We start from the raw sequence: 56,149 nt of genomic DNA, 5'->3' as shown, positions 1-56,149 counted from the left end.
TCCCGCCACCACCAGCACCACCGTGGCGACCAGCGCCGCCGCCCCGGCCCGGGTCGCCCGCAGCCTGGGCACCTTCCGTACGGCCTCCGGGGACTCCTGATCGCCGCTCACAACGCTCCCCGGATGACCAGCTTCTCCACCACGACGACCACTTCGGACACCCTGGTCCCGGTCAACCCCGCCACCTGTGCCCCGACCCGCTCCCGCAGTCCGGTGGCCCACCTGGCGAGGTCGGCCGGAAACGGCAGCTCAACGGCCACCCGCACGGTCACCGTGCTGCCCAGCACCGCCACCGACACCCGGGGCGGCGCCCCCTTCGCCGACCGCCCGGCCCAGACCTCCGCGAGCAGTTCCCGCGTGACCTGGTCCGCGATCCGGGCGTAGACGCGCTCCGAGACCCGCAGTCGCCCCCGCCGACCCGGAACAGCAGCGTCGGCGGACCCGGGGGGCCTCATCAACGCCGCCGGTCACGGCCGCGGAGCAGGTCCCCGAGGTCACCCAGATCGATGTCGCCCTCCAGCAACCGGCCGACCACGAAGCCGACCAGCCCGAGCGCCGCCACCAGCAGGAACGCCGCGAACCCGCCGAAGTACCCGGCGAAGCCGAGGGCCATGCCCACCACCAGGCCGACCATGGCCAGGTCCATCCGTTACTCCCTCGTCCTCCGCCGAACACCCTGGCCGATCCCCGCGGCCGGGTGTCACTTGAGCTTGGGCCGCTGCCCCGGCGCCGTGATCGGCTCCTCTTCCTCCTCGAACTCCGGTTCGTCCGGGAGGTGGACGTCGTTGACCGCGATGTTGACCTCGACGACCTCCAGGCCGGTCATCCGCTCCACCGAGTCGATGATGTTCTCCCGCACCTGCCGGGCCAGTTCGGGGATCACCACGCCGTACTCGACCACCAGGGCGATGTCGATCGCGGTCTGCTTCTCGCCGACCTCGGCCTTGATGCCGCGGCCGATGCTGGACTTGCCGCCGGGCACCCGGTCCCGCATCGCCCCGAAGGTACGGGCCAGCCCCGACCCCAGGGCGTGGATGCCGGAGACCTCCCGGGCGGCCATCCCGGCGATCTTCTCGACCACCCCGACGGCCAGCACCGTCCGGCCGCGCTCGCTGACGGAGCGACCGCCGTCCCCGCCGCCGCCCGTACCGGAGCCGGGCTTGGCTCCGGGCGGACCGGGGGTGGGGGCGTTGCCGGGGCTCTTGTGCAGGGTCGCGGGCGTCGGAGTGTCAGGCATGGGGCGCATCTCCCGTCGTACGGCTCCAGCTATATCGCAAACCTCTCCAACTCTGACATTTCGCCACGTTCCCCGCCCGCCGGGAGCACCACCGGGACCACCGCCGGGAGCAGTCCGGGGAACGCCGGAGGCCCGGCCCCGGGTGTTCCCCGGGGCCGGGCCTCCCACGAACGGCCTACCGGCTCAGTCGCCGATCCCCGCGAGCTCCCGCAGCCGGCGCGCCTGCGCGGCCCGCTCGGCGGAACGCTGCTCGTCGAAGGAGCGCCCGGAGGCCCCCTGCAGCAGCGCCTTGGTCTCGATGACGGCGCCGCGCGGCGCGGCCAGCAGGGCGGCGGCCAGGTCACGGGCGGTGGCGTCCAGCTCGGCACCGGGGACGGTCACGTTGGCCAGCCCGATCGCGGCGGCCTCCTCGCCGCCGACCCAGCGGCCGGTCGCGCAGATCTCCAGCGCCCGGGCGTAGCCGACGAGTTCGACCAGCGGCTTGGTCCCGGCCAGGTCGGGGACGAGGCCGAGCGAAGTCTCCTTCATGGCGAACTGCACGTCGTCGGCGACCACCCGCAGGTCGCAGCCGAGGGCGAGCTGGAAGCCCGCGCCGACGGCGTGGCCCTGGACGACGGCGATGGAGACCAGGTCGGAACGGCGCCACCAGGTGAAGGCCTCCTGGTAGGAGGCGATGGTGTCGTCCAGCTCCTTGTCACCGGAGCCCGCGAGCTGGAGGAAGGTGGGCTCGCCGGGGATGCCCTCGGCGGTGAACATGGCCCGGTCCAGCCCGGCGGAGAAGGAGACGCCCTCGGCGCGCAGCAGCACCACCCGGACGCTGCCGGGCAGTTCGCGCCCGGCGGCGGTGAGGGCGCGCCAGAGCGCGGGCGACTGGGCGTTGCGCCGCTTGGGCTGACAGAGGGTGACGACGGCGAGTTCGCCGTCGATCTCCAGGCGGACGCCGTCCCGCTCCCAGCTCGGGGCCTGCGGGTCGGTGGCGGGGGCGGTCATGCGGGGACCTCCGGTGGCGAGGGACTTGGCTACCGGAGAGTAACAAACCTGGGCGCGCGTGGGCAGGGCCCAGGTCCGAAAAGATCGACGGGGCCGGGAGCCCGGGGATCCGGACATGACGATCGGCGGCCGGCCCACTCGACCCGAGGGCGGACGCCCAGCTGCGGTCAGCCGTCGTCTCCCCGGTCGGCGCCGTGCCGCCGCGTCATCCAGCCATGGGCTGATGGGCCGTCAGGAACCGGCCCCGGCAGTCGCCTTGTTCTTGCCCCGCGTGGCACCACCGCGGCCCCGGAGGATCACTCCGGACTCGCTCAGCATCCGGTGCACGAAGCCGTACGAACGACCGGTCTCCTCCGCGAGAGCGCGAATGCTCGCCCCGGAGTCGTACTTCTTCTTGAGATCGGCCGCGAGCTTCTCACGCGCGGCACCGGTCACCCGGCTGCCCTTTTTCAGAGTCTCGGCCACCCGTGCCTCCTCGTAGCGTTGCTCGGTCAGATTCCCATGATCACCCATACACCGCGTCCTGGCCACCCATTCGACAAGGTCGATGTCGCAAATGCGTGGTCCTGCGGTGGTGATCCGAGCGCACCAGGGCGCTCACGCAGAGTGCACGCCCCCGGGTGGGTGCCGCCGTTCGCCGCGAAAGAGCTGATCAGCAGCGTCGGCCCGACCACGATCGAGTGGCGGGCCGACGGGAAGTCCTTAAACGGAATCCGGGTCTACTTCATTCCCGGACACGCCGAAAGGACTAGATTTTCTGGTCCGAAAAACGGATGCGGCGTCTACTTCCGGTCAGGCCAGCGAGACCAGATCGGCGTAGGACGGGTTCCACAGGTCCTCCACACCGTCCGGCAGCAGGATGATCCGCTCCGGGTCGAGCGCCTCCACCGCGCCCTCGTCGTGGGTGACCAGCACGACCGCCCCGGAGAACTCGCGCAGTGCGCCCAGGATCTCCTCACGGCTGGCCGGGTCGAGGTTGTTGGTGGGCTCGTCGAGCAACAGCACGTTGGCGGAGGAGACCACCAGGGTGGCCAGCGCCAGACGGGTCTTCTCACCACCGGAGAGCACCCCGGCCGGCTTGTCCACGTCGTCGCCGGAGAACAGGAAGGAGCCGAGGATCTTGCGGATCTGCACCAGGTCGGTGTCCGGTGCGGCCGAGCGCATGTTCTCCAGGACGGAACGGTCCGCGTCGAGCGTCTCGTGCTCCTGGGCGTAGTAACCGATCTTCAGCCCGTGGCCCGGGATGACCTCCCCGGTGTCCGGCGCCTCCACCCCGGCCAGCATCCGCAGCAGGGTGGTCTTTCCGGCACCGTTGAAACCCAGCACGACGACCCGGGAACCCCGGTCGATCGCCAGGTCGACGTCGGTGAAGATCTCCAGCGAGCCGTAGGACTTGGACAGGCCGCTGGCGGTCAGCGGGGTCTTACCGCAGGGGGCCGGCTCCGGGAAGCGCAGCTTGGCGACCTTGTCGTTCATCCGGACCTGCTCCAGGCCGGAGAGCAGCTTGTCGGCGCGGCGGGCCATGTTCTGCGCGGCCACCGTCTTGGTCGCCTTGGCGCGCATCTTGTCGGCCTGGGCGTTCAGGGTCGCGGCCTTCTTCTCGGCGTTGGCCCGCTCGCGCTTGCGGCGCTTCTCGTCGTCCTCGCGCTGCTGCTGGTACTGCTTCCAGCCCATGTTGTAGACGTCGATGCAGGAGCGGTTGGCGTCCAGGTAGAAGACCTTGTTGACGACCGTCTCGACCAGGTCGACGTCGTGCGAGATGACGATGAAGCCGCCCTTGTAGGTCTTCAGGAAGTCCCGCAGCCAGACGATCGAGTCCGCGTCCAGGTGGTTGGTGGGCTCGTCGAGCAGCAGCACGTCGGAGTCCGAGAACAGGATCCGGGCCAGCTCGACACGGCGGCGCTGACCACCGGAGAGGGTGTGCAGCGGCTGGCCGAGGATGCGGTCCGGCAGGCCCAACGCGGCGGCGATGGTGGCGGCCTCGGCCTCGGCGGCGTACCCGCCCTTGGTGAGGAACTCGGTCTCCAGCCGGGCGTACTTCTTCATCGCGTTGTCTCGGGTGGCGCCCTTGCCGTTGGCCATCCGGTCCTCGTTCTCGCGCATCTTCTTCAGCACGGTGTCGAGGCCGCGGGCGGAGAGGATGCGGTCCTTGGCGAGGACGTCCAGGTCACCGGTGCGCGGGTCCTGCGGGAGGTAGCCGACCTCGCCCGAACGGGTGACCGTACCGGCGGCCGGCAGGCCCTCGCCGGCCAGCACCTTGGTGAGCGTGGTCTTCCCGGCGCCGTTGCGCCCGACCAGACCGATCCGGTCGCCGGCGGCGACCTTGAAGTTCGCGGACTCGATCAGGATCCGGGCACCGGCGCGCAGCTCAAGGGCGTTGGCGGAAATCATGGCTGGGAACTACTCCTGGAACGTGGGCGGGCGGCCGGGTGCGGGCCCGGGCGGCGGGAAGGGGGGGCTTCATCGACGGTCGGCGCGGTGGAGAGGGGCGCCGCCGCCCGCTATTGCCCGGAGAAGATAGCCATGACGGCCAGTCTACCGGGCCGCGCCAAACGCCCCGGGGCCGCGACCGCCCCGGGGTGGCCGAGTACTGCCCCGGGGTACCCGAAGCGCCTCGGCTACTGCTGCGCCGCCGTCGGCTGGTCGGTGGGCTGGTCGGTCGCGGTGGCCGTCGGGGCGGCCGGCGCCACCGGGGTGGCCGTGGCGGCGGGGGCGTCCGCGGTCGGGCCCGCCGACGGGTCCGCGCAGCCGCCCTGGGGGCGGACCGCGGCGAACGGCGCGTCCGGGTTGCCACAGGCCGTCTCGGGCGCGGCCGCCTTGGTGTCGAACACCTTGGGCGGGACGATCGGGCCGTCGGTGATCTCCACCCGGCTGGCGTCCAGCACCTTGACCGTGGCGGCCGGGCCGGTGCTCGTCGCCCAGCCGTTGCTGTCCAGCCGGTAGCCGGTGATGCCACCGGAGACGGCCAGCCCGCTGCTGTTGGTGCAGCTGCGCGGGATGAGCACCGCGTAGTCGGTGTGGACGGTGCGCAGCGGGTCGTAGAGGCAGCCGTTGGAGGGCCGGTCGTTGTAGCGCAGGTCGCCGTCGGCGTCGCGCAGGCCCATGGTCAGGTTCGGCGTCACCACGGCCAACCAGGGCGAGCCGTCCCGCTGGACGGTGTGCAGCGCGGCGGCCGCCCGCTGTGCGGCGGTCTGCTTGCGCTGCGCCTCGGTGCGCTTGTCGGCGCCCGGCTCGCCGTCGGCGCGCAGGTAGTCCGCGAGGCCCGGCACCGCGCGGTGCCAGCGCACCTCGTGGTCGCCCGGGCGCACCGAGGTGATCAGGCCGTCGTCCCAGACCACGATCGCGTTGTCGCCGGCCATCGCCAGGTAGAGCGCCTCGGCGCCCTCACGGCGGTACGACCAGGCCCGCTCGCCGGTCGTCTTGTGGTAGGCCTCCAGACCGGGGCCGACCACCTTGAGGTCCAGGTCGGCCGAGCTGACCGACTGCGAGTTCACCGGGGTCGCCTCGGCGTCACCCGGCCCCGCCACCCGGTCGCCGAACGGCACCGGCTTGTTGGCGTGCGCCGCCGCACCGGCCGCAAGGACCAGCATCACCGCCAGGGCAGGCAGGACCGACCGGGGGCTGAGTATGCGCGGCGGCTTCCAGGACACGGCCGGAGCGTACCTTTCACCGGGCGCGCGAGTCAGCCCGGAATCGCCGCCCGCGCAGGGTGCCGACCGCACGCCCGGCCGCGCGCGCCCGTCCCGCACGCCCGCCCGCCCACCTGCGTCGTCGGCTCCTCGGCCAGGTGGCCGGACGCTCCGCGGTAGGCCGCGCAAGCCCGGTCGGAACGTTACAGAGCTGATACACGGGCGCGTCCCGGCGGGTGTTGCGGCAGACGGCGTTCGAATATCGCCCACTTTAGGGTGACATTCGGCTTTCCTTCCCTCCGGCGGTCCTACTGTCGGCGAACGTGACGCCACGGTCCGTCCCCGTCGTCACCGCCCCGCCCCTCTCGCGACGCCCGGAGGAGAGACCATGCGAATCGGTCGCCTGACGCTGGCCGCCGCCGCTCTGCTACTGACGGCCACGGCCAGCGTCCCGGCCGGGACACCGCTCAGCCAGACCGAGCGGCACACCCTCTCCTCGGACGCCTTCGAGCCACGCGGCGCCGCCTCCCGCCCGCCGGTCCAACGGCCGAAGCACGAGCCGCCGTTCGGCGCCTTCGTCGGCTCCTGGGACGACTACATCCCGCAGCTCGGCCAGTACGCCCACTGGCTGGGCAACGCGAACATGCAGGTCGGCCACACCTATCTGGCGGGCAACGGCTGGGCCGACATCGAGGGCGATCCGGTGGTGCTCGGCACGTGGTCGCAGTGGCGGCTGGCCGACCCGTCCCGGATGCTCGTGCTCGGCGTGCCGATGCTGGTGCCGGGCGAGGCGAACGTGCCGGACGGCGAGGTCGCCGGGCTGCTCGCCCAGGGCTCGCACGGGGACTTCGACAGCCACTTCCTCCGGCTCGCCCGCCGGCTGGTCGCGCTCGGCGGCTCGGACACCGTCATCACCCTCGGCTGGGAGATGAACGGCGTCACCTACACCCACCGCTGCAAGCCCGACCCGGCCGCCTGGAAGGCGTACTGGCGGCGGATCGTCGGGGTGATGCGCTCGGTGCCCGGGCAGAGGTTCCGCTTCGACTTCGCGCCGAGCCGGGGCCTGGACGCGATCCCGTGGACCAAGTGCTACCCCGGCGACGACGTGGTCGACATCATCGGCATGGACAGCTACGACCAGCCGGCCGGCAGCACGTTCGACGACTACGTGCGCGAACCGTACGGCCTGCAGGATCAGGTGGAGTTCGCCGCCAGGCGCGGCAAGCCGGTCTCGTACCCGGAGTGGGGGCTGTTCCGCAACGGCGACAACCCCGAGTTCGTCCGGCGGATGGTCGACTGGATGCGCACCCACGACACCGCCTACCAGACCGTCACCGACTACTGCCCGCACGGCTTCTTCCAGTGCAGGAGCAATCCGCGCTCGACCGCGGCGTTCAAGCAGCTGCTGTCTGGTTCCAACGGGGCGCCGGCGGTGGTGCCGACAGCGCCCCCGGCCCCGATCGTGCCGGTGACGCCGAGCGCCCCGGTCGTGCCCACCCCGCCGACCCCACCCGCCGCGCCCGGTGCCCCCGCCGTGCCGGGCGCGACGGCGAGCCCCACGGCCGGCGCCTCGCCGAGCCCGTCCGCGGCGGGGACGCCCTCGTGGCGGTGAGCGCTGCCGAGCCGTGCTGAGCGGTGCTCGATGACCGCTCAGCTGCGGCGGCGGGCCGACAGGGCCTCCTTCAGCTCGGGGAAGCGGGTGCGCAACCGGTGCGCGCCCTGCTGGCGGCCGCGCACCACCCCGGCCCGGGCGGCGGCCGCCGGGGCAGCGCCCGCCGGGCCCAACAGCAGGCGCTGGTTGTGGAGTCGGTCCGGCCGCCAACGTTGCTTGTACGACTCCTGGCCGCGCAGCAGGCCGAGCACCGGGATGCCCGCGCCGACCGTCTCGTCCAGGGCGGCGCTGAACAGCAGCCCGGCGATGTCCAGCCGCTCGCGCAGCGCCGGGTGGGCGCCGTACAGGTACAGCCCACCGAAGGACGGACAGAGCAGCAGCAGGTTCACCGCGACCAGTTCACCGTTCAGGTGGAACCGGTGGACGGCCGCCCGGCCGGTGGCCACCAGGTCGGTGGTGGACTCGGTCAGGTGCTTGGCGAAGCGCTCGGTTCGGTGCTCCGGGGTGACGCCGCGCTCCTGCCACTGCAGGAAGTGCAGCCGCAGCAGCCCCTCCAGCGCGGCCGGCACCTCGGCCACCGGTGTGGAGCTGACCTGCACCCCGGCCTCGGCGATCTTGCGCAGCTTCACCCGGCTGCGCTGGGCCGTCTTGCCGGGCACCCGCTTGAGCAGCCGCTCCATCGGGACGGCCGGCAGGTACTGGCAGAGCGAGTCCTGATAGCGCCGACGGGACCCGCGCCAGTGCTCGTACACCCGCTGCACCGCCGCCTCGGGGTGCACCTCGCGCAGTTCCAGCCAGTGCCAGGGGCGGGTGAGCGGGAGGACGGCGGCGAACTCGGCGGCGGCCCGGTCGGCGCACTCGTCGTCGAGCAGGATGTCGCCGTAGTCGACCAGCCCGGCGCCCAGGCCGGTCAGGCCGCCGAACGGGCCGGGGCGCCGCATGAAGGCGCCGGCGCCGACCAGCCGGCCGTCCCGGCGGACCAGCACCACCAGCAGCGCACCGGGGCGGCCGTAGTGGCGCCACCAGGAGCGCTGCCAGCCCGCGGCCTGGAAGAAGGTGGCGGTCCGGCAGCGGGCGGCCAGGTCGTCCCACTCCTCGGCGAGGGCGTCCAGGGCGTCGTCCTCGCGGCGCAGCTCGGTGGTCCAGGACGGTGCCGTCGACTGGGCCGGCAGACCGGCGGCGCGGGCCCCGGTGCTCATCGCCTGCTCCCGGCGACGGCCTTCTCCTCGGCCGGGAGCTCGGCGGCGGCCTCGGGCTCGGCCTTGGGCCCGGTCTTCGGCTGGGGCTCAGCCTTGACGGCCTGGTCCTCGCCGCGCGGGCGGGGGGTGGCCGGGGTCCCGGCCGGCTCAGCGGCCCGCGGGACCCGCACGGCCTCGGAGGCCTCCGGGGCCGCCACGGTCTCGGCGACCTCGGGCTCGGCGGCAGCCCCGCCGCGGCGGCGGGTCGTCATCACCAGCGACCCGAGCAGCACCCCGGCCGCGGCGCCGACCGCGAGGTCCAGCTTGGCGGAGGGCGTGGTCGGCTTGTCCGGCTCGGCGGCCGGCGCCAGCGTCACCAGCCGGACATTGGTGTCCTTGCTGCTGGTGTTGGCGAAGGCGACCAGCGAGCGGGCCACCGCGTCGGCGGTCCGGGCGGCCTCCTGGGCGCGTCCGCCGGTTCCGGTGATCTCGATCACCGGGGCGTCCGGGGAGGTCGTCCCCGACACCAGGGTCTCCAGCTCGGCCAGGGTGTAGCCGGTCTCGGCGGCCGCGACCGCGAGCACCTGCGGCTGGCCCGCCAACCGCCCGTACGCCTGGGCGAAGTTGGTCGCGGTCGCCGCCTCCCCCTGGTTCTGCGGCACCACCAGGACGTAGGCGCTGGCGGCGTACGAGGGGTGCGAGACGACGGCGTACCCGGCGCCGGCCGCGGCGCCCAACGGCACCGCGAGCGCCACCGGCCACCAGCGGCGGACCAGGTGACGGGCGCTTCGGCGCGGTGTGGTCATGGATGTGGCTCCTTGGGTATGGGACGGCGGTACCGGCGGCGGGCGGTCAAACGCGGGCCAGCCGGTCGTAGAGGGCGCCCAGGTCGGCGGCGACCCGGGCGATGTCGTAGTGGCCGACGGCCGGGGGGTGCGGCAGCGGGTCGGCGATGTGGCCGCTCAGCTGCCGCAGGTCGCGCAGCGCGGCGGCGTACGCGGCGGGTTCGGAGGGGATGCGGCGGGCCTGGGGGGCGGCGCTGGGCGGCAGTTCGTCCAGCGCCGGGCAGGCGCTGTGCCGCACCGGCAGCCCGGCCGCGAGGCCCTCCAGGACGCCGAGGCCGAAGGTCTCCGCGGTGGAGGGGGCGGCCAGCACGTCCATCGCGGCCAGCAGGTCGGGCACGTCGTCGCGCTCGCCGGGGAGCACCAGCCGCTCCCGGACGCCGAGTTCGGCGGCCCGCCGCTCCAGCGCGGCACGCTCGGGACCCTCGCCGACCAGCACCAGCCGGGTGGCCGGGTCGAGCTCGACCAGCGCCTCCAGCAGCACCTCGAAGCGCTTGCCGGAGACCAGCCGGCCGACCCCGCCGACCACCCAACTGCCCTCCGGCAGGCCGAGTTCGGCGCGCACCCGGCGGCGGGCGGCGGCCCGCTCGGCGGGCGGGCGGCGGTAGTCGGCGGTGTCGATTCCGTTGGGGATCAGCTCGATCCGGGTCGGCGGGACACCCCAGGAGCGCAGGGTCTGGGCGACCTGGCGGGAGACCGCGACGGTGGTGCAGCCGAGCCGTTCGGCCGCCAGGTAGAGGCCCTTGACGCCCCGGGTGACCGGACGGCCCTCGATCACCCCGGCGTGCAACGAGTGCTCGGTGGAGACCACCGCGCGCACCCCGGCCAGCCGCGCGGCCAGCCGGCCGTACAGCTGGGCCCGGTAGAGGTGGGTGTGCACCAGGTCGTAGCGGCCGGCCCGGATCAGCCGGACCAGCCGGGGCAGCGCGCCGAGGTCCCGGTTGCCGCGCATGCCGAGGTGGTGGACGGTCACCCCGTCGGCACGCAGCGCGTCGGCGACCGCGCCGGGATTGGTCAGGGTGAGCACCTCGCACCGCTGGTGCGGCGGCAAGTGCCTCAGCAGCAGGTGGAGTTGACGCTCGGCACCGCCGGAGGCGAGCCCGGTGACGATGTGCAGGACCTTCATGGCCGGCGCTCCGTCACTGCCCGCTCTCCAGCGGGGCGCTCGGGGCGGACCCCGCGACCACGGCGCAGCTCGGCGACGGCGTCGCGCAGCCGGTGGCGTCCCTTCTTCGCCCGCAGCCGCCAGGCGCCGTCGCGGACGCCGACGTAGCAGCGCGGCAGGGCGAAGGGGCCGGTGAGCGGGGAGTGGGCGATCGCGCAGGCGTAGTCGTACCCGGCGTCGCGCACGGCCAGGGTGGCGGGCAGGTCGACGGCGCCGTACGGGTAGCAGAAGCCGGTGACCGGGCCGTCGACCACCTCCTCCAGCAGCCGCCGGCTCTCCCGGGTCTGGCTCGCGAGGGCGTCGGCGGGCAGGCCGGGCAGCGCCTGGTGGCCGAGGCCGTGCGAGCCGATCTCCCAGCCGGCGGCGGCGAGTCCGGTGACCTCCTCGACGGTGAGCAGCTGCTTGCGCGGGCCCTCGGTGTCCCAGCCGTTGTCCTGCCCGAGCAGGTCGGCGACCACGTACGTGGTGGCGGTGAAGCCGTACGCCTGCAGAATCGGTACGGCGTGGCGGGCGAAGTCCGCGTAGCCGTCGTCGAAGGTCAGGCCGACCAGCTTGTCGTCCCGGCCGCGGGCCCGGGCCCGCATCAGCTCGCGGACCGAGACGCCGCGCCGCCCGCGCCGGTGCAGCCAGGCGATCTGCTCGGCGAACCGCTCGGGGCTGACGGTGAGTTGGTACGGGTCCTCCTCCTCGACCGCCACCGAGTGGTACATCAGGATCCACGGAGAGGAGGAGCCGGGGACGGTCGGTTCGCCGACCGGACGGCGGCTCCTGGGCAGTCGCGCCCGGTCGGGCGGGGCGTTGGTGACGCCCACCCGGGCCGAACGGACGGTTCCCCGTTCATTGTCCATGGGGAAACTTCCCTTCATCGGCGACGGTTGGCGGGTTCAGGGCCTGTCCGGCGGATCTGGTCGGATCAGACCGCGGCGTCCGAGTGCATGCATCGCAAGGCGGAGGATGGGGGCACCTCCCGGCCGCCGGGCTGGGAGAGCGTCGTGGGCCTGGGCGGATCTGTCGGCCAGGCGCTACGGCCCGAGCGACGGCGAGGACCGGGCCGCGCACTTCGCGGGCACCGAGCCCGGTGCCGAGGGCGGCGAAGGCCAGCGCCACGGTGAGGCCCCCGAGGAGGGTCGAGAGCAGCGGATCGGCGGTCAGGCCGCCGACGGCGGTGCCGAGCACGGTGGCCCCGGCGGCGGCGGCGACCAGCCGGCCGTGGCCGCCGATCACCCGGCGCAGTCGCAGCGGGATGCCGCGCAGCACCAGGCCGCGCAGCAGCAGCGCGGCGGTCGTGGTGATCCCGGCGGCGTTGCCGGCGGCGAGGCCGAGCGCACCGAAGCGGGCCGTGGCGAGCAGGCCGACCGCGACGGTGACGCCGAGGCCGAGCACCATCGCGGCGGCCGGGTACCAGTCCAGCAGTCGGCGGCCGCCGTCCTCGGTGCGCGGGTCGGCGGCCCGGCGGACCACCGGGCGCAGCGAGAAGTACGGGCGGATTATCACGCCGATCAGCGCCTGGGCCGGCAGGCCGACGCTGTACACCCGGATGACGTCGGCGGTGGCGGCGGTGTCGCGGGGGCCGAAGGCGCCGCGCTCGAACAGCAGTGCGACCACCGAGGGGGCGCAGGCCATCAGGAAGGCGGTGCCGAGCAGCACCACCGCCGCGGCCTGGCCGAGGTCCTTCTCGACCCGGTCGCGGGCGGCGGTGAGGTCCCCGGCCGCGAGCGCCCGGGCGACCAGCGGGAAGGTGACGGTGCAGATCAGGATGCCCGCCGTCATGGCGAGTTGGGAGACCTTGGCGGCGTAGTTGAGGTGCGAGATGGTGCCGGGCGGCAGGGCCGAGCCGAGGTAGCGCTCGACGAAGACCTGGGACTGCCGGGTCAGGGTGAAGGCCGCCACCGGCAGCAGGGCCAGCGGCATCAGCACCAGGGTGTGGCGGGAACGGCGGCTGCGGCCGTCGGCGGCCGGGCCCCGACCCAGTCGGCGCAGGAACGGGCCGATCAGCAGACCGGCCATCAGCAGACTGCCGAACGCGACGCCGAGGGCGGCGGAGCGTACGCCGAGGTAACCGTGGAAGCCGAGCAGCAGGGCCAGGATGCCGAGGTTGTAGGCGACGTAGATGCCGGCCGGGGCGGTGAACCGGTGGTGGGCGCGCAGCGCGGCGGCCAGGTAGCCGGCCACGCCGAAGGGCAGCACGGTGATCGCGGTGATCCGGGTGCAGGTGACGGCGAGGTCCGGGTCGGGCAGGCCGGGGGCCAGCAGTTCGACCAGCTGCGGGGCGCCGAGCGCGGCGGCCAGGGCGAGGCCGCTCAGGGCGAGCAGCAGCCAGGGCAGGGTGGCGCGGACCAGCTGGCGAACCGGGTCGGGGGCGTCCGGGTCCTCCTCGCGCAGCACCAGGGCGAGGGCGAAGGCGGGCACCATGAGGAAGGACATGGCGTCCTCGATCAGCAGCGGCGCGGCCGTCTCCGGGACGGTCCAGGCGACCAGGAAGGCGTCGGTGCCCTGGTTGGCGCCGAAGTAGCGGGCCAGCAGCAGGTCGCGCAGCAGGCCGAGGCCGGAGCCGGCCGCGCTGAGCAGCGCGGTGATGCCGAAGGCCCTGGCGGGGAAGCCGCGCCGGGGCACCGGGTCGGGCCCGGGGGCCGGGGGCCTGGCGGGCGCGCTGCGCGGGGCCGGGAGGGTGCGGGCGAGCACGGCCGGCTGGTCGGTGGTCACTGGTCCGCCCCCCGGACGGCGGGAGTGTGAAGGCGGGCCCTGGCGGCGAGGCCGAGGACGACGGAGGTCAGCACGGTGGTGGTGCCGCCGATGTCGGCGTACAGGAAGTCGACCAGCACCCAGGTGAGCAGGGCGAGCGCGGCAAGGGTCGTGCCGCCGGGGCCTGCCGCTGAGCCGTGACGGTGCCGCAGACAGCCGAGCAGCAGGCCGAGGAAGAGCGCGGCGTAGGCGGTGATGCCGATCAGGCCCTGCTCGCTGAGCACCAGGAAGTACATGTTGTGCGGGGAGAGCAGCGGTTCGCGCTGGAAGCCGATGGTCGAGTCGGCGGTGTCGCTGCCGGAGGACAGCCGCAGCGGGGCGCGGCTGTCGCGCAACCGCGGGAAGGCCTTCGGCCCGGCGCCGTGCACGGGGTGGTCCTGCCAGATCCGCCCGGCGGTGGCCCACAGGTCGTAGCGGTCGGAGACGGACTGGTCGGGGGCGGCGGAGACGGAGCCGATCGAGCTGAGCCGTTGGGTGACGCCGGAGGCGCCGAGGCCGAGGCCGCCGACCAGGACGACCGCGGCGGCGAGGCCGAGGACGGCGCTGCGCGCCAGCAGCCGGGCGTCGGCGCGCATCAGCAGGACGGTGACGGCGACGCCGGTGGCGATCCAGCTGCCGCGGCTGAAGGAGACGGCGAGCGGGAAGGCGAGGAAGGCGGCGGCGGCGAACATCGCGCGGCGCAGCCGGACGTCGCGGCCCGCGCCGCGCTCGCCGAGGGCCAGGGCGAGGGCGGCGAGCAGCCCGTAGCTGACCACGGCGGACATCGCCATGATGTCCAGCGCGCCGAAGGTGCCGACGGCCCGGATCGGCTGGCCGGTGTAGGAGGCGCCGGTGTGGGTGAGGTACTGCTTCGCGCCGACCACGCCCTGGATCAGCGCGGCGAGCACGAAGGAGCCGAGGACCAGGCGCTGGTCGGTGCGGTCGCGCAGCGAGCAGAGCACCCCGGCGGGGACCAGGACGAACACCTGGGTGAGCCGGACGAAGCCGGTGATGCTGGTGGCCGGGTCGATCGAACCCACGGTGGCCACGGCGGCGGCGACCACGATCCCGCCGAACAGCACGCGGGTCGCGCGGCTGAGCACGGGCAGTCGGCCGCGCAGCAGGTTCAGCGCGGTGAGGGCGACCAGGGCGAGCGAGGCGACGTCGGCGGCGGTGACGTGGACCGCGGCGGTGACGTCCTTCTCCCCGGTGGGCACGCAGACCAGCAGGACGGTGGCGGCGGCCAGCAGGCTGGGCCGGTCCGCGAGCGCGGGCAGGGCCCGCCGTAAGGCCGGACGCGGGAGCGCCGGAAGGGTCAGGGCCACGCGGGTCAGCTCCCGTCCGGGTGGAGCATCAGAGCCGCTGTACGGCACAGGATCTTGACGTCCTGCCAGAGGCTCCAGCTCTCGATGTAGCGGTTGTCGAAGCGGGCCCGGTCCTCGATCGAGGTGTCCCCGCGCAGGCCGTTGACCTGGGCGAGGCCGGTGAGGCCGACCGGCACGCGGTGGCGGTCGGCGTACTCGGGGTAGGCCTGGCTGAACCGCATGACGAAGTACGGGCGTTCGGGGCGCGGGCCGACCAGGCTCATGTCGCCGCGCAGCACGTTCAACAGCTGCGGCAGCTCGTCCAGCGAGCTCTTGCGCAGCAGGCGGCCGACGGCGCCCATCCGGTGGTCCTGGGAGATGTTCCAGCGGGTCGCCGACTCGTGCTCGTTGCTGGGGCGCAGGGTGCGGAACTTGAGGACGGTGAAGACCCGCCCGTCCAGCCCGGTGCGCTGCTGGCGGAAGAGCACGCCGGGGCCGGTGTCGAAGCGCACGGCGAGGGCGCAGAGCGCCAGGACGGGGGCGAGCACCAGCAGGCCGAGGCCGGCCGCGGTGACGTCCAGGGCGCGCTTGGCGGCCCAGCCGGGGCGGCCCATCGCCGGGCGGCCGACCCGCAGGCAGGGGAAGCCCCACAGGTGGTCGCCGCCGGAGATCGGGGCGGTGGGCAGCGCGCCGTACTCGCGCAGGGCGGGGACGAGCCACACCTGGCAGCCGAGCCGGGCGGCGTCGCGCAGGGCGGCGGCGGTCTCGGCCTCGTCGGCGGCGCCGACGGTGGCGATCACGTGCTGGACCCGGTGTCGGTGGACCTCGCGCTCCAGCACCTCGCGGCCGCCGAGGACGGGCAGGTCGGTGTCGCCGGCCGGCAGCGGCGGGTCGGCGTCCAGGAAGCCGACCGGGCGCATCCCGTACTCGCCGTGCACGGCGAGTACGGCGGCGACCTTGCGGCCGAGCCGGCCGGCGCCGAGCACCAGGGCCGGACTGGGGCGTCCGCGGCGGAGCCGACGGACCAGGCGGTAGAGGACGGCCCGGCCGACGGCGGCGATCGGCAGCTGGACGCCGAGCAGGACGGCGAGCCGGGCCGGGGTGGCCGGGCCACAGTCGGGCCAGCGCCCTTCGAGGCAGCCGGCCAGGGTGACCGCGAAGGCGGTGGCGACCACGGCGCGGACTGCCAGTGCGGGCAGTTCGTCCAGGACGGACAGGGTGAGCCGGGTGCGGTAGAGGCCACCGACCAGGTTGAGCAGCAGGAGCAGCGGCAGGACGGCGGTGACGCCCAGCAACGGGGCGAGCGGCACGGTCGGGTCGACGGCCCGGTTGGCGATGCCGGTGGCGGTGCACAGGGCGAACGCGTCGACCTGGACCAGTGCGAGCGGCAGGGCGAGCCGGGAACGGATCGTCCTGCGGTGCCGACGGGGCGGCGGCACCGCCCGGGTGTGCGCCGATCCGACAGGTCGGTCGAGCAGCCCGGTGGCGGGTCGGCGCGGGCCGGGCAGGAACCCGGCGGAGCGCGGCACACTGTCGTGGTCAATGGTCATCAGCGCACGAACTCCCCTGGTGTGTGCCCGGGGTGACGGTGCCCCGGCACCGATAGGCGTGGAGCGGCCGTCCCGGCCCGGTGGGCGCGGTCCCGACGGCACCTGCTACCGCTGGCGGCTTTCGGTTCTCCCGCGTCGCGACCGATCGCGGAGCGGCCGGTCGCACGGGACACGGTCGCGACGGGCTCGGACGCGAATTTCCGGGATGAAATGGAAACGAAGCAGGGAAAATCAGAAATGCCGAACCGGGCGACGGGAGTCGGGGGTTAATTTTCCGTTTCATTTCCGCCGCCCATTAATAGGTATTTCGGACTTGACGCCTCGCCCCATATCCGGTTGAGGGTGCGAATACGACATCGCCTGATCGGCGGGCATTCACTGCATGTGAAACGATTAGATCCGCTCCGGGACACGGGCCCGGCGGCGCCCGGCAGCCGGACCGGCACCCAGCAGGTGGCGGTACAGAACGTCCACCTGCTCGACCACGGTGCGGACGTCGTGCCGGGCGACCACGTGGTCACGCAGACGGGCACCGCGTCGCTCGCACTCGATCGGATCGGACAGCGCTTCCGCCATTCGGGTGGCGAGCGCGGCCGCGTCCTCCGGTGGCACGACGGCCTGCTCCCGCGCCGACTGCGGCAGGCACTCGCGCGCGCCCGGCACATCGGTCAGCAGCACCGGACGGGCGGCCGCCATCGCCTCCAACGGCGCCAGCGCCATGCCCTCCCAGCGCGAGGGGAGCACCACCAGGTCCGCCGCCGTCAGCCACGGGCGCGGGTCCGGCACGTCCCCCACCAGCCGGACCCGGGACGGCTCGACCGTCCCCCGGACCAGCTCCGCGATCCGCTGCTCGTCCGGCCCGCCGCCGACCAGCGCCAGCCGGGCCTGCGGCACCCGGCGCAGCACCTCCGGCCAGGCGGCCATCAGCACGTCCTGGCCCTTCTGGCGGCACAGCCGCCCGACGCAGACCGCGAGCGGGGCGTCCAGGTCCAGGCCGAGCGCGATCCGGGCGGCCCGGCGGTCGGCGGGCGCGTAGTGGCGCACGTCCACGCCGTTGGGCACCACCGCCCAGTCCGCGTGCACCCCGGCGGCCACGCCGTCCAACCGCTCCTGGACGCTGACGCACAACAGCCGGTGCGCCCAGCGGGTCGCGAAGCGCTCCCAGTGCAGGGTGGCGGCGGCCAGCGTGCCGTCCACGGCGGCGAAGGACCAGGCGTGCGGCTGGAAGACGGTGGGCACCGCGCCGCGCACGGCCAGCCGGCCGGCCAGTCCGGCCTTGGCGCTGTGCAGGTGGACCACGTCGGGCGCGGCGGCCCGGACGATCCGGCGCAGCCGCCAGGCCTCGGCGGCGGTGGACGGGCCGGGCGAGCGTTCGGCGGGCCAGTCCCGGACCAGCGCGCCGACCGCGGCGGCCTCCTCGGCCAGTCGGCCGCCGCGCGGGCAGGCGACCAGCACCCGGTGCCCGGCCTCGCGCTGCCCCCGGGCCAGATCGACGACGACGCGGGCGACTCCGCCGTCCACCGGCTGCGAAATATGAAGGATCGTCATATGCACGGCGGCAAGCCTAGGATGGCTCCCCCGCGCCGGGCGGCCCCCGTCACCCGCAGGTGGTGGGCCGTCCACCCGTACGGATTTCGGCTCGTACGGGCGGGCGAAGCGCCCGAAATTCCGGGCGATTTGCCTGCTTTATCGAAACCGCCGGAGTTCCGCCGGGTCCCGCCGGACTTCCGTCGGAATTCCGGCGGTTTCCGCCGCGGTTCCGTCGGAGTCCGGTCGGGATTTCGGAGGGGCTCAGCGGACCTCGGCGGCCAGGTTGGCCAGCACCTGGTCGTGGATCCGGTTCAGGCCCTTGGGGGCGAAGGTCCGCTCGAAGAAGCCGCCGATGCCGGTCGCGCCCTGCCAGGTGGCGGTCACGGTGACCTTGGTGCGGCCCTCGCCGGCGGCCGCGACCGTCCAGGTGATCACCATGCTGGAGTTGGCGTCCTTCTCCACCAGCTGGTCGGGCTTGGGCGCCGAGACGGTGAACAGGCAGTCGCGCACCCGCTTCTCGGTGGCCTGCAGCTTCCAGTGCACCTGGGTGCCGGCGCCGCTTCCGCCGACCCGGACCTCGTACTCGCTGTACTGCGCGGGCAGCAGCTTCGGGCGGGTCACCTGGTAATCGGCCAGCGCCTCGTACACCCGCTCGGGGGCCGCGTCGTAGACCCGCTCGGTGGTGGCCTGCACCTGTCCCATGACCTTGCTCTCCTCGTGTGGTGGGTACCGCTGTCCGTACCGCTCACCGGAAAGCCAATCACAGGGGCGCGGCCGCGACGCGGCGGGATAGGGTGGCCGGTGTGCTCGATCTGGTGACTGCGCTGCGCTACGTGGACCCGCTGCGGGCCGGCGGCTCGGTGCCCGGCGTGGTGGAGACCGACGACCTGGGAACGTACGTGGTCAAGTTCACCGGCGCCGCCCAGGGCCGCAAGGCGCTGGTGGCCGAGGTGATCGTCGGCGAGCTGGCCCGGCGGCTCGGACTGCGGGTGCCGGAGCTGCGCCTGGTGGACTTCGACCCGGCGGTGGCCGCGGACGAGCCCGACACCGAGATCCAGGACATGCTCAAGGCCAGCGGGGGCCTCAACCTCGGGATGGACCTGCTGCCCGGCTCGAAGGACTTCCGGCCGGGGATGATCCCGGTGGACTCCGTCGAGGCCGGTCGGGTGGTCTGGCTGGACGCGCTCACCGGCAACGTCGACCGGACCGTGCACAATCCCAACCTGGTGGTCTGGCACAAGCGGCTCTGGCTGATCGACAACGGCGCCGCGCTGATCTTCCACCACCGCTGGGCCACCGCGGAGGCCTCGGTCGGCAAGCGGTACGACCTCAGCGCCCACGCACTCGGCGGCTCGGCCCCGGACGTCCGGCTGGCCGACGAGGACCTCGGGCCGCTGGTCACCGTGGAGCTGCTGGAGGAGGTGCTGGCGCTGGTCCCGGACGAGTGGCTGGCCGACGAGCCCGGCTTCGACTCGGTGGACGCCGTCCGGCACGCCTACGTCACCCATCTGGCCGCCCGGGTGGTGCTCTCCGAGGAGTGGCTGCCGGAGGGCTTCGCCACCCCCGAGCAGCTGCGCGAGGCGGAGCTGCGGCGGGCGGCCCGCACCCGGGCCGGGCGCCCGGCCTGGCTGCAGGAGGTGCCGGACCTGCACGGCAAGCCTTCGGTGGAGACGGTCTGGGAGCACCACTTCGACGAGGATTGAGGCGTCTCCTGTGGGTCCTGGCGGACCCGGCGAGGACCCGGGGGACAGGCCCTGGACAGGCCCTAGAACTTGACGAGCCCGAGGTGGCCGAGCCAGAGGAAGTACTCGGCCGAGGTGGCGACCAACAGGCCGAGGCCCTTCACCGCGAGCCCGACGGACTTGGGGAACCCCTGCGCCCGCGCGATCGCGGCCCCGAGGCCGTACCCGAGCAGCGGGCCCCCGGCGACCAGCGCGGCGTACGCCAGCCCGGCGGCCCCCGCGCCGGCGAGCCCGTAAGCCCCGAACACGAAGGCGATCAGCCCGATGTGCAGCAGCATCGGGGCCGCGAGCACCAGTTCGACGACGCCGAGGACGAGTGCGAGCCGGTGCCGCCGGTCGGCGGCGGGACGGGCGGGGGCCTGCGGTCCGGGGACGGTGGCGGCCATGCCGATCAACTCCTGGGGTGGCTCCGGTGGTTACGGATCCATCCTGTTCCACGGGTGGGGCGGCGGCCTGAGTACAGGTACTCAAACGCGACTGGGGAGCGGGGCCATGGGCCCCGCTCCCCAGCTCAGCGTTCAGTGCTCAGCGCATCCTGGTCAGCGCCTCAGCGCCACCACTGGACCGCCTTCTCGGCGTTGATGATGCCCGCGCCGTAGAAGCCGTTGTCGTCCGCGCCGCCCTCACAGGTGGCCTTCCACTGGCCGGCGCCGCCCGGGTTGAACTCGCCGGTCGGGCACGGGTGGGACTCGGCCTGGCTGGTCAGCATCTCGGTCAGCTCGTCCGGGCTGGCCCACGGGAAGGTGGAGGCCAGCAGCGCGACCACACCGGTGACGTGCGGGGTGGCCATCGAGGTGCCCTGCATGTAGCCGTACTTGTTGCCCGGGATGGTGGACAGGATTCGGCCGTCCTTGTCCGGGGTGACCGGGATCTGGTAGCGCTTGTCGCCACCCGGCGCGGCGACGGTCACGACGCCCTTGCCGTAGCTGGAGTAGTACGACTTGTCGCCGTTGACACCCACCGCGGAGACCGCGATGACGCCGGGCAGCTCGGTCGGCAGCGACAGGCAGTCGTTGGTGACCGGGCGGGTGCCGGGGGTGGTGTCGTCCGGGCTGGAGACGTCGGTGGTCTTGTGCGCCAGGTCGATGTTCTCGTTGCCCGCGGCGGCGACGTTGAGGACGCCCTTGCGCTGCGAGAACGCGACGGCCTTACGGACGGCGTCCGTGATCGCGGCCTGGTCCTTGTCGTTCTGGCAGTTGAACATCCACGGGTCGACGTAGTAGCTGTTGTTCGTCACCTTGAAGCCGTGCTCGCCGGCCCAGACGAAGCCGCAGATCGCGTTCTCCGGGTAGATCATGCCGGCGTCGTCGACGACCTTGACCGCGGCCAGCTTCACGTTCGGGGCGATACCGACGATGCCCTTGCCGTTCTTGGCGGCGGCGATGGTGCCGGCCACGTGGGTGCCGTGGTCGCTGGTGGTGGGCTGCCAGGCCTTCCAGTCGGTGTTCGTCTTGCCGTCGATGCAGGAGACCGACTGCGAGGCGTCGACGTTGGCGGCCAGGTCCTCGTGGGTGGCGTCGATGCCGGAGTCCAGCACGCCGACGGTGACGTTGCGGCTGCCGAGCGAGATCTTGTGCGCCTTGTCGACACCGATCTGGCGCATGTCCCACTGGTTGGCCTCGTACGGCTCCTGGCCGTCGGCGGCGGTGCCGGTGGGCTCGGCGGCGACGTCGGCCTTGCCCTGGTCGGAGGCGGTGATGCCCTTGGTGCGGCTGGCACCGACGGAGTCGACGCCCTTGGCCAGACGCAGCTTCTCCGCGAACTTGGTGTCGTTCGAGCGGGCGATCACGACGCCGATCTGCTCGTACGACTGGACCACGGTGCCGCCGAGGCCGGTGACGGCCTTCTCCACCTTCTGCACCTGGCCGTGGTTGGCCTTGGTGTTGACGACGTAGCTGAGCAGCGGACCGGTCGTCGAGTCGCCGGTGGGCGCCGCGACGGCGGTGCCGGCCGGCAGCGCGAGGGCGCCGGCGGTGGCGAGCACGACGCCCACCGCCGCGTACCGGGTCCGGCTGATCCGAGGAACTCTCATTGGGGTTGGCCCTCCCGAGTCGTCATGTGGCAGCTGCGGTGTGGCAGGTGCGCGGGGAATGACCGGACGCTAATGAATATTCGCTGATATGCGCAAGAGGTAGTCATCTAATCGTCACATCTCAACCAACATCGGAGGTTACGAGTCCGCAGCTCAACAAGCGCAACAGAGGCAAAGATTGTTAAAAAGTGATGGTTCGCTGACGAGCCGACGGACTCGAGCGCCTACGTCAGAGCGCGTACAGTCGACGGGCGTTGCCGGCGGCGACCATCCATGTCAGACGCTGCCCGTCCGCGGCCGAACAGGCCCCGTCCGCCTGCCAGTCGGCCAGCAGCGCGCCCAGTCCGTGCCGGAACTGAGCGGTGCCCACCAGGAACAGTTCGGGCAGCCCGTAGGCGTCGGTGGAGAACAGCAATTTGCCGAACGGCGCCAGTTCCAGCATCTCGCCGAGGACGGCTGCCACCCGCGGCCCGGTGTAGGAGGCGGTCAGCCCGAGGTCGGTGTACACCGTCGGGAAGGCCTGGGCCAGCCAGGCGGCCTGCCGGTGGTACGGGTAGGCGTGCAGCAGCACCAGCGGGACGCCGCTCGGCTCGGCGGCACGGACGAAGTCGGTCAGCAGGGACGGGTCGGCGCGGTGCAGGGTGAGGTCGGGATCGCCGAAGCCGGTGTGGAGTTGGATCGGCAGGCCGAACTCGGCGCAGACGTCCACGGCCGTCCAGAGCAGGTGGTGCAGCAGCACCGGGTCGGTCAGCCGGCCGCGTCCGCCGTGCAGCCAGGCTCCGGCGGCGGCCACCACGGCGGTGCGCGCGGGCCGTTCGGCCGGGGCCGCCAGGCCGTGCCGGTAGGCGAGCACCGACTTCACCGCGACCGCCCCGGTGACGGCCGCGGCGAGCGCCTCGCCGACGGCCCCGGGCCAGTCCTCGGCGCCGGCCGTGACCGCCTCGGCGACCGTCTCCAGCCGGACCACCTCGCGCACCACCGCCCCGGCGGCCTCGGCGAGTTCGGTCGGCGGCAGCAGCTCGTGGCCGGCCGCGGCGGTCAGCCCGGTGTCCACCAGGCAGGTGTCCAACCCGGCGGCCGCGAGCAGCCGCCGGGTGGCCTCGGCCGCGCCCAGCTCACGTCGGCGGGCCAGGTACTCGGCGGCCGGGGTGTGCGCGGGCAGGCCGAGCGCGGGCGGGCACCAGCGCCGCACCGCCAGGCCGAGCGCACTGTCGAAGGGCGAACAGCCGGGCGCGGGCGGGCGGTCGGACTCGGTGAGCAGCCCGGCCAGGGCGTCGTCGGCGAGCTCGGCCGCCACCACGCTGTGGCAGTGGTGGTCGACCAGCGCCGGATCCGGGGCGTGTCTCGGCCGGACCACCGGTCAGTACCGCCAGCGGGTGGCCGCGATCAACTCCTCGGACCCGACGGCCGCGTACTGCTCGGCCTCGGCCCGGCGCACCGCCAGCACCGCCTGGTAGAGCGGATCGCCGAGCGCCTCGCGCAGCACCGCCGAGCGCTCGTAGGCGGCGATCGCCTCGGCCGGGCTCTGCGGCAGCCGGGGCACCGTGCCGGGCTCGACGGTGGCCGGGTCCCCGGTGAACTCCGGCGGCAGCGCGCGGCGTTGCTCCAGCCCGGCGAAGCCGGCGGCGAGCACCGCGCCGACCGCGAGGTACGGGTTGGCGCTCGCGTCGAAGCACTTGACCTCGGCGTTCGCGGCGGCGGCGCGCTACCCGGTGGAGCCGGTGACCAGGCGCACCGCGGCCTCCCGGTTCTCCAGGCCCCAGCACTGGTAGGCCCCGGCCCAGCGCTGGGGCACCAGACGCAGGTACCCGGCCGGGCTGGAGCAGCCCAGCACCAGCAGTTCGGGCAGCGCCTCGAGCACCCCGGCGAGGAAGCCCTCGGCCTCGGCGGTCAGGCCGTGCGGCCCGGGGCCGCCGTGGCCGAGGTTGCGGCCGTCCCGCCAGAGGCTGAAGTGTAGGTGCCCGCCGTTGCCGACCCCGTCGGGCTCGACCACGGGGGCGAAGGAGACCCGCAGGCCGTGCTTGGCGGAGACGGCCCGGACGGTGTGCCGGACCAGCACGGCGGTGTCGGCGGCGCCGACCGGGCCCTCGGGGGCGACCGAGACCTCGAACTGGCCGGGGGAGTACTCGGGGTGGATCTGCAGCACGCTCAGCCCCTGCTCGCCGAGGGCGCGCAGGACGTCCCGCAGGTAGTCGGAGAGGTCGGTGAGCCGGTGCATCCCGTAGGCCGGGCCGTACGTCGGGTACTGCGGCGCCGCCTGCGGCGGGCCGTCCAGCGCGACCACCCACTCGACCTCGATGCCGGCCTTGAGGCTCAGCCCGCGCGCGGCCGCGGCGGCCTCCATCCGGCGGGCGAACAGCCGCTGGCACCCGGGGTGCGGGCCGCCGGCCTGGGTGTGACGGTCCCCCGGGGACCAGGCCCAGCCGGGCTGGGCGGCCAGCGGGACGATCCGGTCGACGTCGGGGTAGAGCCTCAGATCGCCGGTGGGGCCGCCGATGATCGGGCTGGTGGTGATGGCGTCGTCCGCGAGGAACACGTCGAAGCAGGGCGCGGTGCCGATGCCCCACTCGGCCGCGTGCACCAGGCCGCTGAGCGGCACGGCCTTGACCCGGGTGATGCCCGCGTTGTCCACCCAGGTGACGGCCACCGCCTCGACGGCGGCGGTGCGCAGCCGGTCGACGGCCTTCTCGGCCCGCGCGGCGCGCTCGGCCCGCGGGGGCAGCGCGACGGCGGCCGCGAGGGCGCCGTGGTCGGGCCGGTCGACCGGATCGGCGGCCTGGGCGCTGGCGGTTCCGATGCTCATGTCACCATGCTGCCCCGCCGATTGGGCTTCTGTAACTCCCCCATCGAGTGGTCGAAACGGACGGCCGTCCGCCCGTTCACCCGTTCGGGGCGAAGCGGGCGACCAGTTCCCCCGCCGTGATCCGCTCCAGGGCGTCCGGGGCGGCGTCCAGCGGGCCCGGGTGGAGCCGGTACAGCGTCCCGCTCGCCCCTTCCGGGACGGGTGCGTCGGCGTGCACCAGGGCCGCGAACGCCCTTGTGCCGGCGAGGCGTTCGGCGATCAGCCGGGCGGTGTCGTCGGCCGGCTGCTCGGTGCGGCGGTCGCTCTCGTACCGCCCGCGCGGCCGCTCGGCGAAGGCGGCCACCGGCTCGTCCGCGCCCCGGCGGTAGCGGCCCGGCCCGCGGCCGGTGCGGTCGCGCACCCACACCTCGTCGCTGTCGCCCCAGCGAAGACCGGCCCCGGTCCCCGAACGGTTTTCCGCCGACGCCCCCCTTCCTACCGGTGAGTAGCTTCGCTACAGTGGCCGGACACGCATCACCGCCGGGCTTCGGGAGCCGCACCGGCGGGGTCGCGGTCGCCGTGTCTGCGGCGGGCGTGCGGTGCGCTTTCACCGGCCGGTGCCGCGAACGGCGGCGGGCCGGGTTTCCCCCCTCGTATCAGGGTCGCTTCCTTCACCTTCGAGCGCCTGAGTACCACGGCACACCCCGCAGTTCGGCCGGAGCGGACCGGCCGCTGCCCGGGTGCTGCCGGAACCCGTCATCTCCCCAGCCCCCGCGCGTGAACCCTCCTCCGGCGGCGGCCGCCCCGTCACCGTCGACGGGTGCGGCGGCGTGCCCGCCGGGGCACGCGCGGGCCCTTCATGACTAGGAGTCAGGACATGGAGCGTCCCTTCCCCACCGTCGCCGTCGTCGGCCTCGGCACGATGGGTGCCGGCGTCGCGGTGGCGGTCGCCAGGAGCGGCCGCCGGGTGATCGGCATCGAGGCGACCGAGGACTCGGCCGCCCGGGCGCTGGCCCGGATCGAGGCGGCGACCGCGCACGCGGTCGACCGGGAGCGGATCACCGCCGAGGAGCGCACCGCGCTGCTGGGCCGGATCTCGGTCGGGCACGCGCTGGCGGCCGCCGCCGAGGCGGACCTGGTGATCGAGGAGGTGCCCGAGCAGCTGGAGCTGAAGCGGGAGGTCTTCGCCGAGCTGGACCGGATCTGCCCGGAGAGCACCGTGCTGGCCACCGGCACCACCGCGCTGTCGGTGACCCGGATCGCCGCCGCGACCGCCCGTCCGGAGCGGGTGCTGGGTCTGCACTTCTTCAACCCGGTGCACACCATGAAGCTGGTCGAGGTGGTCCGCACCGTGCTGACCTCCCCGCAGACCGCCGAGGACGCCGCCGCCTTCGCCCGCGACCTCGGCAAGGAGCCGGTGGCAGCCGGCGACCGGGCCGGCTTCGTGGTGAACGGCCTGCTGTTCGCGTACCTGAACCAGGCCGCGGCGATGTACGAGTCCAAGTACGCCTCGCGCGAGGACATCGACGCCGCGATGCGGCTCGGCTGCGGTCTGCCGATGGGCCCGCTGGCGCTGCTCGACCTGATCGGCGTCGACACCGCGCGCACCGTGCTGGAGGCGATGTACGAGCAGTCCCGCGACCGGCTGCACGCGCCCGCGCCGATCCTCGGCCAGCTGGTCGCGGCCGGGCTGCTGGGCCGCAAGTCCGGGCGCGGCTTCTACACCTACGAGGCGCCGGGCTCGTCCAAGCCGGTGGACGCGGCGACCGGGCCGGCCAAGCCGAAGGTGCCCGGCCGTACCGTCGACACCGTCGGCGTCTGCGGGTCGGGGACGATGGCCACCGGCATCGCCGAGGTCTTCGCCAAGGCCGGGCACCGGGTGCTGCTGGCCGCCCGCAGCCAGGAGAAGGCCGACCGGGCCAAGGCCCAGCTGGCCAGGTCGCTGGAGCGCTCGGTCGCCAAGGGCCGGCTGTCCGCCGAGCAGCGGGACGCCGCGCTGGAGCTGGTCACCCCGGTCGGCCAGTACACCGAGCTGGCGGACGTGGACCTGGTGATCGAGGCGGTCGCCGAGGACCTGGCGGTCAAGCGGGAGCTGTTCGCCACCCTGGACAAGATCGTCCGCCCGGGCGCGGTGCTCGCCACCACCACCTCCTCGCTGCCGGTGATCAGCTGCGCGACCGCCACCTCGCGGCCGCAGGACGTGATCGGCATGCACTTCTTCAACCCGGCCCCGGCCATGAAGCTGGTCGAGGTGGTCTCCACCGTGCTGACCGCCCCGGACGTCACCGCGACGGTGCTGGAGCTGACCGCCAAGGTCCGCAAGCACCCGGTGGAGTGCGGCGACCGGGCCGGCTTCATCGTGAACGCGCTGCTGTTCCCGTACCTGAACGACGCGGTGCGGATGCTCCAGGAGCACTACGCGACGGTGGACGACATCGACACCGCGATGAAGCTGGGCTGCGGCTACCCGATGGGCCCGTTCGAGCTGCTGGACGTGGTCGGCCTGGACGTGTCGCTGACCATCGAGCAGGTGCTGCACCAGGAGTTCCGCGAGCCGGGCCTGGCCGCGGCGCCGCTGCTGGAGCACCTGGTCGCGGCCGGCTGCCTGGGCCGCAAGACCGGCCGCGGCTTCCGCGACCACGCCCGCCGGTGACCACGCCGTCGCCCGCCGCCCGCCCCGGCTGGACCCCGGGGGCGGTGCCCGCGCGCTGGCCGAGACCGGCCGCGACCGGCCCGGTCGCGCCGGTGCGCCGGGGAAGGGCCGCGGACCCGCCGCCGGGGGCGTGTAGCGTTCCGGACATGGATCGGGTTCAGTCAGCCTCCCCGCAGCAATCCGCCGCACCGCGCGGCGCCGACCGGACGGCCTCCTCGGCCGGGGGCACCGGGCCGGACAGCGGGCCGGGCAGCCGCCGGGCGGCTGCGCAGCGCCAGCAGATGCGCCAGGACCTGGCCGCGGCCGCGATGGAGCTGTTCGCCTCGCAGGGCTACGAGGAGACCACGGTCGACCAGATCGCGGCGGCCGCCGGGGTGGCCCGGCGCACCTTCTTCCGGTACTTCCGGTCCAAGGAGGAGGCGATCTTCCCGGACCACGACGACACGCTCGTCCGGGTGGCCGACCTGCTGGCCAGCGCCGAGCCGGAGGAGCACCCGCTGGACGTGGTGTGCCGGGGCATCAAGGAGGTGCTGCGGATGTACGCCTCCACCCCGGGGGTGTCCGTCGCGCGGTACCAGCTGATCCGTCAGGTCCCGGCGCTGCGCGAACGCGAGATCGCCGTGGTGGCCCGGTACGAGCGGCTGTTCACCCGCTACCTGCTGGGCCGCTTCGACACCGGCGAGTCCATCCCGTCCGGCTGGCAGCGCGGCGGCGAGGACGACTCGATGCTGGCCGAGGTGTCGGCGGCGGCGGTCGTCGCGGCGCACAACCACGTGCTGCGGCGCTGGCTGCGGGCCGGCGGCCGGGGCGACGTGGAGGCGCAGCTGGACCACTCCTTCGAGGTGATCCGGCGGACCTTCTGGGCCGCCAGCGCGCCGGGGGCCAGACGCCGGGGCTCGGTGGTGGCACCGGGTGCCAGCGAGGCGCCAGGGAACGTGGTGGCGGAGAGCGCACTGAGTGCCAGCCCCGGAGGTGAGGTGCTCATCACAGTCGCCCGGACGGACGCTCCACTGGACGTAGTGGTGGATAGCATCCGGGCCGCGCTGAGTGGCGCCCGGGACGCCTAGGGCAGGTATTCACACAGGTCAGAGGCACATCGAGGGCCCGCGCCGAACAGTCGGCGCGGGCCCTTCGCGTACCCGCGCTACGCGCGTTTCGCCCCTTTCCGGGGCGTCGGAATTCCTGACACCCGGTGTCTTTACGAGTGGCACAGGGTGCCACTACCTTGTTACTCACCAGTCGCGGCGCCGCGGCTCCCCACCTCGGCGCGCCGTCGTCCGGCGTTCCCACACCCCGGGAGCAGTGCCAGCCCCCGCCCGGCCCACCGGGCGACAGCCTGACCACCAACCACCCACCTCAGCGAAGCCGGTGTCCGCTCCCGGCTCCCCCAGACGCCCTGTGACCCTCGCACAGGTACGCCTTCGGAGGCAGCCATGCAGGAAATCCTCGACGCGATCCTCAGCACCGACTCCACGTCGGCGGACTTCGCGGCCATCAAGCTCCCCGAGTCCTACCGGGCGGTCACGCTCCACAAGGACGAGGAGCAGATGTTCGCGGGCCTGGACAGCCGCGACAAGGACCCCCGCAAGTCCCTTCACCTCGACGAGGTGGCCCTGCCCGAGCTGGGCCCCGGCGAGGCCCTGGTCGCCGTCATGGCCAGCTCGGTGAACTACAACACCGTCTGGAGCTCGATCTTCGAGCCGGTCTCCACCTTCGGCTTCCTGGAGCGCTACGGCCGGCTGTCGCCGCTGACCGAGCGCCACGACCTGCCGTACCACGTCCTCGGTTCCGACCTCGCGGGCGTGGTGCTGCGCACCGGAGCCGGCGTCAACTCCTGGAAGCCGGGCGACGAGGTCGTCGCGCACTGCCTCTCGGTCGAGCTGGAGTCCCCGGACGGCCACAACGACACGATGATGGACCCGGAGCAGCGCATCTGGGGCTTCGAGACCAACTTCGGCGGCCTGGCCCAGATCGCCCTGGTGAAGACCAACCAGCTGCTGCCCAAGCCGAAGCACCTCACCTGGGAGGAGGCCGCCTCCCCCGGCCTGGTCAACTCCACCGCCTACCGCCAGCTGGTCTCGCGCAACGGCGCCGGCATGAAGCAGGGCGACAACGTGCTGATCTGGGGCGCCAGCGGCGGCCTCGGCTCGTACGCCACCCAGTACGCCCTGGCCGGCGGCGCCACCCCGATCTGCGTGGTCTCCAGCGAGGCCAAGGCCGACATCTGCCGCGCCATGGGCGCCGAGGCGATCATCGACCGCTCGGCCGAGGGCTACCGGTTCTGGAAGGACGAGAACAACCAGGACCCGCGCGAGTGGAAGCGCCTGGGCTCCAGGATCCGCGAGTTCACCGGCGGCGAGGACGTGGACATCGTCTTCGAGCACCCGGGCCGCGAGACCTTCGGCGCCTCGGTGTACGTCACCCGCAAGGGTGGCACCATCGTCACCTGCGCCTCCACCTCCGGCTACATGCACCAGTACGACAACCGGTACCTGTGGATGTCGCTCAAGCGGATCGTCGGCTCGCACTTCGCCAACTACCGCGAGGCCTTCGAGGCCAACCGCCTGGTCGCCAAGGGCAAGATCCACCCGACCCTGTCCAAGGTCTACTCCCTGGAGGAGACCGGCCAGGCCGCCCTCGACGTGCACCACAACAAGCACCAGGGCAAGGTCGGCGTGCTCTGCCTCGCCCCCGAGGAGGGCCTGGGCGTGCGCGACGACGAGTTCCGCGCCCAGCACATCGACGCCATCAACCGCTTCCGGAACGTGTGAGACGGCTCCGATGACTGAACCCCAGAAGCGCGACCGCCCCTGGCTGATGCGCACCTACGCCGGCCACTCCACCGCGAGCGACTCCAACGCGCTCTACCGGCGGAACCTGGCGAAGGGCCAGACCGGCCTGTCCGTCGCCTTCGACCTGCCGACCCAGACCGGCTACGACTCCGACCACATCCTCGCCCGTGGCGAGGTGGGCCGGGTCGGCGTCCCGGTCGGCCACGTCGGCGACATGCGCACCCTGTTCGACGGCATCCCGCTCGAACAGACCAACACCTCCATGACGATCAACGCCACCGCGATGTGGCTGCTGGCGCTCTACCAGGTGGTCGCCGAGGAGCAGGGCGCCGACATCGCCAAGCTCACCGGCACCACCCAGAACGACATCGTCAAGGAGTACCTGTCGCGCGGGACGCACGTCTTCCCGCCCGGCCCGTCGGTGCGCCTGATCACCGACATGATCGCCTACACGGTCGGCAACATCCCCAAGTGGAACCCGATCAACATCTGCAGCTACCACCTGCAGGAGGCCGGGGCCACGCCCGTCCAGGAGATCGCCTACGCGATGTGCACCGCCGTCTCGGTGCTCGACGCGGTCCGCGACTCCGGGCAGGTGCCGGCCGAGCGGATGGGCGACGTGGTCGCCCGGATCTCCTTCTTCGTGAACGCCGGCGTGCGCTTCGTCGAGGAGATGTGCAAGATGCGCGCCTTCGCCCAGCTCTGGGAGAAGGTCACGCTGGAGCGCTACGGCGTCACCGACCCCAAGCAGCGCCGCTTCCGCTACGGCGTCCAGGTCAACTCGCTGGGCCTGACCGAGGCGCAGCCGGAGAACAACGTCCAGCGGATCGTCCTGGAGATGCTGGCCGTCACCCTCTCCAAGGACGCCCGCGCCCGGGCCGTCCAGCTGCCCGCCTGGAACGAGGCGCTCGGCCTGCCCCGCCCGTGGGACCAGCAGTGGTCGCTGCGGATCCAGCAGGTGCTGGCGTACGAGTCGGACCTGCTGGAGTACGGCGACATCTTCAACGGCTCCGAGGTGATCGAGGCCAAGACCGCCGAGCTGCTGGCCGGTGCCGAGGCCGAGATCGCCAAGGTGCTGGAGATGGGTGGGGTGATTCCGGCCGTCGAGTCCGGCTACCTCAAGTCCAACCTGGTCGCCTCGCACGCCGCCCGCCGGGCCCGGATCGAGTCCGGCGAGGACAAGATCGTCGGGGTCAACTGCTTCGACACCACCGAGCCCAGCCCGCTCACCGCCGACCTCGACACCGCGATCATGGTGGTCGACCCGGCTTCCGAGCGCTCCGTGCTCGCCGCCCTGGAGGCCTGGCGCGGACAACGCGACGAGGCCGCCGCCCAGGAGGCGCTGGCCGAGCTCAAGGCCGTCGCCGCCACCGAGGCCAACCTGATGCCGACCACGCTCGCCTGCGCCCGCGCCGGGGTCACCACCGGCGAGTGGTCCTTCGCCCTGCGCGAGGTCTTCGGCGAGTACCGCGCCCCCACCGGTGTGGGCGGCGCGCCCGTCGCCGTGGCCGCCGAGCCCGGCGGGGAGCTGGAGCAGGTCCGCGCCGCGGTCGCCGCCACCGCCGAGGAGCTGGGCGCCGGCAAGCTGCGCCTGCTGGTCGGCAAGCCCGGCCTGGACGGACACTCCAACGGCGCCGAGCAGATCGCCGTCCGGGCCCGCGACGCCGGGTTCGAGGTGGTCTACCAGGGCATCCGCCTCACCCCGGAGCAGATCGTCTCCGCCGCCGTCGCGGAGGACGTGCACTGCGTGGGCCTGTCCATCCTCTCGGGCGCGCACGCCGAGCTGGTACCCGACGTCCTGAAGCGGCTGCGCCGCGCCGGGGTGGAGGATGTCCCGGTGATCGTGGGTGGCATCATCCCGGCAGCGGACGGCGAGGCCCTCAAGGCCGCCGGCGTCGCCGCCGTGTTCACCCCGAAGGACTTCGGCATCACGACCATCATCGGCCGGATCGTGGACGAGATCCGGCTGGCCAACAAGCTCCAGCCGTGGACGCCCGCACCGACCGCGGCCACGAACTGACCAGCTGACCAGCTGACCACTGGGAAGGAACTGAACCACCCTCATGACTGTGAACCGTCTTCGCCCGCGCCGCTCCTGCCTCGCCGTACCGGGCAGCAACCCGCGCTTCCTGGAGAAGGCCCAGGGCCTGCCGGCCGACCAGGTCTTCCTCGACCTGGAGGACGCCTGCGCCCCCCTGGTCAAGGAGAGCGCCCGCCACAACATCGTCGACGCGCTCAACAACGGCGACTGGGGCGACAAGACCAAGGTCGTCCGGGTCAACGACTGGACCACCCACTGGACCTACCGCGACGTGATCACCGTGGTCGAGGGCGCCGGCCCCAACCTGGACTGCATCATGCTCCCCAAGGTCCAGGACGCCGAGCAGGTCAAGGCGCTCGACCTGCTGCTCACCCAGATCGAGAAGACCATGGGCTTCGAGGTCGGCAAGATCGGCATCGAGGCGCAGATCGAGAACGCCAAGGGCCTGATCAACGTCGACGCCATCGCCGAGGCCTCGCCCCGGCTGGAGACCATCATCTTCGGCCCCGCCGACTTCATGGCCTCGATCAACATGAAGTCCCTGGTGGTCGGCGAGCAGCCGCCCGGCTACCCGGCCGACGCCTACCACTACATCCTGATGCGCATCCTGATGGCCGCCCGCGCCAACGACCTGCAGGCGATCGACGGCCCGTACCTGCAGATCCGCAACCAGGAGGGCTACCGCGAGGTCGCCGGCCGCTCCGCCGCCCTCGGCTTCGACGGCAAGTGGGTGCTGCACCCGGACCAGGTCGCCGCCGCGAACGAGATCTACTCGCCCTCGCAGGAGGACTACGACCACGCCGAGCTGATCCTCGACGCGTACGACTACTGCACCTCCGAGGCGGGCGGCGCCAAGGGCTCCGCGATGCTCGGCGACGAGATGATCGACGAGGCCAGCCGCAAGATGGCCCTGGTCATCGCCGGCAAGGGCCGGGCCGCCGGCATGCAGCGCACCACCAAGTTCGAACTGCCCGACACCGACAAGAAGGCGGGGGCCTGACCTCATGCAGTTCGGACGCACCTACGAGGAGTTCGAGGTCGGCGCGGTCTACAAGCACTGGCCCGGCAAGACGGTCACCGAGTACGACGACCACCTCTTCTGCCTGCTCACCATGAACCACCACCCGCTCCACATGGACACCAACTATGCGGAGAAGACGACGGACTTCGGCAAGAACGTCGTGGTGGGCAACTACATCTACTCGCTGCTGCTCGGCATGTCCGTCCCGGACGTCTCCGGCAAGGCGATCGCCAACCTGGAGATCGAGTCGCTGCGCCACATCGCGCCGACCTTCCACGGCGACACCATCTACGGCGAGACCACCGTCCTCGACAAGTGGCCGTCCAAGTCCAAGGACGACCGCGGCATCGTCTACGTCGAGACCAAGGGGTACAAGCAGGACGGCACGGTCGTCTGCATCTTCCGCCGCAAGGTGATGGTGCCGACCGCGACGTACATCAAGGAGCGCGGCGGCGAGCAGCCCGGCCGTCCCGAGCCCCTCTCCTAGCCCCTCCTCATAGATAGGCCCCGGACGGGGAGGCCGCCGTCATCGGCCGACCCCCACCCGGACGGGGGCCCTGCTGTCGCAGCCACGCCTGCAGGGCCCCCGGCAATCCCCCCCGGCCGTTCCGGGGGACCGCAGACCTTCCCAGCCCCTCAGACCTTTCCGGAGCCGCACGATGGGACGCCTCGCACAGACCGACGGCCTCACCGAGATCCAGCGGGACATCCTCGCCACCGTGCGGGATTTCGTCGACAAGGAGATCATTCCGGTCGCGACCGAGCTGGAGCACAAGGACGAGTACCCGACCGCCATCGTCGAGGGCATGAAGCAGCTCGGGCTCTTCGGCCTCACCATCCCCGAGGAGTACGGCGGCCTCGGCGAGTCCCTGCTCACCTACGCCCTGGTGGTCGAGGAGATCGCCCGCGGCTGGATGTCGGTCTCCGGCATCGTGAACACCCACTTCATCGTGGCGCACATGATCAACGCCCACGGCACCCAGGAGCAGAAGGACTACTTCCTGCCGAAGATGGCCGCCGGCGAAATCCGCGGCGCCTTCTCGATGTCCGAGCCCGGCCTCGGCTCCGACGTTTCGGCCATCTCCACCAAGGCGGTCAAGGACACTGGGGGCACCTCCCGGCCGGAGGCTGGGGGAGAGTTCTACGTCCTCAACGGCCAGAAGATGTGGCTCACCAACGGCGGCACCTCCACCCTGGTCGCGGTCCTGTGCAAGACCGACGAGGGCGGCAACACCCCGTACAAGAACATGACCACCTTCCTGATCGAGAAGACGGCCGGCTTCGGCCCGAACCCGACCGTCCCGGGCCTCACCGTGCCCGGGAAGATCGAGAAGATGGGCTACAAGGGCGTCGACACCACCGAGCTGGTGCTGCAGGACGTGCGGATTCCGGCCGACCGCATCCTCGGCGGCGTCCCGGGCCGCGGCTTCTACCAGATGATGGACGGCGTCGAGGTCGGCCGCGTCAACGTCGCCGCCCGCGGCTGCGGCGTCGCCCGCCGCGCCTTCGAGCTCGGCATCTCCTACGCCCAGCAACGCTCCACCTTCGGCAAGAAGATCGCCGAGCACCAGGCGATCCAGTTCAAGCTCGCCGAGATGGCCACCAAGGTCGAGGCCGCCCACCAGATGATGGTGATGGCCGCCCGCAAGAAGGACAGCGGCGAGCGCAACGACCTCGAGGCCGGCATGGCCAAGTACCTGGCCTCCGAGTACTGCAAGGAGGTCGTCGAGGACGCCTTCCGCATCCACGGCGGCTACGGCTTCTCCAAGGAGTACGAGATCGAGCGCCTCTACCGCGAGGCCCCGATGCTGCTCATCGGTGAAGGAACTGCGGAGATCCAGAAGATGATCGTCGGACGCCGGCTCCTGGAGGAGTACCGGATCGCCGAGTGATCACGGGGCCGTCCTCGTCGACGGACGTCCTGGACGGACGTCGACGGACGGGACGACCCCCTCTCGAACCGCCGGTCGACGGGCGTGCGGGCCCGTCCCGGCTGAGCGCCGTGCCCCGTCACGGACCCGGCCTGGTCCGCCTGGGTCCGGCACGGCCCTCCGGAAAGCGGCCGCAGGGCGTACAGCTGCAGCAACACGCCCTGCGGCCGCTTCCGTACACCTTCTTCCGGCCGCTACGGCCCGTGTCCCCCATCGGGTTCCGACCACGCCCCCGCTGAGACAAGAGTCACCAGCCGCGTCCGGTCCCTTGGGAACCGGACCGGGGCGAGCTACGGTCGTACAGGTGGGATGCGCATACGCGCTCCCACCGGACACATGAACGAGCAGGCGGGTTGCCCACCCACCGTGTGCTCCCGATAGCATCCACCGGGACAGCAAGCCGTCCCTCTATTGCCGATCCCGCGGTGGCCCCCGTCCAGCGGCCATGATCCCCCGCGACAAAGGTCTTCGATGCCCATCAGCCCGTCCCCTCACACCTCCGTCACGGACCGCGATGCCCTCGCAGCCCCGGCGGCCGGTCGGCGACCCCACGTGACCATCGCGCGCGGAGCCACCCCCTGGTTCGTCCCCACCCTCGCCACGGCAGCCGTGACCACCGCCCTCACCCGGCGTAGCGGCAAGTGGGCCCTGGCTGCGGTTCCGGCCTGCGCGCTCAGCGCGGGCATGCTGTGGTTCTTCCGCGACCCCGAGCGTGAGATCGGCACGGGCAGAGTGATCTCCCCCGCCGACGGCGTGGTGCAGAGCATCGACGCCTGGCCGGACGGCCGCACCCGGGTGGCGATCTTCATGAGCCCGCTCAACGTCCACGTCAACCGCGCGCCCCTGCCGGGCACGGTGACGTCGGTGGAGCACGTGGCGGGCGGCTTCGTGCCGGCGTTCAACAAGGACAGCGACCAGAACGAGCGGGTCGTCTGGCACTTCGACACCGAGCTCGGCGACATCGAGATGGTGCAGATCGCGGGGGCCGTGGCCCGTCGCATCGTGCCGTACGTGGCCGCCGGAACCAAGGTCGAGCAGGGCGACCGGATCGGTCTGATCCGGTTCGGGTCCCGGGTCGACACCTACCTGCCGGCCGGCGTCGAGGTCGGCGTCGAGGTCGGCCAGAAGACCACAGCCGGGGTGACGCGCCTTGACCGTGACTGATCCTGAGACAATCGTCGGCCTGGACGACGAGGAGACGGCCCTGCGCCGTCGCCGCTGGGCACGTGACCGCGAGTTGCGCGCCCCGCGCTCTCCGCAGCACCTGTCCACCGCCGACTTCCTGACCCTGGGGAACGCCGTCTGCGGCTTCCTGGCGATCTACTCGATCACCACCGGGGTCCTGGTCCCGCACATCACCAACCCGGACGCCGTTCCGGACCGGCACAGCGCCGCCACCGCGGTGACGCTGCTGCTGATCGGCTCGATGTGCGACCTCTTCGACGGCCTGGTGGCGCGGAAGCTCCGCTCCTCCGCCCTCGGAGCGGAACTCGACAACCTGGCCGACCTGATCAGCTTCGGCATCGCGCCGGCCTACTTCGTCGCGGTGTGGGGCATGGTCTCCCAGGGCTCCAACACCAAGCTCTCGGCGCTGATCGCGCTGACCGTGCTGCTGGCGGTGGTCCTGCGCCTGGCCCGCTTCTCGGCCGTCAAGATGCGGCCGGGCGTGTTCCAGGGCATGCCCTGCCCGATGGGCGCGATGACGGTCATCGCCATCGTGCTGCTCGACCCGCCGTTCCTGCCCGGTCTGCTCGCCATCTTCGGCGCCGCGTACCTCATGGTCAGCCGGATCGAGTACCCGAAGCCCCAGGGGCTGCTGGCCACCGCCACGCTCTGCTGGATCGTCGTCTCCATCGGCTGCCTGGCGGCCTGGGCCACCGGCCTGCCCGGCGGCGACACCCTGATGCACGTGGGCGCCTTCGCCCAGATCACGCTCGCGGCGATGGCGCCGCTGCTGGTCATCCGGCGCAAGGTCGGCCAGAAGGTCGGCGACGTCCGCGCCCGGCGGGCGGAGTCGCGGCTCGGCTGAGTCTCCCGAGATGTGTGAAGGGCCCGGAACCTGATGGTTCCGGGCCCTTCCTCGTTTCCGGGTCCGCTACGCGCCGCCGGTGTGGACGCTGAAGGCGGAGCGCCGGGCCGCCCGGGCCACGCCCGGGTCCGGGTGCACGCCCGAGACCGCCGTCAGCACCGAGGCCGCCCGCGGGTGCCCCGACTGCCGGGCCCGGGCGAACAGCCGCACCGGGTCGCCCGCCGAGGCGCCCTCGACGTGGCCCACCAGCAGCTCCGTCTCGCCGTGGTCCAGCACCGCGGCTGCGGTGTCCACCCACAGCCAGGCCGCGTCCTCCGCGCCCAGCACGTCCGCCGGGGAGACGCCCTCGTCCGAGCGCTCCGCCAGCCACAGCAGCGCGTACGGGCGCAGCACCGGCTCGTCCGCCGAGGCGCGGACCGCCTGCTCGGCCGGTCCGCCGGCCACCCGCAGCGCCTCGAAAGCGAGTCCGCGCACCAGCGCGTCGTCGCCCTGGGCGGCCTCCAGCAGCTCGGCCACCGCGCGGTCCGCCGGACGGGCCGCCACCCAGGCGCGGAACTCGGCCCGGGCCGGGCCCGGCGAGTAGTCCGCGCAGGCGTTCAGCAGCTCGAAGGCGCTCTGCTCGATGTGCCCGGCCGCGGTCTGGGCGACCGTGCAGATCTCCTCCAGCTTCGCCCGCACCGCCCAGTGGCCCAGCGGGGACAGCTCGGCGGCATCGTTGCGGCGCACCACGGCGCCGACCGCCGCCAGGCCGTCCAGCATCCAGTCCAGGACGGCGGCCACGTCGGAGGGCGCGGCCGGGGTGTCGATCTGCGGCTCGCGGCAGGTGCCGCGGACGGCGGAGACGGCCGAGGCCGCGTGCGGTACCGGGGACATGCCCGGGCCGCCGAGGGCCGCGCCGACCCGGCGCTCGTCCAGGCCGCGGCGCAGCAGCTCCAGCAGCTCGCTCTCGGCCACCGGGCCGTCCACCAGGTGCAGGAAGGACAGCAGCTGGGGGGCCTGGTCCACGGCCTGCCCGGCCAGCACGGCGAACACGCCGCGCAACGCGGCGGGCGGCACCGGGGCGAGCAGCGTCCAGGCGTCGAAGAGCCCGGACCAGCCGCGCACCACGGCCTCGTCGTCGTGCTCCCAGGCGTGCAGGCGCCAGCCGGGGCCGGCCCCGCCGTCCCTGGCCTCCACCAGGCCGACCAGCAGCGCCTGCCCCCATGCCTTGGCGGCGGCGCCGACCGTCATGGCCAGCGCCCGGCCCGCCGCACGGGCGTCCTCCGGGAGCAGCTCGCCACGCTTGTCGACCTCATCCAGTTCACCGGCCCAACGGGCGATCCGGACGGCGTCCACCAGCATCCGGCGGGCCAGCGGCGCGAGCTCGGCCGGCGCGGGGAAGCCCTCCGGCATGGGAACCCGGCCCCGTCCGGGCGCCGGCGCGGGCCCTCGTCGCCGGGGTACACCGGCCCCGCCCGGCCTGCCACCGGAAGGTCGGGGGGCCGTACCGGGGAGACGGGTCACCGTCGCACCGGTACCGATCGTCGGCGGGAGCGGGGCATCACGGTCGCGCGGGTTCCGAGACGTCACGTCGAGCAGTCTTCCCCTTGTACCGGCCTTCTGTCACATCCGGTTGTCCGTACGACCGGGCGACCGGGGACGGCACCTCCGCAAGATCGGGCAACAGAGGCAAACCGCCTGGCCGGAAACGTGTGGCGGGGCCATGCCAGGGTCGCGCCGGGTCGTCGCGGTGCTCGCTCGCCCGGTCACGCTGCGTGTCGGGACGGGGGTGTGCGGGGCCGCGGTGGGTGGGAATCCGGCCAGGCGGCATGTGTCGGCCGGGCGGGAGTTCGGCACCAGAAGTCGGCGGGGCCGACTTCTGGTGCGCGCGCGGGAACGGCGGGCGGGCGTGAACCGGACAGCGAATCGAACGGGGTCCGCGCGGGCGGCTGCGGACCGCGGGGAGAACCCGCAACCGCCCCGGGCCGACGGTGCGGCCCGGGGCGGGGGTGCCGGCGTTGGGGTGACGGGGCGGGGGTGCCGGCGTTGGGGTGACGGGGCGGGGGTGCCGGCGTGGGGGTGACGGGGCGGGGGTGCCGGCGTGGGGGTGACGGGGCGGGGGTGACGCGTGAGAAGTCGGGTGGGTCGACTTCTCGCGTTCAGGGCCGATGTCGGCCCCGAGGTGAGCCCCGGCCGGGTCAGAGGAGGGGGGTGAGCCAGCGGCGGAGGAGTTCGGTGTAGTGGTCGGGGGCGGAGTTCCACAGCGCGGCGTGGCCGGCTCCCGGGAAGGTCTGGAGGTTGACCACGTCGGGGCGGGCGGCGGCGAGGCGCTGGACGGTACTGAAGGGCGCGATCCGGTCGCTGGGGCTGTGCAGCACCAGGGTGGGGGCGTGCAGGTCCGCGCCCTCGGCGAGGCGGGAGAAGTCGGCCAGGTCGACCCCGGTGCGGCCCTCGGCGGCAAGGGCGCCCAGTTCGGCGGCGACACCGGTGAAGCCGGCCCGGGCGGCGTCGCGGCGGGCGGAGGCGGGGAGGTCGAGGACGGGCGAGTCGAGGATCAATCCGCTGACGGCGTGGGCCCAGGCCGAGCGGGCCGCCGTGTGCAGGACCGTGGTGGCGCCCAGCGACCAGCCGTAGAGGATCACCCGGCCCGCGCCGTGGTCGAGCGCCAGCCGTATCGCCGACTCGATGTCGCGCCACTCGGTCGCGCCGAAGTGGCTGAGCCCGTCCGGGGAGGCGGGGGCGCCCTCGTCGCCGCGGTAGGTGACGGCCAGGACGGGCAGGCCGAGGCGGTCGAGCACCGGAAGGACCGGCAGGGTCTGCTGGCGGTCGGCCTCGGTGCCGTGGACCAGGATCACCCAGGTGCCGCGCTTGCCGCCGAGGTGCCAGGCGGGGAGGGGGCCCAACTCGCCGTCGGCGCTGGTGTCTGCGAAGGCGAGGCCTAGCGCCTCGGTGGGGTCGCCGAGCAGGACGCGGGGGGTGAAGCGGACCTCGGTGCCGGGCGTGAGGGTGCCCCGGTCGGCGCGGACCAGCCGCCGGGTGACGCCCTGCTCGTCGCTGTGCAGGATCTCCTCGACCACCGCGTGCCCGCCGCCCTCCCACTCCACGGCCCAGCGGCCGCGCCGCAGGCTCTCCGGGCGGCGGGTGAAGGTGACCCGGCCGGCGGCGAGGGTCTGCACCAGGATGGGACCGGACCCCTCCTCCACGGGCGCCCCCGTCCCCGCCCCCGGATGGACTATCCGCTCGGAGGCCCGGCGGCCGATCGCCACGACGATCCCGGCCCCGACGGCGGCGGCCGCCACAACGGCTGCGGTTCCCCAACGCATATCGTTCCCCGCTCTGCTTCACGGACCGGACGGTGTTCGTACACCAGTTCACCGCAGCCGCGTGCCCCCGGCCACCGGGCTGGGCCGTCCGGGGCATGCGGGAGCAGAGGGGAAAGGGGATCGTCAGACCGGGACGGCCGTCTGCTGGGCGGCGAGGAGGTGCCAGAACCGGGGGATGAGGGGCCCGGCAGGGGTGTGGGGGCCGCTGGGAGTGCCCCAGTGGGTGGGGACGTGGTGCTCCTGCTGGAGGAGGGGCAGGACGGCGGCCAGGTCGGGTTCGGGGACGGGGACGAGGCGGGCGAGGGCACGGAGGTGGGGTTGCCAGCGGCCGGCGACGCACTGGCGCAGGAGCCGGTCGAGGGCCTCGGCGCGGCCGGTGGCCTCGACGAGCTCGGTCAGCCGCAGGCCCAGGACCTGGGCGAGGGCGTGGGTCTGGTCCGGGTCGCCGTCCCAGTGGCCGGTCAGTTCGGCCTCCTGGTACGTGGGCAGGAGCATGCCGACGCGCTCGGCGACGGCCTCCTGGCCGAGCTCCCGGGCGATGCGGTGGTCCCTCAGACGCGTCGGGCGGGCGCCCAGCAGGTCGGCGGCGGGGCACCAGAGGGCGCGGGCGAGGGCGATGAACTCGGCCTCGCCGGGGCGCAGGTCGCCGTTCTCCCAGGCGAGGACGTGGCCGGACAGCAGCCGCACACCGTGGGCGGCCATGCCCTCGGCGACCTGTTCCGGGGTCAGGCCGAGGCCGACCCGGTGGGCGCGGGCGGCCTCGGGTGAGAACGGCACCGGGGGCGGGGCGGCGACGGGGGTCTTTCTGCGGCGCATGGCACCGAACGGTAGGTGCGGCCCTCGCCGCGCCCCCAGCCGCCGAACACACGAAGCGGAGCCGACGAGGCCTCCACCGCGCTGGGCGATCGCACAGCACGACACCCGGTACACCGTGTGACCAACCCCTCCGAGGCCTCGGTTGACGCACGGATCGGCCGCGTGATGGGATCCTCGGGCCAAACGGAGGCATGGAGAGGAAGCCGGTGCGAGTCCGGCGCGGTCCCGCCACTGTCACCGGGGAGCACGCTCGGAAGGTGCCACGGCGGACCGTCAGTCATTGCTGGCAGGCTGCTGGAAGGCTCCGGGGGTGCGTCCGACCCGGAAGCCAGGAGACTCTCGCCCCCGGTACGTCGATCCAGGGCGCGGACCCTGAGTGAGGACACGCACGCGATGCAGGCTGCCCCGCCCCGTCCGACTCCGAGCTGCCCGCCGTCGTGCGCCCGCTGACCCGCGCCGCCGCCTTCGCGCTGGGCGCCGTCGCGGGCTACGCCGCCGACGCCCGCTTCGCCGACCCCCGCCGCGGCCACCCGGTCGCCCTCTTCGGCACCGCCGCGACCCGCCTGGAGCGCCGCCTGTGGCGCGACGACCGTGCGGCCGGGACGGCGTACACGGCGCTGTGCGTGGGCGCGGTCGCGGCCGGCGCGCTGGCCCTGGACCGTACGGTGGGCCGCCGTCCGCTGGGCCGGGCGGCACTGGCCGCGGCGGCGACCTGGACGGTGCTCGGCGGCACCTCGCTGACCCGGGAGGCGCGCACCATCGGCCGCTCGCTCACCGCAGGCGATCTGACGGCCGCCCGGGAGCGGCTGCCGCACCTGTGCGGGCGGGACCCGAGCGCGCTGGACGGGCAGCAGATCGCCCGCGCGGTGGTCGAGTCGGTGGCCGAGAACACTGCGGACGCCGTGGTGAACGCGCTGGTCTGGGGCGCCCTGGCGGGCACGCCGGGGCTGCTGGCCTTCCGCGCGGTGAACACCCTGGACGCCATGGTGGGCCACCGCTCGCCCCGCTACGCCCGCTTCGGCTGGGCCTCGGCCCGGCTGGACGACGTCGCCGGCTGGCCGGGCGCCCGGCTGACCGCGCTGCTGACGGTGGCCGCCGCGCCCGAACCCCGTACCGCCTGGCGGGTCTGGCGCCGGGACGGCTCCGCGCACCCGAGCCCGAACGCGGGCCAGGCCGAGTCGGCCTTCGCCGGCGCGGTGGGCGTACGCCTGGGCGGGACGCTCCGGTACCCGCACGAGCCGAAGGGCGCGCCGGTGCCGAAAGCGACGAGCGACGAGCGAGCGGTGGCGGCGCCCCCGGCCGAAGGCGGGGGGAGAGTGCCGGAGAGTGGGCCCCTCCTGTCCGAGGGCGGGCAAGGAGGGCGAACGTCGGCACCGGATCAGGAGCGCCCGGAGGCGAGTGCGGAGTCACGTGAGCGGGTGGAGCACCGGCCGGTGCTGGGCGAGGAGTTGCGCCCGGTGACGGTGGACGACATCGAGCGGGCCTGCACGCTGTCCCGGCGGGTGACCGCGCTGGCGCTGGGTACGACGGTCGCGGGGCACGTCCTGCTGCGGCTTCTGATGAGAAGGGGTAGGGCGTGAGCGAGCGAAGCATGGGGGTCCCCCCGGCCGGAGGCTGGGGGGAAGGTGGGCGCGTGAAGAACGCGCTGCTGGTCGCCGGGACGACCTCGGACGCGGGCAAGAGCGTGGTGACGGCCGGGATCTGCCGCTGGCTGGCCCGCCAGGGCGTGCACGTCGCGCCGTTCAAGGCGCAGAACATGTCGCTGAACTCCTTCGTCACCACCGACGGCGCCGAGATCGGCCGTGCCCAGGCGATGCAGGCGCAGGCCGCCCGGGTGGAGCCGGAGGCGGCGATGAACCCGGTGCTGCTCAAGCCCGGCGCGGACGGCCGCAGCCAGGTGGTGCTGCTCGGCAAGCCGGTGGCCGAGGTCGGCGCGCTGGACTACCGCGAGCGCAAGCCCGTCCTGCTGGAACGCGCCCTGGAGTGCCTGGCGGACCTGCGCCGCCGCTTCGACGTGGTGGTCTGCGAGGGTGCCGGCTCGCCCGCCGAGATCAACCTGCGCGACCGCGACATCGCCAACATGGGCCTGGCCACCGCCGCCGGGCTGCCCGTCGTGGTGGTCGGCGACATCGACCGCGGCGGGGTGTTCGCGGCGATGTACGGGACGCTGGCGCTGCTGTCGGCCGAGGACCAGCGGCACGTGGCCGGCTGGTTCGTCAACAAGTTCCGCGGCGACGCGCGGCTGCTGGCGCCCGGACTGGAGATGCTGCACGGGCTGACCGGCCGTCCGGTGCTGGGCACGCTGCCGATGCTGCCGGGGCTGTGGCTGGACGCCGAGGACTCGCTCGACCTGTCGACGGTGGTGGACCGGGTGGACGGCCGCGGACCGGTCGGGGCCGACGTGCTGCGGGTGGCCGTGGTGCGCTTCCCCCGGCTGTCCAACTTCACCGACGTGGACGCGCTGGCGCAGGAGCCGGGCGTGCTGGTCCGCTGGGCGACCCGGCCCGAGGAGCTGGCCGACGCCGACCTGGTGGTGCTGCCCGGTACCCGGGCCACCGTGGCGGACCTCGCCTGGCTGCGCGAACGCGGCTTGGAGCCGGCGCTGAAGGCGCGGGCCGCGGCCGGGCTGCCGATCCTCGGGGTCTGCGGCGGGTACCAGATGCTGGCGCGCTCGATCGACGACGAGGTGGAGTCCAGGGCGGGCGTCGTCGACGGGCTCGGGCTGCTGCCGACCCGGGTGCGCTTCGGCGCCGAGAAGGTACTCGCCCGTCCGGTCGGCGAGGCGTACGGGCAGCGGGTCGTGGGCTACGAGATCCACCACGGGGTCATCGCGGTCGAGGGCGGGGACGGGTTCATCTCCGATGACACCGGGCGGAGCCTGGACGGCTGCCGGGTCGGCTCGGTCTGGGGCACCACCTGGCACGGCGCGTTGGAGAACGACGGCTTCCGCCGCGAACTCCTGTGCGAGGTCGCCGAGTTGGCGGGCCGCGCGTTCGTGCCGGCGCCGGACACCTGCTTCGCCGACGCGCGCGAGGCCCGGCTGGACCGGCTGGGCGACCTGATCGAGGAGCACGCGGACACCGACGCGTTGTGGAAGCTGATCGAGGGCGGGGTGCCGGCGGCCGGATCGCTGCCGTTCCTGGCGCCCGGAGCACCTGGGAGTGACGCATGACCGACGTCCGCTATCCGTTCACCGCGATCGTCGGCATGGCCGACCTTCGGCTCGGGCTGCTGCTGAACGCGGTCTCCCCGGCCGTGGGCGGCGTGCTCGTGCGCGGCGAGAAGGGCACCGCGAAGTCGACCATGGTGCGCGCGCTGGCCGGGCTGCTGCCCTCCATCGCCACCGTGGACGGCTGCCGCTTCGCCTGCGACCCGGCCGCGCCGGACCCGCAGTGCCCGGACGGGCCGCACACCGATCCGTCCGCTTCGCAACACCCCTCCCAGCTGGTCGAGTTGCCGGTCGGCGTGGCCGAGGACCGGATCGTCGGCTCGCTCGACCTGGAGCGGGCGCTCGCCGAGGGCGTCAAGGCGTACGAGCCCGGACTGCTCGCCAAGGCGCACCGCGGGGTGCTCTACATCGACGAGGTGAACCTGCTCCAGGACCACGTGGTGGACCTGCTGCTGGACGCCGCCGCGATGGGCCGCTCGTACGTGGAACGCGAGGGCGTGTCGGTGCGGCACGCGGCACGCTTCCTGCTGGTCGGCACCATGAACCCGGAGGAGGGCGAGCTGCGGCCGCAGCTGCTCGACCGCTTCGGCCTCACCGTCGAGATCGCCGCCACCCGGGACCCGGCCGAGCGCGCCGAGGTGGTCCGCCGGCGGCTCGGGTACGACGCGGACCCGGTCGGCTTCGCGGCGCGGTTCGCGGCGCAGGAGCGGGAGCTCGCCGAACACATCACCGCCGCCCGGGAGTTGTTGCCCAAGGTCGAGCTGTCGGATGTGGCACTACGTCAAATCACCGCCGTGTGCGCGGCGTTCGAAGTGGACGGGCTGCGCGCCGACATCGTGATGGCCCGCACGGCGGTCGCACTGGCGGCCTGGGCGGGACGGACCGAGGTGCTGGAGGAGGACGTCCGCAAGGCCGCCCAGCTCGCCCTGCCGCACCGGCGACGTCGCAACCCCTTCGACGCTCCGGGACTGGACGAGGAACAGTTGGACCGGACGCTGGAGGAGCACGCGCAGCCGGACGACCCGGAGCCCGAGGGTGACGGCCCGGGTGACGGCCCGGGTCCGGACGGCGGTCCCGACGGCGACGGCCCGGACGAGGGCGGCCCCGACGGCGGTGGCGCGCCCGAGCCGCTCGACGGCGGCCCGGAGGCTGCCGCTTCCGACACTGCCGCGGACGCCCCTTCGGACGCATCGGACACGTCGGACGCCGAGGCGCCCGCGCAGCCGCCCGTACCGGCCCAACACCCCTCCCCCTCCCGGGAGTCGGCACCGGTCGCAGCCGTCGATCCGTACCGGACCCGGCTGTTCACCGTGCGGGGTACCGGCCACGGAGCCCAGGGCCGCCGCTCCCCCGCCGAGACCTCCGGCGGGCACACCATCCGCGCCCGGCGGCCACAGGGCGCGCTCAGCCGACTGCACCTGACCGCCACCCTGCAGGCCGCCGCGCCGCACCAGGTGGCGCGCGGGCGGGACGGCCGGGCACTGGTGCTGCACAAGGACGACTTCCGCGAACAGGTGCGCCAGGGGCGGGAGTCCAACCTGGTGCTGTTCGTCGTGGACGCCTCCGGCTCGATGGCCGCCCGGCAGCGGATGACCACCGTCAAGGGCGCGGTGCTGTCGTTGCTGATGGACGCCTACCAGCGCCGCGACAAGATCGGCATGGTCACCTTCCGGGGCGCCGGCGCCGAGCTGGCGCTGCCGCCCACCTCCTCGGTCGAGGTCGGCGCGGCCCGGCTGGAGTCGCTGCCCACCGGCGGGCGGACCCCGCTGGCCGCGGGCCTGCTGCGGGCGCACGAGGTGCTGCGGGTGGAGCGGCTGCGCGACCCGAACCGGCGCCCGCTGCTGGTCGTGGTGACCGACGGCCGGGCCACCGGCGGGCGGGACGCGCTCGCCCGGTCGCACCGCGCGGCCGCGCTGTTCGCCGCCCAGGGCACCGCGAGCGTGGTGCTGGACTGCGAGTCCGGACCGGTCCGGCTGGGCCTGGCCCGTACGCTGGCCGGGCTGCTCGGCGGCAGCGCCGTCAGCCTGGACGAGCTGCGCGCCGAGGGCGTGGCCTCGCTCGTCCGCGAGAACCGCTCCGAGAGCCGGTCCGCGAACCGGCCTGCGAACCGTTCCGAGAACCGTGCAACCACCACGATGCGAAAGGCGGCCTGAGCCGACATGCCAAAGGGTGTCCCCGAGAGCGTTCCCGACGACGGCCTGACGACCCGCCAGCGCCGTACGCAGCCGATCACCGCCGTGCACACCGGCCCCGGCAAGGGCAAGTCCACGGCCGCGTTCGGCATGGCGCTGCGGGCCTGGAACCAGGGCTGGTCGGTCGGGGTGTTCCAGTTCGTGAAGTCCGCCAAGTGGAAGGTCGGCGAGGAGAACGCGCTGCGCGTCCTCGGCGCCTCCGGCGAGGGCGGCACCGTCGACTGGCACAAGATGGGCTCCGGCTGGTCCTGGATCCAGCGCTCCGCCGAGCAGGAGATGTCCAGCGAGGAGGCGGCCAAGGAGGGCTGGGAGCAGGTCAAGCGCGACCTCGCGGCCGAGACCTACCGCTTCTACGTGCTGGACGAGTTCACCTACCCGATGCACTGGGGGTGGATCGACCCGGAGGAGGTGGTCTCGGTGCTGAAGGACCGCCCGGGCAGCCAGCACGTCGTGATCACCGGCCGGTACGCGCCCGAGCCGCTGACCGAATTCGCCGACCTGGTCACCGAGATGACCAAGGTCAAGCACCCCATGGACGCCGGCCGCAAGGGCCAGCGCGGTATCGAGTGGTGAGTCTGCGCCCGTGAACATCCCCCGCCTCGTCATCGCCGCGCCCTCCTCGAGCGCGGGCAAGACCACCGTCGCCACCGGCCTGATCGCGGCGCTCGCCGCGCGCGGGCTGGCGGTCTCCCCGCACAAGGTCGGCCCGGACTACATCGACCCGGGCTACCACGGGCTCGCCGCCGGGCGCCCGGGCCGCAACCTGGACGCCTTCCTGTGCGGGCCGGAGCGGATCGCGCCGCTGTTCCTGCACGGCGCGGCGGGGGCGGACGTCGCGGTGGTCGAGGGGGTCATGGGCCTGTTCGACGGAGCCTCCGGACGTGGGGAGTTGGCGTCCACGGCGCACGTCGCCAAGCTGCTGCGGGCGCCCGTGGTGCTGGTGGTGGACGGCTCCTCGCAGTCCCGGTCGGTGGCCGCGCTGGTGCACGGCTTCGCCTCCTGGGATCCGGAGGTCCGCCTGGCCGGGGTGATCCTCAACCGGGTCGCCTCCGACCGGCACGAGCAACTCCTGCGCGAGGCCCTGGAGGAGGGCTCCGGCGTTCCGGTGCTGGGCGCGCTGCGCCGCTCGGCGGCGGTCGCCACGCCGTCCCGACACCTCGGGCTGATCCCCGCGGTGGAGCGCTCGGCGGAGGCACTGAAGGCGGTCGCGGACATGGGCGAGCTGGTCGCCTCCTCGGTCGACCTGGACGCCCTGCTGGAACTCGCCCGCACGGCACCGGAGTTGGACGCCGAGCCATGGGATCCGTCCACCGAGGTCGCACCGGTGGCCGGGCGGCCGCGGATCGCGATGGCGGGGGGCGCGGCATTCTCCTTCTCGTACGCCGAGAACGCCGAACTGCTCGGCGCGGCGGGCGCCGAGGTGGTCCCGTTCGACCCGCTGCACGCCTCCGAGCTGCCCGAGGGAACGGCCGGTCTGGTCATCGGCGGCGGTTTCCCGGAGCTGTACGTACGGGAGTTGAGCGGGAACGCCGAACTGCGCGGGGCCATCGCCCGGTTCGCCGCCTCGGGCGGTCCGATCGCCGCCGAGTGCGCCGGACTGCTGTACCTGGGGCGGGAGTTGGACGGCCTACCGATGTGCGGGGTGCTGGACACCGCGTCCCGGATGACCGAACGGCTCACCCTCGGCTACCGGGAGGCCGTCGCCCTGCACGACTCCCCGCTCGCCCCGGCCGGCACCCGGCTGCGCGGCCACGAGTTCCACCGGACGGTCTGCGAGCCGGGCGCGGGCGAACTCCCCGCCTGGGGTTGGCACCTGCCGACCGGCCCGCGCACCGAGGGCTTCGCGGGCGGCGCCGTGCACGCCTCCTACCTGCACCTGCACTGGGCCGGCGCCCCCACACTGGCCTCCTCGTTCGCGGCCGCGGCGGCGGCCTACCGGGCGGGTCGGTAATCCGGCTGCTTCGCCGAGCGCTCGCCCCTACGATGCGCGCATGCGTGTGATCGTCCTCAACGGAGGCTCCAGCTCCGGCAAGTCGAGCATCGCCCGCCGCCTGCAGGAGCTGCTGCCGGAGCCGTGGCTGCACCTCGGCGCGGACACCATGGTCTCCGCGCTGCCGCCGCGGCTGCTGGCCGGCGGCGAGGGCATCGGCGGGCTGGCGGACGGGAACGGCACGGTCGAGGTCGGGCCGGCCTTCGCCGCGCTGGACGCCGCCTGGACGGTCGGGGTCGCGGCGATGGCCCGGGCCGGGGCACGGATCGTGGTGGACGAGGTGTTCCTCGGCGAGGCCGCCTCGCAGCAGCGCTGGCGGACGGCGCTGGAGGGCCTGGACGTGCTCTGGGTCGGCGTGCGCTGCGCCCCCGAGGTGGCCGCCGCCCGGGAGGCCGCACGCGGCGACCGGGTCGCCGGGATGGCCGCCGCGCAGGCCGAGTCGGTGCACCGGGGCGTCTCGTACGACCTGGTCGTGGACACCTCGCAGGCCTCGGCGGACGACTGCGCCCGGCTGATCCTCGCGCGGTGAGCGCACCGCGTCGGCCCTCGCGCGGCGACCTCCTGCGGTTGACTGTCCGGCAGCAACCCCTTCACACGGAGGCGCACTCATGGCCAGGCAGCACAGGTACATCGCCGAGATCAACTGGACCGGCAACCGGGGCACCGGTACCAGCGACTACCGCTCCTACTCCCGCGACGTCGAGGTGTCAGCCGAAGGCCCGCCGACCATCCCCGGCTCCGCCGACCCCGTCTTCCGCGGCGACCCGGCCCGCTGGAACCCGGAGCAGCTGCTGCTCGCCTCGCTCTCCCAGTGCCACCTGCTCTCGTACCTGCACCTGTGCACGGCGAACGGGGTCGTGGTGACCTCGTACGTCGACCGGCCGGAGGGCACCATGGCGGTGACGGCGGAGGGCGGGCACTTCACCTCGGTGGTGCTGCACCCGAGGATCGAGGTCGCCGAGGCGGGGATGGCGGAGAAGGCGCTCGCCCTGCACGCCGATGCGCACCGGGCCTGCTTCATCGCCAACTCGGTCAACTTCCCGGTGCGGAACGAGCCCGAGGTGACGGTCGCGGGTCAGGCATAGGAAGCCGGCGGGACGGGGCTACAGCGCGAGCGTCTGCCAGCCCCGGGTGATCTGGTCGTGGACACCCGCCGGGTCCGGCGCCGTCGACTGGGCCGCCGCCAGCGCCGCCAACAGGGCGGTGCCGTCCGCCGGGCGCTGCGCCGGGTCCAGGGCCAGGGCGCGGGTGACGACCCCGGCGAGCGCCGGGTCGAGGGCCTGGACCGCCGCCAGCGCGGCCGGTTCGGGCCCGGTCTCCACGATCCGGCGGATCACCGCGCCCGTACTGGTCGCCGCGAACGGGCTGGCGCCGTGCGCCGCGCACACCACGCAGCACGCCCAGGCCCACACGTCGGCGGCCGTGCCGACCCGCTCGTCGCCGAACTGCTCCGGCGCCATGTACGTCAGGGTGCCCGGCCCGCCGCCGGTGGCGGTGAGCCGGGTGCCGTCCACGATCGCCGCGATGCCGAAGTCCAGCAGGCGCGGGCCGGCCGTGGTCAGCATGATGTTGGCGGGCTTGAGGTCCCGGTGGACCAGCCCGAGCCGGTGCACCCCGGACAGCGCCACGGCCAGTGCCAGCGCGAGGGCACGCAGCGCCTCGGCGGAGCGGATCGGCCCCTGCTCGCGCAGGTGGACGTCCAGCGGGCGGCCGTCCAGCAACTCCATGGCCAGGTACGGGCGTCCGGCGTCCACGCCCGTGTCGAGCACCCGGGCGGTGTAGGCGCCGGGGACCATGGCCAGCACCTCGGACTCGCGCTGGAAGCGGCGCAACAGGTCGGCGTCGTCGAGGAGTTCGAGGTTGATGGTCTTGAGCGCGACCTGGGTCGCAGAGCCCTGGCGCTGGGCGAGGTAGACCGTGCCCATGCCGCCGGAGCCGATCCGGCCGAGGAGCTGGTAGCCGCCGATCGTACGGGCGTCGTGAGGGCTGAGGGGGCTGCCGACGGGCGGGCTCGGCAGAACGGGCGGCACCAGCGGGGCGGGCGGAGCCGGCTGCGCGAACTGCGTCGGGACGTACGGCGCCTGCGGCGGGGCGGTGGGCGCATACGGGTTCTGCGCCGCCAGGAGCGCCTGGAACGCCTGGGCCGCCTCGGCCGTTTGGGCATCGCCCCCCGCGCCGCCGTCCCCCGCGCCGACCGGCTTGGGCTTGCGGCTCACGAGTACGGCGACGATCTGGCACACCAGCGCCGGGAGGACCATCGCGGCCGGCAGGAGGAAGATACCGAGCACCGCACGGACGACGAGCAGGCCGATGACCCGGGCCTGGGCAAAGCCGGCCGACCACGCCTGCCGGGGCAGGCCGGTGGTCAGGAGCTTGCGCTGGGTCAGATAGCTGAGCAGCAGGCAGAGCAGCAGGCACGTGACGAAGGTGCCGATGTACATGGTCCGCGCCAGGCCGAGGGCCATGTGCGTCGGGTACGCGATGTACCTCGCGTTGTCGGGGTCGAACGGCTGCCCCAGTCCCCTGAAGGTGAGACTGCCCGCAACGTTGACGGACAGGAAGACCACCACCCCGGCGATGCCCAGCAGACCCACCGCCAACTCGCCGACGGTCGCACCGACGCCGCCCGGCGCACCCGCGGTCGCGTCCGCGCCGGTGGCCGCCAACGCCCTTCGGCGCGTGGCTGTTTGGGCGCGCACCAGCACCGGCAGCGTCGCCAACCGCAACAGCAGCGCCGCACCGATCACGAGCAGTACGACAACGTCCAACATGCTCAGCATGCGTCCCCCTGGCTGATCGAGCACACGGAGTATAGGCCCGCGCGCCCGACTGCTAGACCTCCGCGTCCAGCAGCGCGGCGAGGTAGCGGCCGACCTCCACGCACAGTTCCTCCGGCGTCGGCACGTACCAATGCCCGCTGCCGGCCGTCGCGTTGAACAGCACGCCGTCGCACCAGCGGATCAGCCGACGGGCGTCGCCCTCCGGGTCGGTGGAGCCGGAGCCCGCGAGCAGGACGGCGGCGAGGTCGGCGAAGCGCGCACCCAAGCGGTCGTAGACAGCGCGCAGTTCGGGCCTGCGGGTGGCCTCCAGGGCGAGTTCCAGGCGGGCCAGCGTGAGCCTGCGCCCGGTGGTGAGCGCCCGGTACAACACATCGGCGCCGACCTCGACCAGCAGTTCTCGCGCCGGGGCGGCCGGCGCGGGCTCCTCGACCCCGGCGAAGACCGGGTAGTCGGCGGTCTCCCGTTCGACGATCCGGGTCAGCACGAGTTCGAGCAGGGCGGCCCTGGTCCGGGCGAGGTTCGAGGTCGAGCCGGCAGGCAGGCCGGCCGCGTCGTCCACGGCGCGGTGGGTCAGCCCGCGCAGGCCGGCGTCGGCGATCAGGTCGATGGCGGCGTCGGCGATCAGGGTCGGGCGCGGGGGTGTCATAAGTCCGATCATGACCTTTCCGTTCAGGCTCCCCCAACTCACTACAGCCGTAGTTTACGCCTCACTACACATGTAGTACGGTACTGGACATTGGGCACTACATCTGTAGTGTGAGGAGAGGAGCCCACCATGGGCATGCACCAGGCGATCGTCATCGGCGGCGGCATCGGAGGCCTCACCGCCGCCCTCGCCCTCCACCGGCAGGGCGTCCCCGTCACCGTCCACGAGCGCGCCGCCTCCCTGGAACCCGTCGGCGCCGGACTCGCCCTCGCCCCCAACGCCCTGCGCACCCTCGACCGGCTCGGCGTCGGCCCCCGACTGCGCGCCCTCGCCACCGCGCACCCGGCCGTCGGCGTACGCCACCCCTCCGGCCGCTGGCTCGCTCGCACCAGCAGCGCCGCCGTCGAGGCCTACTTCGGCGACACGATCGCCGCCGTCGCCCGCGCCGACGTCATCGCCGCCCTGGTCGACGCCCTGCCGGCAAGCACCGTCCGCACCGACTCCCCCGCCACTCTGGTCACCCCGGGCGGCGCCGAGGAGCCCGCCGTCGTCCGCACCCCCGACGGGGAACAGCCCGCCGGACTGGTCGTCGCCGCCGACGGCATCCGCTCCGCCACCCGCGGCCTGCTCTTCCCCCAGCACCCCGGCCCGCGCTACAGCGGCTTCACCACCTGGCGCACCATCGTCACCCCCGGCCGCCGCCCGGCCGCCGCCGGCGAGGTCTGGGGCCGCGGCAGCCTCGCCGGGATCGTCCCGCTCGCCGACGGCCGGGTCTACGTCTACGGCGCGGCCCTCGCCCCGGTCGGTGCCCGGGCGGCCGGCGAACACGCCGAACTCCAGCGGCTGTTCGGCACCTGGTGCGCACCCGTCCCCCAGCTCTTCGCGATGGCCGAGCCCGACCGCGTACTCCGCCACGACGTCTGGGAACTCGCCGACCCACTCCCCGCCCACCACCACGGCCGGGTCGCCCTCCTCGGCGACGCCGCCCACGCCATGTGCCCCTTCCTGGGCCAGGGCGCCTGCCAGGCCATCGAGGACGCCGTCGTCCTCGCCTCCCTGCTCACCCCGGACACCGACCTCGCCACCGCCCTCCCCACTTACACCGCTGCCCGCCTCCCCCGCACCACCGCCGTCGTGAACGCCTCCCGCCGCATCGGCACCCTCGTCGCCCTCCACACCCCCGCCGCCACCCTCCTGCGCGACACCGCCCTCACCCTCGCCGGCCTCCTCCCCGCCCGCGTCCTCCTCAGCCGCTCCGCGGCGACGTACGGCTGGCAGCCGCCGGCGCTGCGCGGCGGGGCGTGAGGAAACCCCCGGACGCGGCGGGGCGTGGCGCCTACCCTGGGCCGCTACTGACGGATGCGCTCCGGGGGGCACCGTGTTGGACATTCCGGTGACGACGGCAGCCGGTGCGCTCTCCGCGAGCGCGGGCGTCCTGGTCGGCGGCGTCGTCACGCGCCGCGCCCAGGATCGCCAGTGGTCACGCGACCAGCAGCTCGCCGCCTACCAGGAACTGCTCGGGCACTACGCCAAGTTCACGATGGAACTCCGGCGCGCCCACGGCGACCGGCGCGGCTGGGACTACGACCGGGGCGAGTGGAGCGCGGCCCTGATGCGCGCGAGCCTGATCGCCCCGGCCGAAGTCGCCGCCGAGATCGACGAGTTCGGCCACGCCGTCGACACCTTCCTCGACCAGGTGGCCCGCACCCGTAACCCGCTGACCAACCCGCTCCACCCGGACGAATTCGAGCAGGCCCGGCAGGCACCCGCCGGGGCGCAGGTGCAACTGGTCAACGCCATCCGCCGATCACTGTCCGGTGATCGGCGGGGAATCCCCTTCGCCATCGGCGGCTAGCGATCGGCCGGCGGTCGTCGGATGACGGATCGCATGAGTGACCAGCGAAGCCTGGGCCGGGAGTGGGATCCCACCGAGCTCACCGGAGGCCCTGTGGACCACATCCTCCGTGACGCCCGCCGCGCCCTTCCAGGGCTGCGGGTCCAGCGGCTGACCGTGACTCATCCCGGTGACGATGACAACGTGTACTTCCTCGCGGCCGCATCCGACGAGGAACGGGTTCAGATCGACTCCGGGCAGCACGGCCGTCCGCCGTTCTTCGTCGAGAGCATCGGCTCGTCGAGGGCATCGGCCGCACGGACACCGCCGATCCGGCCGAGACACGCGCCGCCATCCGTCGGGAGTCCGGGGCGGCCGCTCCCGGTCAGGCCGTGACCCCGTACGCGCCCGGCGCCGGGCGCCTGCCGTGGGACGGCGGCATCGGGGCGGAGGAACTCGCGGCGGCGGTACGCCCGTTGGTGACGGAGCTGCGCATCGAGCCGCTCAGCGGGGACGCGGCGCTCTGGGGTTACCCGGTGCACGACGAGCGCTACGCGCTGATCGCCCAGCTCTGATCCGCGCTTTGGGCTCACGGCTCGGCCACCTCGCCGTAGTCATCGCCGGGAAGGGGCCGACTGAGTTCTGCCGCCGGCTCCGGATCCGCCGGCACCCGGGCGGGGGCGCGCCATTTGACGAGCACGCGGCGCAGATCGGCGACCAACTCACGCGGTTCGCCGCCTGTTCGATCACCGCCCCGCCCCCTTGCGCCTGCTGCTGGGGACAGCATGACAGGGGCACTGACAGCGGCTCAGCCGAGGAGCGGCTCGGTGTCGCCGTGGGCGATGAGGAGTTTGCGCAGCAGGGTGTCGAGTTGGGCGCGCTCAGCGGGGTCGAGGGCGGCGATGATGCGCTCCTCGTTCCGGATGTGGCCGGGCAGGGCGGCGTCGATCAGTTCCTTGCCGGCGGGGGTGAGGCGGACCAGGACGGCGCGGCGGTCGTCCGGGCAGGGGTTGCGTTCGACCAGGCCCTTGGCGGAGAGCTTGTCGACGCGGTTGGTGATGGCGCCGGAGGTGACCATGGCGGACTTGAGCAGGGCGCGGGCGTTGAGCTCGTAGGGCTCGCCGGAGCGGCGCAGGGTGGCCAGGACGTCGAACTCGGAGGAGTCCAGGCCGCAGGTGGCGAAGTACTCGCGCAGGGCGCTGTCGACCCTGACGTTCAGCCGCCGCAGTCGGCCGATCAGGGCCATGGCCTCCAGCGGCAGGTCGGGGCGGTTCCTGGCCCACTGCTCGGCGATGTCGTCGACGGTGTCGCGCTGCTGCATGGCTGCCGCCCTCTCCTCGTACTGCGCTCCCGGTCCTGCCGGCCCCAGATATCTTAACATTCACATACTTGACGTTCACCGATCCCCGGGCGTAGAAATATCTCAACGTTCAGATAATCAACGTTGAGGGGAATGCCATGGACCGCAAGCGTGCCGCGATCGCCGCCACCGCCGCGCTGGCCCCGGCCGCCTGGGGCACCACCTACCTGGTCACCACCCAGCTGCTGCCCGAAGGCCGACCGCTGCTGCTCGCCGCGCTGCGGGCGCTGCCGGCCGGGCTGCTCCTGCTGCTGATCGGTCGCAGACTGCCCAAGGGGCGCTGGTGGGGGCGCGCGGCGGTACTCGGAATGCTCAACATCGGGCTGTTCTTCCCGCTGGTGTTCGTCGGCGCGTACCGGCTGCCCGGCGGTGTCGCGGCCACCATCGGGGCGATCCAGCCGCTGCTCGTCGCCGGGTTCTCGATCGGGGTGCTCGGTGTCCGGCCCGGGCGGCGGGCGCTGCTCGCCGGGCTGGTCGGGGTCGGCGGCGTGGCCCTGCTGGTGCTCAAGGGCGGAGCGAAGCTGGACGGCCTCGGGATCGCCGCGATGGTCGCGGGTATCGCGCTGATGGCCATCGGCACCGTGCTCACCCGCCGCTGGGGCCGCCCCGAGGGGGCGACCCTGCTCGACCTCACCGCCTGGCAGCTGCTCGCCGGATCGGTCTTCCTGGTCCCGCTCGCGGCGGTGGTCGAGGGCGCGCCGCCGGCCCTGAGCGCCTCCAACCTGGCGGGCTTCGCCTACCTCGGCCTGTTCAGCACGGCGCTCGGTTACGTGCTGTGGTTCCGCGGCATCGAGCGCCTGGGCGCCGGGCCGGCATCCTTCCTGGGACTGATCAACCCGGTGGTGGCGACGGTCGGCGGCCTGGTGGTCCTCGGCCAGACCCTGACCGGCTGGCAGCTGCTCGGCCTGCTGCTGGCGCTCGGCGCGATGCTGGTCGGCCAGTCTCCGAGCCGTCCGGCAGCCGCGGCGGGCCGGGCGCCCGCCCTCGCGCCCGTCTCCGTCCCCGCGCCCTCGTCCGACGTGCTGCGCGCGGCTCAGCCGGTGGCGCGGATGTAGATGTCGGCGGCGCCCGGCAGACCGCCGGGGATGGTGGCGACGTAGATCCGGCGGGCGCCGGCCGGGTGGACGGGGACGGCGGAAGGGGTCCAGCCGGGGGTCGGGGTAGCCGTCCAGGTGGGCGTGGGCGGCGGGGCCGGGGTCGGGGTCGGGGTCGGGGAGGGACTGCCCCCCCTGAGCCCTCGGCCGAGCCGGACGCCAAGGTCGGGGTCGGGGAGGGCAGT

50 protein-coding genes, 1 pseudogene and 1 riboswitch (1 of these 52 cut by a window edge) are annotated in these 56,149 nt (G+C 73.6%); of the genes and pseudogenes, 23 read left to right on the top strand and 28 right to left on the bottom strand.

Annotated features, from left to right (window positions below; all coding sequences use genetic code 11):
• Nucleotides 1-111, bottom strand: the 5' end (the start) of a protein-coding gene (locus ABZW30_RS32580; RefSeq protein ID WP_355674820.1) for a DUF6286 domain-containing protein. 522 nt of this gene lie to the left of the window's left edge; 111 of the gene's 633 nt are visible here — the first part of the coding sequence; its start codon is at nt 109-111; its stop codon lies beyond the left edge, outside the window.
• Between the two features lie 12 nt (nt 112-123).
• Here ABZW30_RS32580 and ABZW30_RS32575 point away from each other — a divergent pair, with 12 nt between their 5' ends.
• Nucleotides 124-384 (top strand): hypothetical protein, encoded by a 261-nt coding sequence (locus tag ABZW30_RS32575; RefSeq protein WP_355674819.1) that lies wholly within the window; start codon nt 124-126, stop codon nt 382-384.
• A 70-nt stretch (nt 385-454) separates the two neighbouring features.
• On the opposite strand, the gene ABZW30_RS32570 is transcribed toward ABZW30_RS32575, so the two are convergent.
• The 6 genes from ABZW30_RS32570 to ABZW30_RS32545 form a co-directional block, all read right to left on the bottom strand.
• Nucleotides 455-646 carry a hypothetical protein gene (locus ABZW30_RS32570; protein ID WP_355674818.1) on the bottom strand — a complete coding sequence of 64 codons (192 nt, stop codon included), beginning with the start codon at nt 644-646 and terminating at the stop codon, nt 455-457.
• Between the two features lie 54 nt (nt 647-700).
• Nucleotides 701-1,237 (bottom strand): Asp23/Gls24 family envelope stress response protein, encoded by a 537-nt coding sequence (locus ABZW30_RS32565; protein ID WP_355674817.1) that lies wholly within the window; start codon nt 1,235-1,237, stop codon nt 701-703.
• 183 nt (nt 1,238-1,420) lie between these two features.
• The gene (locus tag ABZW30_RS32560) at nt 1,421-2,227 is read right to left on the bottom strand and encodes an enoyl-CoA hydratase/isomerase family protein (protein ID WP_355674816.1); all 807 of its coding nucleotides are present in this window, start codon (nt 2,225-2,227) and stop codon (nt 1,421-1,423) included.
• Nucleotides 2,228-2,458: 231 nt separating this feature from the next.
• Complete coding sequence (locus ABZW30_RS32555; RefSeq protein WP_030059940.1) at nt 2,459-2,692, bottom strand: helix-turn-helix domain-containing protein; 234 nt, start codon at nt 2,690-2,692, stop codon at nt 2,459-2,461.
• A 327-nt stretch (nt 2,693-3,019) separates the two neighbouring features.
• Entirely contained in the window at nt 3,020-4,618 is a 1,599-nt protein-coding gene (locus tag ABZW30_RS32550) for an ABC-F family ATP-binding cassette domain-containing protein (RefSeq protein ID WP_355674815.1), read from the bottom strand.
• 227 nt (nt 4,619-4,845) lie between these two features.
• On the bottom strand, nt 4,846-5,877 hold the full coding sequence (locus tag ABZW30_RS32545) for a hypothetical protein (protein ID WP_355674814.1): 1,032 nt from the start codon (nt 5,875-5,877) through the stop codon (nt 4,846-4,848).
• Nucleotides 5,878-6,244: 367 nt separating this feature from the next.
• Between ABZW30_RS32545 and ABZW30_RS32540 the strand changes: the two genes are divergently transcribed.
• A complete protein-coding gene (locus tag ABZW30_RS32540; RefSeq protein WP_355674813.1) occupies nt 6,245-7,468 on the top strand; it encodes a glycosyl hydrolase in 1,224 nt (407 codons plus the stop codon).
• Between the two features lie 38 nt (nt 7,469-7,506).
• Here the strand turns inward: ABZW30_RS32540 and ABZW30_RS32535 are convergent, their stop codons facing one another.
• From ABZW30_RS32535 to ABZW30_RS32495, 9 genes are all read right to left on the bottom strand, one after another.
• Nucleotides 7,507-8,667, bottom strand: coding sequence for a GNAT family N-acetyltransferase (locus ABZW30_RS32535; protein ID WP_355674812.1), 1,161 nt, complete (start codon nt 8,665-8,667; stop codon nt 7,507-7,509).
• Nucleotides 8,664-9,452 (bottom strand): Wzz/FepE/Etk N-terminal domain-containing protein, encoded by a 789-nt coding sequence (locus ABZW30_RS32530; protein ID WP_355674811.1) that lies wholly within the window; start codon nt 9,450-9,452, stop codon nt 8,664-8,666. The genes ABZW30_RS32535 and ABZW30_RS32530 overlap by 4 nt, the downstream gene beginning before the upstream one ends.
• Nucleotides 9,453-9,498: 46 nt before the next feature.
• Nucleotides 9,499-10,614, bottom strand: coding sequence for a glycosyltransferase (locus ABZW30_RS32525; RefSeq protein WP_355674810.1), 1,116 nt, complete (start codon nt 10,612-10,614; stop codon nt 9,499-9,501).
• Nucleotides 10,611-11,501, bottom strand: a complete 891-nt coding sequence (locus tag ABZW30_RS32520) for a polysaccharide deacetylase family protein (protein ID WP_355674809.1) — start codon at nt 11,499-11,501, stop codon at nt 10,611-10,613. The genes ABZW30_RS32525 and ABZW30_RS32520 overlap by 4 nt, the downstream gene beginning before the upstream one ends.
• Nucleotides 11,491-13,356: a lipid II flippase MurJ gene (locus tag ABZW30_RS32515; protein WP_355674808.1), complete on the bottom strand. Its 1,866-nt coding sequence runs from the start codon at nt 13,354-13,356 to the stop codon at nt 11,491-11,493. Before ABZW30_RS32515 ends, ABZW30_RS32520 begins: the two co-directional genes overlap by 11 nt.
• Nucleotides 13,353-14,699 (bottom strand): O-antigen ligase family protein, encoded by a 1,347-nt coding sequence (locus ABZW30_RS32510; protein ID WP_355674807.1) that lies wholly within the window; start codon nt 14,697-14,699, stop codon nt 13,353-13,355. Before ABZW30_RS32510 ends, ABZW30_RS32515 begins: the two co-directional genes overlap by 4 nt.
• A gap of 5 nt (nt 14,700-14,704) precedes the next feature.
• On the bottom strand, nt 14,705-16,228 hold the full coding sequence (locus ABZW30_RS32505) for an exopolysaccharide biosynthesis polyprenyl glycosylphosphotransferase (protein WP_355674806.1): 1,524 nt from the start codon (nt 16,226-16,228) through the stop codon (nt 14,705-14,707).
• Between the two features lie 393 nt (nt 16,229-16,621).
• Complete coding sequence (locus ABZW30_RS32500) at nt 16,622-17,776, bottom strand: glycosyltransferase (protein ID WP_355674839.1); 1,155 nt, start codon at nt 17,774-17,776, stop codon at nt 16,622-16,624.
• A gap of 243 nt (nt 17,777-18,019) precedes the next feature.
• Nucleotides 18,020-18,460: an SRPBCC family protein gene (locus ABZW30_RS32495; RefSeq protein ID WP_355674805.1), complete on the bottom strand. Its 441-nt coding sequence runs from the start codon at nt 18,458-18,460 to the stop codon at nt 18,020-18,022.
• 101 nt (nt 18,461-18,561) lie between these two features.
• Between ABZW30_RS32495 and ABZW30_RS32490 the strand changes: the two genes are divergently transcribed.
• Nucleotides 18,562-19,461 (top strand): HipA family kinase, encoded by a 900-nt coding sequence (locus ABZW30_RS32490; RefSeq protein WP_355674804.1) that lies wholly within the window; start codon nt 18,562-18,564, stop codon nt 19,459-19,461.
• Between the two features lie 62 nt (nt 19,462-19,523).
• Here ABZW30_RS32490 and ABZW30_RS32485 read toward each other — a convergent pair whose 3' ends face one another.
• The 5 genes and pseudogenes from ABZW30_RS32485 to ABZW30_RS32465 form a co-directional block, all read right to left on the bottom strand.
• On the bottom strand, nt 19,524-19,886 hold the full coding sequence (locus tag ABZW30_RS32485; RefSeq protein WP_355674803.1) for a hypothetical protein: 363 nt from the start codon (nt 19,884-19,886) through the stop codon (nt 19,524-19,526).
• A gap of 161 nt (nt 19,887-20,047) precedes the next feature.
• On the bottom strand, nt 20,048-21,532 hold the full coding sequence (locus ABZW30_RS32480; RefSeq protein WP_355674802.1) for a S8 family serine peptidase: 1,485 nt from the start codon (nt 21,530-21,532) through the stop codon (nt 20,048-20,050).
• A 229-nt stretch (nt 21,533-21,761) separates the two neighbouring features.
• Nucleotides 21,762-22,889, bottom strand: a complete 1,128-nt coding sequence (locus ABZW30_RS32475) for an amidohydrolase family protein (protein ID WP_355674801.1) — start codon at nt 22,887-22,889, stop codon at nt 21,762-21,764.
• Nucleotides 22,890-22,892: 3 nt separating this feature from the next.
• Nucleotides 22,893-24,335, bottom strand: a pseudogene (locus ABZW30_RS32470) (glutamine synthetase family protein).
• A gap of 76 nt (nt 24,336-24,411) precedes the next feature.
• The gene (locus tag ABZW30_RS32465; RefSeq protein WP_355674800.1) at nt 24,412-24,735 is read right to left on the bottom strand and encodes a hypothetical protein; all 324 of its coding nucleotides are present in this window, start codon (nt 24,733-24,735) and stop codon (nt 24,412-24,414) included.
• Nucleotides 24,736-25,191: 456 nt separating this feature from the next.
• Between ABZW30_RS32465 and ABZW30_RS32460 the strand changes: the two genes are divergently transcribed.
• The 9 genes from ABZW30_RS32460 (at nt 25,192) to ABZW30_RS32420 (ending at nt 36,781) form a co-directional block, all read left to right on the top strand.
• Nucleotides 25,192-26,967, top strand: a complete 1,776-nt coding sequence (locus tag ABZW30_RS32460; protein ID WP_355674799.1) for a 3-hydroxybutyryl-CoA dehydrogenase — start codon at nt 25,192-25,194, stop codon at nt 26,965-26,967.
• A gap of 146 nt (nt 26,968-27,113) precedes the next feature.
• The gene (locus tag ABZW30_RS32455; protein WP_355674798.1) at nt 27,114-28,034 is read left to right on the top strand and encodes a TetR family transcriptional regulator; all 921 of its coding nucleotides are present in this window, start codon (nt 27,114-27,116) and stop codon (nt 28,032-28,034) included.
• A 366-nt stretch (nt 28,035-28,400) separates the two neighbouring features.
• Complete coding sequence (gene ccrA / locus ABZW30_RS32450; RefSeq protein WP_355674797.1) at nt 28,401-29,738, top strand: crotonyl-CoA carboxylase/reductase; 1,338 nt, start codon at nt 28,401-28,403, stop codon at nt 29,736-29,738.
• A gap of 10 nt (nt 29,739-29,748) precedes the next feature.
• Nucleotides 29,749-31,779 (top strand): protein meaA, encoded by a 2,031-nt coding sequence (locus ABZW30_RS32445; protein ID WP_355674796.1) that lies wholly within the window; start codon nt 29,749-29,751, stop codon nt 31,777-31,779.
• Nucleotides 31,780-31,822: 43 nt separating this feature from the next.
• Nucleotides 31,823-32,800: a CoA ester lyase gene (locus tag ABZW30_RS32440; protein ID WP_355674795.1), complete on the top strand. Its 978-nt coding sequence runs from the start codon at nt 31,823-31,825 to the stop codon at nt 32,798-32,800.
• Between the two features lie 4 nt (nt 32,801-32,804).
• Entirely contained in the window at nt 32,805-33,308 is a 504-nt protein-coding gene (locus tag ABZW30_RS32435; protein WP_355674794.1) for a MaoC family dehydratase, read from the top strand.
• Nucleotides 33,309-33,480: 172 nt separating this feature from the next.
• Nucleotides 33,481-34,713 carry an acyl-CoA dehydrogenase family protein gene (locus ABZW30_RS32430; protein WP_355674793.1) on the top strand — a complete coding sequence of 411 codons (1,233 nt, stop codon included), beginning with the start codon at nt 33,481-33,483 and terminating at the stop codon, nt 34,711-34,713.
• Between the two features lie 510 nt (nt 34,714-35,223).
• On the top strand, nt 35,224-35,916 hold the full coding sequence (locus tag ABZW30_RS32425; RefSeq protein WP_355674792.1) for a phosphatidylserine decarboxylase: 693 nt from the start codon (nt 35,224-35,226) through the stop codon (nt 35,914-35,916).
• A 40-nt stretch (nt 35,917-35,956) separates the two neighbouring features.
• The gene (locus ABZW30_RS32420) at nt 35,957-36,781 is read left to right on the top strand and encodes a CDP-alcohol phosphatidyltransferase family protein (protein WP_355674838.1); all 825 of its coding nucleotides are present in this window, start codon (nt 35,957-35,959) and stop codon (nt 36,779-36,781) included.
• Between the two features lie 66 nt (nt 36,782-36,847).
• Here the strand turns inward: ABZW30_RS32420 and ABZW30_RS32415 are convergent, their stop codons facing one another.
• The 3 genes from ABZW30_RS32415 to ABZW30_RS32405 form a co-directional block, all read right to left on the bottom strand.
• Nucleotides 36,848-38,173, bottom strand: a complete 1,326-nt coding sequence (locus tag ABZW30_RS32415; protein ID WP_355674791.1) for a hypothetical protein — start codon at nt 38,171-38,173, stop codon at nt 36,848-36,850.
• 785 nt (nt 38,174-38,958) lie between these two features.
• Nucleotides 38,959-40,083 carry an alpha/beta hydrolase gene (locus tag ABZW30_RS32410; protein ID WP_355674790.1) on the bottom strand — a complete coding sequence of 375 codons (1,125 nt, stop codon included), beginning with the start codon at nt 40,081-40,083 and terminating at the stop codon, nt 38,959-38,961.
• Between the two features lie 123 nt (nt 40,084-40,206).
• Nucleotides 40,207-40,899, bottom strand: coding sequence for a helix-turn-helix transcriptional regulator (locus tag ABZW30_RS32405; RefSeq protein ID WP_355674789.1), 693 nt, complete (start codon nt 40,897-40,899; stop codon nt 40,207-40,209).
• Nucleotides 40,900-41,094: 195 nt separating this feature from the next.
• Nucleotides 41,095-41,238, top strand: a riboswitch (cobalamin riboswitch).
• A gap of 98 nt (nt 41,239-41,336) precedes the next feature.
• Here ABZW30_RS32405 and ABZW30_RS32400 point away from each other — a divergent pair.
• The 7 genes from ABZW30_RS32400 to ABZW30_RS32370 all read left to right on the top strand — a co-directional run bounded on the left by ABZW30_RS32400 (nt 41,337) and on the right by ABZW30_RS32370 (nt 49,335).
• Nucleotides 41,337-42,479, top strand: coding sequence for a cobalamin biosynthesis protein (locus ABZW30_RS32400; RefSeq protein WP_355674788.1), 1,143 nt, complete (start codon nt 41,337-41,339; stop codon nt 42,477-42,479).
• Between the two features lie 11 nt (nt 42,480-42,490).
• Nucleotides 42,491-44,071, top strand: coding sequence for a cobyric acid synthase (locus tag ABZW30_RS32395; protein ID WP_355674837.1), 1,581 nt, complete (start codon nt 42,491-42,493; stop codon nt 44,069-44,071).
• Nucleotides 44,068-46,221 (top strand): putative cobaltochelatase, encoded by a 2,154-nt coding sequence (locus ABZW30_RS32390; protein ID WP_355674787.1) that lies wholly within the window; start codon nt 44,068-44,070, stop codon nt 46,219-46,221. Before ABZW30_RS32395 ends, ABZW30_RS32390 begins: the two co-directional genes overlap by 4 nt.
• Before the next feature lie 6 nt (nt 46,222-46,227).
• Nucleotides 46,228-46,833, top strand: a complete 606-nt coding sequence (gene cobO, locus ABZW30_RS32385; protein WP_355674786.1) for a cob(I)yrinic acid a,c-diamide adenosyltransferase — start codon at nt 46,228-46,230, stop codon at nt 46,831-46,833.
• A gap of 10 nt (nt 46,834-46,843) precedes the next feature.
• Nucleotides 46,844-48,211 (top strand): cobyrinate a,c-diamide synthase, encoded by a 1,368-nt coding sequence (locus tag ABZW30_RS32380; RefSeq protein ID WP_355674785.1) that lies wholly within the window; start codon nt 46,844-46,846, stop codon nt 48,209-48,211.
• 46 nt (nt 48,212-48,257) lie between these two features.
• Nucleotides 48,258-48,779: a chloramphenicol phosphotransferase CPT gene (cpt, locus tag ABZW30_RS32375; protein ID WP_355674836.1), complete on the top strand. Its 522-nt coding sequence runs from the start codon at nt 48,258-48,260 to the stop codon at nt 48,777-48,779.
• A 79-nt stretch (nt 48,780-48,858) separates the two neighbouring features.
• Nucleotides 48,859-49,335, top strand: a complete 477-nt coding sequence (locus ABZW30_RS32370; protein WP_355674784.1) for an OsmC family protein — start codon at nt 48,859-48,861, stop codon at nt 49,333-49,335.
• 18 nt (nt 49,336-49,353) lie between these two features.
• On the opposite strand, the gene ABZW30_RS32365 is transcribed toward ABZW30_RS32370, so the two are convergent.
• Nucleotides 49,354-51,030 carry a serine/threonine-protein kinase gene (locus ABZW30_RS32365; RefSeq protein WP_355674783.1) on the bottom strand — a complete coding sequence of 559 codons (1,677 nt, stop codon included), beginning with the start codon at nt 51,028-51,030 and terminating at the stop codon, nt 49,354-49,356.
• 52 nt (nt 51,031-51,082) lie between these two features.
• The gene (locus ABZW30_RS32360) at nt 51,083-51,676 is read right to left on the bottom strand and encodes a TetR/AcrR family transcriptional regulator (RefSeq protein WP_355674782.1); all 594 of its coding nucleotides are present in this window, start codon (nt 51,674-51,676) and stop codon (nt 51,083-51,085) included.
• A 129-nt stretch (nt 51,677-51,805) separates the two neighbouring features.
• Between ABZW30_RS32360 and ABZW30_RS32355 the strand changes: the two genes are divergently transcribed.
• The 3 genes from ABZW30_RS32355 to ABZW30_RS32345 all read left to right on the top strand — a co-directional run bounded on the left by ABZW30_RS32355 (nt 51,806) and on the right by ABZW30_RS32345 (nt 54,085).
• A complete protein-coding gene (locus tag ABZW30_RS32355) occupies nt 51,806-52,981 on the top strand; it encodes an FAD-dependent monooxygenase (protein WP_355674781.1) in 1,176 nt (391 codons plus the stop codon).
• A gap of 88 nt (nt 52,982-53,069) precedes the next feature.
• Entirely contained in the window at nt 53,070-53,531 is a 462-nt protein-coding gene (locus ABZW30_RS32350; RefSeq protein ID WP_355674780.1) for a hypothetical protein, read from the top strand.
• 371 nt (nt 53,532-53,902) lie between these two features.
• On the top strand, nt 53,903-54,085 hold the full coding sequence (locus tag ABZW30_RS32345; RefSeq protein WP_355674779.1) for a hypothetical protein: 183 nt from the start codon (nt 53,903-53,905) through the stop codon (nt 54,083-54,085).
• 233 nt (nt 54,086-54,318) lie between these two features.
• Here ABZW30_RS32345 and ABZW30_RS32340 read toward each other — a convergent pair whose 3' ends face one another.
• Complete coding sequence (locus ABZW30_RS32340; RefSeq protein WP_355674778.1) at nt 54,319-54,831, bottom strand: MarR family transcriptional regulator; 513 nt, start codon at nt 54,829-54,831, stop codon at nt 54,319-54,321.
• 137 nt (nt 54,832-54,968) lie between these two features.
• Here ABZW30_RS32340 and ABZW30_RS32335 point away from each other — a divergent pair, with 137 nt between their 5' ends.
• Nucleotides 54,969-55,925: an EamA family transporter gene (locus ABZW30_RS32335; RefSeq protein ID WP_355674777.1), complete on the top strand. Its 957-nt coding sequence runs from the start codon at nt 54,969-54,971 to the stop codon at nt 55,923-55,925.
• Here the strand turns inward: ABZW30_RS32335 and ABZW30_RS32330 are convergent.
• Nucleotides 55,904-56,149, bottom strand: a 246-nt coding sequence (locus tag ABZW30_RS32330) for a hypothetical protein (RefSeq protein ID WP_355674776.1), incomplete at its 5' end; no start/stop codon positions are given. The two genes, ABZW30_RS32335 and ABZW30_RS32330, sit on opposite strands and share 22 nt — an antisense overlap.

It is taken from the genome of Kitasatospora sp. NPDC004669, from assembly GCF_040609455.1.
Classification (GTDB): domain Bacteria; phylum Actinomycetota; class Actinomycetes; order Streptomycetales; family Streptomycetaceae; genus Kitasatospora.
This window is presented reverse-complemented; position numbering and strand designations above follow the sequence as displayed.

What these genes read in the sequence shown, in the direction of transcription:
- ABZW30_RS32575 (WP_355674819.1), top strand. Translation starts at nt 124, where the DNA reads ATGACCAGCTTCTCCACCACGACGACCACTTCGGACACCCTGGTCCCG.
- ABZW30_RS32570 (WP_355674818.1), bottom strand. Translation starts at nt 646, where the DNA reads ATGGACCTGGCCATGGTCGGCCTGGTGGTGGGCATGGCCCTCGGCTTC.
- ABZW30_RS32565 (WP_355674817.1), bottom strand. Translation starts at nt 1,237, where the DNA reads ATGCCTGACACTCCGACGCCCGCGACCCTGCACAAGAGCCCCGGCAAC.
- ABZW30_RS32560 (WP_355674816.1), bottom strand. Translation starts at nt 2,227, where the DNA reads ATGACCGCCCCCGCCACCGACCCGCAGGCCCCGAGCTGGGAGCGGGAC.
- ABZW30_RS32550 (WP_355674815.1), bottom strand. Translation starts at nt 4,618, where the DNA reads ATGATTTCCGCCAACGCCCTTGAGCTGCGCGCCGGTGCCCGGATCCTG.
- ABZW30_RS32540 (WP_355674813.1), top strand. Translation starts at nt 6,245, where the DNA reads ATGCGAATCGGTCGCCTGACGCTGGCCGCCGCCGCTCTGCTACTGACG.
- ABZW30_RS32535 (WP_355674812.1), bottom strand. Translation starts at nt 8,667, where the DNA reads ATGAGCACCGGGGCCCGCGCCGCCGGTCTGCCGGCCCAGTCGACGGCA.
- ABZW30_RS32530 (WP_355674811.1), bottom strand. Translation starts at nt 9,452, where the DNA reads ATGACCACACCGCGCCGAAGCGCCCGTCACCTGGTCCGCCGCTGGTGG.
- ABZW30_RS32525 (WP_355674810.1), bottom strand. Translation starts at nt 10,614, where the DNA reads ATGAAGGTCCTGCACATCGTCACCGGGCTCGCCTCCGGCGGTGCCGAG.
- ABZW30_RS32520 (WP_355674809.1), bottom strand. Translation starts at nt 11,501, where the DNA reads ATGGACAATGAACGGGGAACCGTCCGTTCGGCCCGGGTGGGCGTCACC.
- ABZW30_RS32505 (WP_355674806.1), bottom strand. Translation starts at nt 16,228, where the DNA reads ATGACCATTGACCACGACAGTGTGCCGCGCTCCGCCGGGTTCCTGCCC.
- ABZW30_RS32500 (WP_355674839.1), bottom strand. Translation starts at nt 17,776, where the DNA reads ATGACGATCCTTCATATTTCGCAGCCGGTGGACGGCGGAGTCGCCCGC.
- ABZW30_RS32495 (WP_355674805.1), bottom strand. Translation starts at nt 18,460, where the DNA reads ATGGGACAGGTGCAGGCCACCACCGAGCGGGTCTACGACGCGGCCCCC.
- ABZW30_RS32485 (WP_355674803.1), bottom strand. Translation starts at nt 19,886, where the DNA reads ATGGCCGCCACCGTCCCCGGACCGCAGGCCCCCGCCCGTCCCGCCGCC.
- ABZW30_RS32480 (WP_355674802.1), bottom strand. Translation starts at nt 21,532, where the DNA reads ATGAGAGTTCCTCGGATCAGCCGGACCCGGTACGCGGCGGTGGGCGTC.
- ABZW30_RS32460 (WP_355674799.1), top strand. Translation starts at nt 25,192, where the DNA reads ATGGAGCGTCCCTTCCCCACCGTCGCCGTCGTCGGCCTCGGCACGATG.
- ABZW30_RS32455 (WP_355674798.1), top strand. Translation starts at nt 27,114, where the DNA reads ATGGATCGGGTTCAGTCAGCCTCCCCGCAGCAATCCGCCGCACCGCGC.
- ccrA (WP_355674797.1), top strand. Translation starts at nt 28,401, where the DNA reads ATGCAGGAAATCCTCGACGCGATCCTCAGCACCGACTCCACGTCGGCG.
- ABZW30_RS32445 (WP_355674796.1), top strand. Translation starts at nt 29,749, where the DNA reads ATGACTGAACCCCAGAAGCGCGACCGCCCCTGGCTGATGCGCACCTAC.
- ABZW30_RS32440 (WP_355674795.1), top strand. Translation starts at nt 31,823, where the DNA reads ATGACTGTGAACCGTCTTCGCCCGCGCCGCTCCTGCCTCGCCGTACCG.
- ABZW30_RS32435 (WP_355674794.1), top strand. Translation starts at nt 32,805, where the DNA reads ATGCAGTTCGGACGCACCTACGAGGAGTTCGAGGTCGGCGCGGTCTAC.
- ABZW30_RS32430 (WP_355674793.1), top strand. Translation starts at nt 33,481, where the DNA reads ATGGGACGCCTCGCACAGACCGACGGCCTCACCGAGATCCAGCGGGAC.
- ABZW30_RS32425 (WP_355674792.1), top strand. Translation starts at nt 35,224, where the DNA reads ATGCCCATCAGCCCGTCCCCTCACACCTCCGTCACGGACCGCGATGCC.
- ABZW30_RS32415 (WP_355674791.1), bottom strand. Translation starts at nt 38,173, where the DNA reads ATGCCGGAGGGCTTCCCCGCGCCGGCCGAGCTCGCGCCGCTGGCCCGC.
- ABZW30_RS32410 (WP_355674790.1), bottom strand. Translation starts at nt 40,083, where the DNA reads ATGCGTTGGGGAACCGCAGCCGTTGTGGCGGCCGCCGCCGTCGGGGCC.
- ABZW30_RS32405 (WP_355674789.1), bottom strand. Translation starts at nt 40,899, where the DNA reads ATGCGCCGCAGAAAGACCCCCGTCGCCGCCCCGCCCCCGGTGCCGTTC.
- ABZW30_RS32395 (WP_355674837.1), top strand. Translation starts at nt 42,491, where the DNA reads ATGGGGGTCCCCCCGGCCGGAGGCTGGGGGGAAGGTGGGCGCGTGAAG.
- ABZW30_RS32390 (WP_355674787.1), top strand. Translation starts at nt 44,068, where the DNA reads ATGACCGACGTCCGCTATCCGTTCACCGCGATCGTCGGCATGGCCGAC.
- cobO (WP_355674786.1), top strand. Translation starts at nt 46,228, where the DNA reads ATGCCAAAGGGTGTCCCCGAGAGCGTTCCCGACGACGGCCTGACGACC.
- ABZW30_RS32370 (WP_355674784.1), top strand. Translation starts at nt 48,859, where the DNA reads ATGGCCAGGCAGCACAGGTACATCGCCGAGATCAACTGGACCGGCAAC.
- ABZW30_RS32365 (WP_355674783.1), bottom strand. Translation starts at nt 51,030, where the DNA reads ATGCTGAGCATGTTGGACGTTGTCGTACTGCTCGTGATCGGTGCGGCG.
- ABZW30_RS32360 (WP_355674782.1), bottom strand. Translation starts at nt 51,676, where the DNA reads ATGACACCCCCGCGCCCGACCCTGATCGCCGACGCCGCCATCGACCTG.
- ABZW30_RS32355 (WP_355674781.1), top strand. Translation starts at nt 51,806, where the DNA reads ATGGGCATGCACCAGGCGATCGTCATCGGCGGCGGCATCGGAGGCCTC.
- ABZW30_RS32340 (WP_355674778.1), bottom strand. Translation starts at nt 54,831, where the DNA reads ATGCAGCAGCGCGACACCGTCGACGACATCGCCGAGCAGTGGGCCAGG.
- ABZW30_RS32335 (WP_355674777.1), top strand. Translation starts at nt 54,969, where the DNA reads ATGGACCGCAAGCGTGCCGCGATCGCCGCCACCGCCGCGCTGGCCCCG.